The 56,621-nt window shown below is 70.3% G+C and carries 45 protein-coding genes, 4 tRNA genes, 3 rRNA genes and 1 pseudogene (2 of these 53 cut by a window edge); 33 read left to right on the plus strand and 20 right to left on the minus strand.

Features of this window, described 5'->3' with window-relative positions; translation table 11 throughout:
- The 6 genes from QE401_RS07530 to QE401_RS07555 form a co-directional block, all read left to right on the plus strand.
- Positions 1-15: ribosomal RNA gene (locus QE401_RS07530) — 16S ribosomal RNA — on the plus strand; it begins 1,472 nt to the left of the window's first position.
- 219 nt (positions 16-234) lie between these two features.
- Positions 235-308 (plus strand) — tRNA-Ile (locus tag QE401_RS07535).
- A 37-nt stretch (positions 309-345) separates the two neighbouring features.
- Positions 346-417, plus strand: a tRNA-Ala gene (locus QE401_RS07540).
- 221 nt (positions 418-638) lie between these two features.
- Positions 639-3,374 (plus strand): 23S ribosomal RNA (locus tag QE401_RS07545).
- A gap of 123 nt (positions 3,375-3,497) precedes the next feature.
- Positions 3,498-3,612, plus strand: a 5S ribosomal RNA gene (gene rrf, locus QE401_RS07550).
- Together the 16S, 23S and 5S rRNA genes with 3 tRNA genes alongside form the textbook arrangement of a ribosomal RNA operon.
- Before the next feature lie 54 nt (positions 3,613-3,666).
- A tRNA-Met gene (locus tag QE401_RS07555) sits at positions 3,667-3,740 on the plus strand.
- Between the two features lie 35 nt (positions 3,741-3,775).
- On the opposite strand, the gene QE401_RS07560 is transcribed toward QE401_RS07555, so the two are convergent.
- The 10 genes from QE401_RS07560 to QE401_RS07605 all read right to left on the minus strand — a co-directional run bounded on the left by QE401_RS07560 (position 3,776) and on the right by QE401_RS07605 (position 14,288).
- Positions 3,776-4,012, minus strand: coding sequence for a MerR family transcriptional regulator (locus QE401_RS07560; RefSeq protein ID WP_307137623.1), 237 nt, complete (start codon positions 4,010-4,012; stop codon positions 3,776-3,778).
- Between the two features lie 168 nt (positions 4,013-4,180).
- Positions 4,181-5,902 (minus strand): ABC transporter ATP-binding protein, encoded by a 1,722-nt coding sequence (locus QE401_RS07565; RefSeq protein WP_307137624.1) that lies wholly within the window; start codon positions 5,900-5,902, stop codon positions 4,181-4,183.
- Positions 5,903-6,148: 246 nt separating this feature from the next.
- Complete coding sequence (locus QE401_RS07570; RefSeq protein ID WP_307137625.1) at positions 6,149-7,138, minus strand: MBL fold metallo-hydrolase; 990 nt, start codon at positions 7,136-7,138, stop codon at positions 6,149-6,151.
- A 119-nt stretch (positions 7,139-7,257) separates the two neighbouring features.
- Positions 7,258-7,956 carry an EI24 domain-containing protein gene (locus QE401_RS07575; RefSeq protein WP_307137626.1) on the minus strand — a complete coding sequence of 233 codons (699 nt, stop codon included), beginning with the start codon at positions 7,954-7,956 and terminating at the stop codon, positions 7,258-7,260.
- 113 nt (positions 7,957-8,069) lie between these two features.
- On the minus strand, positions 8,070-9,308 hold the full coding sequence (locus tag QE401_RS07580) for an ABC transporter substrate-binding protein (protein WP_307137627.1): 1,239 nt from the start codon (positions 9,306-9,308) through the stop codon (positions 8,070-8,072).
- A gap of 124 nt (positions 9,309-9,432) precedes the next feature.
- On the minus strand, positions 9,433-11,070 hold the full coding sequence (locus QE401_RS07585; RefSeq protein WP_307137628.1) for a long-chain-fatty-acid--CoA ligase: 1,638 nt from the start codon (positions 11,068-11,070) through the stop codon (positions 9,433-9,435).
- Between the two features lie 59 nt (positions 11,071-11,129).
- Entirely contained in the window at positions 11,130-12,500 is a 1,371-nt protein-coding gene (locus QE401_RS07590; RefSeq protein WP_307137629.1) for an acyl-CoA dehydrogenase family protein, read from the minus strand.
- Positions 12,470-12,910: an acyl-CoA dehydrogenase family protein gene (locus tag QE401_RS07595; RefSeq protein ID WP_307137630.1), complete on the minus strand. Its 441-nt coding sequence runs from the start codon at positions 12,908-12,910 to the stop codon at positions 12,470-12,472. The genes QE401_RS07590 and QE401_RS07595 overlap by 31 nt, the downstream gene beginning before the upstream one ends.
- Positions 12,911-12,929: 19 nt before the next feature.
- Positions 12,930-13,340: a MerR family transcriptional regulator gene (locus QE401_RS07600; protein ID WP_307137631.1), complete on the minus strand. Its 411-nt coding sequence runs from the start codon at positions 13,338-13,340 to the stop codon at positions 12,930-12,932.
- A gap of 42 nt (positions 13,341-13,382) precedes the next feature.
- On the minus strand, positions 13,383-14,288 hold the full coding sequence (locus QE401_RS07605; protein WP_307137632.1) for a LysR family transcriptional regulator: 906 nt from the start codon (positions 14,286-14,288) through the stop codon (positions 13,383-13,385).
- 107 nt (positions 14,289-14,395) lie between these two features.
- Between QE401_RS07605 and QE401_RS07610 the strand changes: the two genes are divergently transcribed.
- The 3 genes from QE401_RS07610 to QE401_RS07620 all read left to right on the plus strand — a co-directional run bounded on the left by QE401_RS07610 (position 14,396) and on the right by QE401_RS07620 (position 17,211).
- Entirely contained in the window at positions 14,396-15,388 is a 993-nt protein-coding gene (locus QE401_RS07610; protein ID WP_307137633.1) for a Bug family tripartite tricarboxylate transporter substrate binding protein, read from the plus strand.
- 141 nt (positions 15,389-15,529) lie between these two features.
- Complete coding sequence (locus QE401_RS07615) at positions 15,530-16,900, plus strand: acyclic terpene utilization AtuA family protein (protein WP_307137634.1); 1,371 nt, start codon at positions 15,530-15,532, stop codon at positions 16,898-16,900.
- Positions 16,897-17,211 (plus strand): AtuA-related protein, encoded by a 315-nt coding sequence (locus tag QE401_RS07620; protein WP_307137635.1) that lies wholly within the window; start codon positions 16,897-16,899, stop codon positions 17,209-17,211. The genes QE401_RS07615 and QE401_RS07620 overlap by 4 nt, the downstream gene beginning before the upstream one ends.
- Positions 17,212-17,257: 46 nt before the next feature.
- Here QE401_RS07620 and leuD read toward each other — a convergent pair whose 3' ends face one another.
- Complete coding sequence (leuD, locus tag QE401_RS07625) at positions 17,258-17,875, minus strand: 3-isopropylmalate dehydratase small subunit (protein WP_307137636.1); 618 nt, start codon at positions 17,873-17,875, stop codon at positions 17,258-17,260.
- Positions 17,875-19,293 carry a 3-isopropylmalate dehydratase large subunit gene (gene leuC / locus QE401_RS07630; protein WP_307137637.1) on the minus strand — a complete coding sequence of 473 codons (1,419 nt, stop codon included), beginning with the start codon at positions 19,291-19,293 and terminating at the stop codon, positions 17,875-17,877. The genes leuD and leuC overlap by 1 nt, the downstream gene beginning before the upstream one ends.
- A 130-nt stretch (positions 19,294-19,423) precedes the next feature.
- Between leuC and QE401_RS07635 the strand changes: the two genes are divergently transcribed.
- The 17 genes and pseudogenes from QE401_RS07635 (at position 19,424) to QE401_RS07715 (ending at position 38,595) form a co-directional block, all read left to right on the plus strand.
- Positions 19,424-20,254 carry a GntR family transcriptional regulator gene (locus QE401_RS07635; protein WP_307137638.1) on the plus strand — a complete coding sequence of 277 codons (831 nt, stop codon included), beginning with the start codon at positions 19,424-19,426 and terminating at the stop codon, positions 20,252-20,254.
- The gene (locus QE401_RS07640; RefSeq protein WP_307137639.1) at positions 20,251-21,468 is read left to right on the plus strand and encodes an ABC transporter substrate-binding protein; all 1,218 of its coding nucleotides are present in this window, start codon (positions 20,251-20,253) and stop codon (positions 21,466-21,468) included. The genes QE401_RS07635 and QE401_RS07640 overlap by 4 nt, the downstream gene beginning before the upstream one ends.
- Before the next feature lie 10 nt (positions 21,469-21,478).
- On the plus strand, positions 21,479-22,351 hold the full coding sequence (locus QE401_RS07645; RefSeq protein WP_307137640.1) for a branched-chain amino acid ABC transporter permease: 873 nt from the start codon (positions 21,479-21,481) through the stop codon (positions 22,349-22,351).
- On the plus strand, positions 22,348-23,304 hold the full coding sequence (locus QE401_RS07650) for a branched-chain amino acid ABC transporter permease (RefSeq protein ID WP_307137641.1): 957 nt from the start codon (positions 22,348-22,350) through the stop codon (positions 23,302-23,304). Before QE401_RS07645 ends, QE401_RS07650 begins: the two co-directional genes overlap by 4 nt.
- The gene (locus tag QE401_RS07655; protein ID WP_307137642.1) at positions 23,301-24,053 is read left to right on the plus strand and encodes an ABC transporter ATP-binding protein; all 753 of its coding nucleotides are present in this window, start codon (positions 23,301-23,303) and stop codon (positions 24,051-24,053) included. The genes QE401_RS07650 and QE401_RS07655 overlap by 4 nt, the downstream gene beginning before the upstream one ends.
- Complete coding sequence (locus QE401_RS07660; protein ID WP_307137643.1) at positions 24,046-24,747, plus strand: ABC transporter ATP-binding protein; 702 nt, start codon at positions 24,046-24,048, stop codon at positions 24,745-24,747. The genes QE401_RS07655 and QE401_RS07660 overlap by 8 nt, the downstream gene beginning before the upstream one ends.
- Positions 24,748-24,755: 8 nt before the next feature.
- The gene (locus QE401_RS07665) at positions 24,756-26,165 is read left to right on the plus strand and encodes an MmgE/PrpD family protein (protein ID WP_307137644.1); all 1,410 of its coding nucleotides are present in this window, start codon (positions 24,756-24,758) and stop codon (positions 26,163-26,165) included.
- Positions 26,162-27,043 carry an isocitrate lyase/PEP mutase family protein gene (locus QE401_RS07670; RefSeq protein ID WP_307137645.1) on the plus strand — a complete coding sequence of 294 codons (882 nt, stop codon included), beginning with the start codon at positions 26,162-26,164 and terminating at the stop codon, positions 27,041-27,043. Before QE401_RS07665 ends, QE401_RS07670 begins: the two co-directional genes overlap by 4 nt.
- On the plus strand, positions 27,040-28,692 hold the full coding sequence (locus tag QE401_RS07675; protein ID WP_307137646.1) for a hydantoinase B/oxoprolinase family protein: 1,653 nt from the start codon (positions 27,040-27,042) through the stop codon (positions 28,690-28,692). The genes QE401_RS07670 and QE401_RS07675 overlap by 4 nt, the downstream gene beginning before the upstream one ends.
- A pseudogene (locus QE401_RS07680) lies at positions 28,689-28,928 on the plus strand (hydantoinase/oxoprolinase N-terminal domain-containing protein); the annotation flags it as partial. The gene QE401_RS07675 and the pseudogene QE401_RS07680, both read left to right, overlap by 4 nt.
- A gap of 103 nt (positions 28,929-29,031) precedes the next feature.
- Positions 29,032-30,744, plus strand: a complete 1,713-nt coding sequence (locus QE401_RS07685) for a hydantoinase/oxoprolinase family protein (protein ID WP_307137647.1) — start codon at positions 29,032-29,034, stop codon at positions 30,742-30,744.
- Complete coding sequence (locus QE401_RS07690) at positions 30,741-31,355, plus strand: cysteine hydrolase family protein (RefSeq protein ID WP_307137648.1); 615 nt, start codon at positions 30,741-30,743, stop codon at positions 31,353-31,355. Before QE401_RS07685 ends, QE401_RS07690 begins: the two co-directional genes overlap by 4 nt.
- The gene (locus tag QE401_RS07695; RefSeq protein ID WP_307137649.1) at positions 31,352-32,740 is read left to right on the plus strand and encodes an FAD-dependent oxidoreductase; all 1,389 of its coding nucleotides are present in this window, start codon (positions 31,352-31,354) and stop codon (positions 32,738-32,740) included. Before QE401_RS07690 ends, QE401_RS07695 begins: the two co-directional genes overlap by 4 nt.
- A 45-nt stretch (positions 32,741-32,785) precedes the next feature.
- A complete protein-coding gene (locus QE401_RS07700; RefSeq protein WP_307137650.1) occupies positions 32,786-34,144 on the plus strand; it encodes a hydrolase in 1,359 nt (452 codons plus the stop codon).
- Between the two features lie 156 nt (positions 34,145-34,300).
- The gene (locus QE401_RS07705; RefSeq protein ID WP_307137651.1) at positions 34,301-35,326 is read left to right on the plus strand and encodes an ABC transporter substrate-binding protein; all 1,026 of its coding nucleotides are present in this window, start codon (positions 34,301-34,303) and stop codon (positions 35,324-35,326) included.
- The gene (locus tag QE401_RS07710; protein ID WP_307137652.1) at positions 35,323-36,816 is read left to right on the plus strand and encodes an amidohydrolase family protein; all 1,494 of its coding nucleotides are present in this window, start codon (positions 35,323-35,325) and stop codon (positions 36,814-36,816) included. The genes QE401_RS07705 and QE401_RS07710 overlap by 4 nt, the downstream gene beginning before the upstream one ends.
- A gap of 156 nt (positions 36,817-36,972) precedes the next feature.
- Positions 36,973-38,595, plus strand: a complete 1,623-nt coding sequence (locus QE401_RS07715) for an ABC-F family ATP-binding cassette domain-containing protein (RefSeq protein WP_307137653.1) — start codon at positions 36,973-36,975, stop codon at positions 38,593-38,595.
- Positions 38,596-38,719: 124 nt separating this feature from the next.
- On the opposite strand, the gene QE401_RS07720 is transcribed toward QE401_RS07715, so the two are convergent.
- Positions 38,720-38,810 (minus strand) — tRNA-Ser (locus tag QE401_RS07720).
- A 320-nt stretch (positions 38,811-39,130) separates the two neighbouring features.
- Between QE401_RS07720 and speD the strand changes: the two genes are divergently transcribed.
- Entirely contained in the window at positions 39,131-39,586 is a 456-nt protein-coding gene (gene speD / locus QE401_RS07725) for an adenosylmethionine decarboxylase (protein WP_307137654.1), read from the plus strand.
- A 90-nt stretch (positions 39,587-39,676) separates the two neighbouring features.
- Positions 39,677-40,549, plus strand: a complete 873-nt coding sequence (speE, locus tag QE401_RS07730; protein ID WP_307137655.1) for a polyamine aminopropyltransferase — start codon at positions 39,677-39,679, stop codon at positions 40,547-40,549.
- A gap of 9 nt (positions 40,550-40,558) precedes the next feature.
- Here the strand turns inward: speE and QE401_RS07735 are convergent, their stop codons facing one another.
- Entirely contained in the window at positions 40,559-40,813 is a 255-nt protein-coding gene (locus tag QE401_RS07735) for a hypothetical protein (protein WP_307137656.1), read from the minus strand.
- A 142-nt stretch (positions 40,814-40,955) separates the two neighbouring features.
- Here QE401_RS07735 and QE401_RS07740 point away from each other — a divergent pair, with 142 nt between their 5' ends.
- From QE401_RS07740 to recA, 3 genes are all read left to right on the plus strand, one after another.
- Positions 40,956-41,204, plus strand: a complete 249-nt coding sequence (locus QE401_RS07740) for a hypothetical protein (RefSeq protein ID WP_307137657.1) — start codon at positions 40,956-40,958, stop codon at positions 41,202-41,204.
- Between the two features lie 33 nt (positions 41,205-41,237).
- Positions 41,238-42,797, plus strand: a complete 1,560-nt coding sequence (locus QE401_RS07745; RefSeq protein WP_307137658.1) for an ATP-binding protein — start codon at positions 41,238-41,240, stop codon at positions 42,795-42,797.
- A 179-nt stretch (positions 42,798-42,976) separates the two neighbouring features.
- Positions 42,977-44,020, plus strand: a complete 1,044-nt coding sequence (gene recA, locus QE401_RS07750; protein WP_307137659.1) for a recombinase RecA — start codon at positions 42,977-42,979, stop codon at positions 44,018-44,020.
- A gap of 96 nt (positions 44,021-44,116) precedes the next feature.
- On the opposite strand, the gene QE401_RS07755 is transcribed toward recA, so the two are convergent.
- The 4 genes from QE401_RS07755 to QE401_RS07770 form a co-directional block, all read right to left on the minus strand.
- Entirely contained in the window at positions 44,117-46,669 is a 2,553-nt protein-coding gene (locus QE401_RS07755) for an AsmA family protein (RefSeq protein ID WP_307137660.1), read from the minus strand.
- 4 nt (positions 46,670-46,673) lie between these two features.
- Complete coding sequence (locus tag QE401_RS07760; RefSeq protein ID WP_307137661.1) at positions 46,674-47,654, minus strand: RluA family pseudouridine synthase; 981 nt, start codon at positions 47,652-47,654, stop codon at positions 46,674-46,676.
- Positions 47,655-47,830: 176 nt separating this feature from the next.
- Entirely contained in the window at positions 47,831-48,220 is a 390-nt protein-coding gene (locus tag QE401_RS07765; RefSeq protein ID WP_307137662.1) for a fluoride efflux transporter FluC, read from the minus strand.
- Positions 48,217-49,629, minus strand: coding sequence for a replication-associated recombination protein A (locus QE401_RS07770; protein WP_307137663.1), 1,413 nt, complete (start codon positions 49,627-49,629; stop codon positions 48,217-48,219). Before QE401_RS07770 ends, QE401_RS07765 begins: the two co-directional genes overlap by 4 nt.
- Before the next feature lie 156 nt (positions 49,630-49,785).
- On the opposite strand from QE401_RS07770, the gene alaS reads away from it, so the two are divergent.
- Both alaS and QE401_RS07780 read left to right on the plus strand, forming a co-directional pair.
- Complete coding sequence (gene alaS, locus QE401_RS07775) at positions 49,786-52,431, plus strand: alanine--tRNA ligase (protein ID WP_307137664.1); 2,646 nt, start codon at positions 49,786-49,788, stop codon at positions 52,429-52,431.
- Between the two features lie 36 nt (positions 52,432-52,467).
- Entirely contained in the window at positions 52,468-53,526 is a 1,059-nt protein-coding gene (locus QE401_RS07780; RefSeq protein ID WP_307137665.1) for a DmpA family aminopeptidase, read from the plus strand.
- Between the two features lie 58 nt (positions 53,527-53,584).
- Here the strand turns inward: QE401_RS07780 and QE401_RS07785 are convergent, their stop codons facing one another.
- Positions 53,585-55,828, minus strand: a complete 2,244-nt coding sequence (locus QE401_RS07785; protein ID WP_307137666.1) for a xanthine dehydrogenase family protein molybdopterin-binding subunit — start codon at positions 55,826-55,828, stop codon at positions 53,585-53,587.
- Positions 55,825-56,621, minus strand: partial view of an FAD binding domain-containing protein gene (locus QE401_RS07790; RefSeq protein WP_307137667.1) — the 3' portion only. It continues 208 nt past the right edge of the window; only the last 797 of its 1,005 coding nucleotides appear in the window; its start codon lies off the right edge, out of view; it ends in the stop codon at positions 55,825-55,827. Before QE401_RS07790 ends, QE401_RS07785 begins: the two co-directional genes overlap by 4 nt.

Here is a 56,621-nt window from a genome sequence, read left to right on the forward strand (position 1 = left end):
TGGATCACCTCCTTTCAAGGAAGCATCGCGAGGTGGAGAGGTCTCCTCTCCGGTTGCGAAGCTCCGATAAGATACCGTCTCCAAGATTTCGGCCCCGGTGGATGCCAGGGCCAGACGCCAATACTTGATCCAAGGTCACATCCGGCCGCGCCACATGCGAGAGCATGGAGCGCCGGCCGCGCATCCTTCCCCTGCGGCGAAAGCCGCGGCTTGGCGAAGCGGTTTGCTTGGTTTGGGCCAGTAGCTCAGTTGGTTAGAGCACACGCTTGATAAGCGTGGGGTCGGAGGTTCAAGTCCTCCCTGGCCCATACGGGCCAGCTCTAACGGCTGGTCTGGTCATCCCGTGGGGGCGTAGCTCAGCGGGAGAGCGCCTGCTTTGCAAGCAGGGGGTCGTCGGTTCGAATCCGATCGCCTCCAGGACAAGGATAAGCTTCCGGAAAACCCCATCACGATGAGCAATCATCGGGGTGATCCGCGCTGTTTTACAAGTGAATCTGATTTGGTGATATCGAGTGCCTGGCAAGGCTGACTTCCTTGTCAGGAGTGAGTGTCTCGGTGTTGCGTTGCTGTCCGATTGGACATGCAAGGGCGAGACGCGCTTTCGGGTGCGGCTTGGTCCTGCGTGCGGGCGGTGACGAGATGAGTATGAGAAGGGCGTTCAGTGGATGCCTTGGCACCAAGAGGCGATGAAGGACGTGGCACGCTGCGATAAGCCGCGGGGAGATGCGAGCGATCGTTGATCCGCGGATGTCCGAATGGGGCAACCCCTCCTTAGGGAGATCCCGGCCTGAATACATAGGGTCGGGAGGCGAACCCGGTGAACTGAAACATCTCAGTAGCCGGAGGAAAAGACATCAACAGAGATTCCCCGAGTAGTGGCGAGCGAAAGGGGACCAGGCCAGTGGTCTTTGCAAGTTCAGTCGAACAGTCTGGAAAGTCTGGCCAGAGCGGGTGATAGCCCCGTAGGCGAAAGACTTGCAAAGATCCTTGAGTAGGGCGGGGCACGTGAAACCCTGTCTGAACATAGGGGGACCACCCTCTAAGCCTAAATACTCCTTGGTGACCGATAGTGCACAAGTACCGTGAGGGAAAGGTGAAAAGCACCCCGACAAGGGGAGTGAAAGAGACCTGAAACCGAACGCCTACAAGCAGTCGGAGCTCCCTCGTGGAGTGACGGCGTACCTTTTGTATAATGGGTCCGCGAGTTTCTGTTTGCAGCAAGCTTAAGCCGTTAGGTGTAGGCGCAGCGAAAGCGAGTCCGAACAGGGCGCCGAGTTGCAGGCAGAAGACCCGAAACCGAGTGATCTAGCCATGGCCAGGCTGAAGGTGGGGTAACACCTACTGGAGGGCCGAACCCACGCCTGTTGAAAAAGTCGGGGATGAGCTGTGGCTAGGGGTGAAAGGCCAATCAAACTCGGAAATAGCTGGTTCTCCGCGAAATCTATTGAGGTAGATCGTCAGGCGAACACCGCCGGAGGTAGAGCACCGGAAGGGCTAGGGGGACCCAAAGTCCTACCAAACCCTACCGAACTCCGAATGCCGGTGAGTGCTACCTGGCAGACAGACAGTGGGTGCTAAGGTCCATTGTCGAGAGGGAAACAGCCCAGACCAACAGCTAAGGCCCCCAAATCGTGGCTAAGTGGGAAAGCATGTGAGACGGCCAAAACAACCAGGAGGTTGGCTTAGAAGCAGCCATCCTTTAAAGAAAGCGTAATAGCTCACTGGTCTAATAGCTGTCTTGCGGCGAAAATGTAACGGGGCTCAAGCCACGTGCCGAAGCTTTGGGTGCTCGTAAGAGCGCGGTAGCGGAGCGTTCCGTAAGCCTGCGAAGGTGAACCGTGAGGTTTGCTGGAGGTATCGGAAGTGCGAATGCGGACATGAGTAGCGACAAAGAGGGTGAGAACCCCTCTCGCCGAAAGTCCAAGGGTTCCTGCGCAAGGCCAATCCGCGCAGGGTGAGCCGGCCCCTAAGGCGAGGGCGACAGCCGTAGCCGATGGAAACCAGGTGAATATTCCTGGGCCTGTCAGAAGTGACGAGTGTGAAACGTTGTCTCTCCTTATCGGATTGGAGAGGCTGCCAGATCACTCCAGGAAATAGCTCTGACATATAGACCGTACCCGAAACCGACACAGGTGGACTGGTTGAGTATACCGAGGCGCTTGAGAGAACCATGCTGAAGGAACTAGGCAAATTACTCGCGTAACTTCGGGATAAGCGAGACCCACCATTGGGCAACCAGCGGTGGGTGGCACAGACCAGGGGGTGGCGACTGTTTAGTAAAAACACAGGGCTCTGCGAAATCGAGAGATGACGTATAGGGTCTGACGCCTGCCCGGTGCCGGAAGGTTAAGGGGAGGAGTGCAAGCTCCGAACCGAAGCCCCGGTAAACGGCGGCCGTAACTATAACGGTCCTAAGGTAGCGAAATTCCTTGTCGGGTAAGTTCCGACCTGCACGAATGGCGTAACGACCTCCCCACTGTCTCCAGCATGGGCTCAGCGAAATTGAATTCCCCGTGAAGATGCGGGGTACCCGTGGTCAGACGGAAAGACCCTATGAACCTTTACTGCAACTTCGCAGTGGTGCCAGGAAGGGGCTGTGTAGGATAGGTGGGAGGCTATGAAACCGGGGCGCCAGCTTCGGCGGAGCCATCCTTGAAATACCACCCTGCGCCTTTCTGGCATCTAACTGAGCCCCGTATAGCCGGGGCCAGGACCCTGCGTGGCGGGCAGTTTGACTGGGGCGGTCGCCTCCCAAATGGTAACGGAGGCGCGCGATGGTGGGCTCAAGCCGGTCGGACATCGGCTGTTGAGTGCAAAGGCATAAGCCCGCCTGACTGTGAGCGCGACAGCGCGAACAGAGACGAAAGTCGGCCTTAGTGATCCGGTGGTCCCGCGTGGAAGGGCCATCGCTCAACGGATAAAAGGTACTCTAGGGATAACAGGCTGATCTCCCCCAAGAGTCCACATCGACGGGGAGGTTTGGCACCTCGATGTCGGCTCATCGCATCCCGGGGCTGGAGCAGGTCCCAAGGGTTCGGCTGTTCGCCGATTAAAGCGGTACGTGAGCTGGGTTTAGAACGTCGTGAGACAGTTCGGTCCCTATCTGCCATGGGTGTTGGAGACTTGCGAGGATCTGTCCCTAGTACGAGAGGACCGGGATGGACGTACCTCTGGTGCACCAGTTGTTCCGCCAGGAGCATCGCTGGGTAGCTAAGTACGGAACGGATAACCGCTGAAGGCATCTAAGCGGGAAACCAGCCTCTAAACGAGGTCTCCCCAAGGGCCGTGGAAGACCACCACGTCGATAGGCCGCATGTATACGCCTGGTAACAGGCTCAGCTAAGCGGTCCTAATAGCCCAAACGATCTCATCTCTCCCATCGCTGTCGGCCTCAAAACCGACACCGCACGCAGCACCAATCCGCACTCACACTCACTCACATCACCAAATCAGACACACCATCCGTTCACACCCAAAAAGAAGATCCGGCTTGGTGGCCTGGTGGCCATCGCGGGGTTGATACACCCGATCCCATCCCGAACTCGGCCGTGAAACACCCCAGCGCCCATGGTACTTCGCCTCAAGGCGCGGGAGAGTAGGTCGCCGCCAGGCCACCAAGCCGGACCTTCTTTTTGGTTTCCACCATGAACGGAACAAACCCACCACCGCGGGGTGGAGCAGCCCGGTAGCTCGTCAGGCTCATAACCTGAAGGTCACAGGTTCAAATCCTGTCCCCGCATCCCACACCCCCATGGCACTCGCCCTGGGGGTTTCGTCATTCCAGATCCCCCCGCAGCGACGCCAGCGCCGCGGCCCGCGCCTCCGGCGGCAGACCCTCCAGCACCGCTCGCAAGGCCGCGCGTAGACCATGCAACTGGTCCAGCAGCCGCAGCGCCACATCCACACCCGCGGCATTCACCCCAAGCTCCTCCGTCAGATCCCGGATCAGCGCCACACGCGCCAGCTCCGCCACAGGCCGCTCCGCCTCCGACGACAGCCAGCCCTCCGACACCCAAAGCTCCAGCGTCGGCCCGATGAGGCGCGCTACAGAGCCCAGAGCTGCCGGCCGTCACGGCTGCACGGACACCATCCAACAAGCAGCCAAGGCATAGAAAAGCCGGCCCGAAGGCCGGCCTGAGGCGTTTCAGACAGGGCAGCCACCGCTAGCCTCCAAGCTCTCTCACGCCGTCACCCCATACTGCACCGAATGCAGCCGCTGATAGAGCCCGGGCTGCGCCACCAGCTCCTCATGCCGGCCGCGCGCCACGATGCCGCTCTGGTCCACCACCACGATGCTGTCGGCATCGCGGATCGTCGCCAGGCGGTGGGCGATGACCAGCGTGGTACGGCCCTCGGCCAGCTCCGTCAGGCTCTGCTGGATGGCGCGCTCGGTTTCGGTGTCGAGGGCGGAGGTCGCCTCGTCCAGGATCAGGATGGGTGGGTTCTTCAGGAAGATGCGGGCGATGGCCAGGCGCTGCTTCTGCCCGCCCGAGAGCTTCACGCCCCGCTCGCCGATCACCGTGTCCAGCCCGTCCGGCAGGTTGGCGATGACGCCGTCCAGCCGGGCGCGGCGCGCCGCGTCCAGGATATCGGCCTCGCTGGCGCCGAGGCGGCCATAGGCAATGTTCTCGCGCAGCGTGCCGGCAAACAGGAAGACATCCTGCTGCACGATGCCGATCTGCGCCCGCAGCGAGGCCAGCGTCATCCGCCGGATGTCGATGCCATCAATGGTGATGCGCCCGCCCGTGACCTCGTAGAAGCGCGGCAGCAGCGAGCAGAGCGTGGTCTTGCCGGCGCCGGAGGGCCCGACAAAGGCCACCGTCTCCCCGGCGCGGATGGCCAGATCCACCCCGTCCAGCACCGGGCGGCCGGTGCCATAGCCGAAGCTCACCTGCTCATAGCGGATGTCGCCGCGCAGGGCGGGGGCAGGGATGGCGTCCGGCGCGTCCGTGATGTCGGGGGCGGTGTCCAGCAACTCGGCATAGCGGCGGAAGCCCGCGATGCCCTTGGGATAGGTCTCGATCACCGCGCTGATCTTCTCGATCGGGCGGAAGAACACGCCGACCAGCAGCAGGAAGCCCACAAAGGCGCCGTTCGACAGCTGGCCCTGCAGCACGAAATAGCTGCCGGCGATCATGACGATCATCTGCGTCAGCCGCATGCCCAGATAGTTCAGAGACATGCTGGCGGCCATGATCTTGTAGGCCTCCAGCTTGGTCTGGCGGTAGCGGGCATTGTCGCGGGCGAAGAGCGTGCGCTCGTGATCCTCATTGCCGAAGGCCTTGACCACGCGGATGCCGCCCACCGCCTCCTCGATGCGGGCGTTGAAGGCGCCGACGCGGCCATAGATCTCCCGCCAGGTGCGCGTCATATGCGCGCCGTAATGCGCCGAGGCCCAGGTGATGGCCGGCACCACCACCGCCGTCATCAGCGCCAGCGGCCAGTGCACCGTGAACATCAGGGCGAAGGCGCCGATCAGCGTCATCACCGCCAGGAACAGATCCTCCGGCCCGTGATGCGCGACCTCGCCGATCTCCTCCAGGTCGCGCGTCACCCGGGCCACCAAATGGCCCGTCTTCTGGTTGTCGTAGAATCTGAAAGAAAGCTTCTGCAGATGGTCGAAGGCCTTCCGCCGCATCTCCGTCTCGATATTGATGCCCAGCGCATGGCCCCAATAGGTGACGATGGCGTTCAGCCCGGTATTCACCAGATAGACCACCAGCAGCCCGGCGGCCGCCAGCAGGATCAGCGACCAGTTCTGGCTCGGCAGCAGATTGTCCACGAACAGCTTCACCGCGATCGGGAAGCTCAGCTCCAGCAGGCCGGCCAGGATGGCGCAGGAGAAGTCGAGCAGGAACAGCCCCTTATGGGGCCGGTAATAGGCAAAGAAGCGCCGTAGCATGGGGGAGGGATCCGGCCAGTGAAGACACGCCGGTGCAAACCGCACCGACGCGGTCCGGTATCCTCCTGTGGAAAACATCGGTCAAATTATTCTTTCGCGCGGCCCCAGCCGGGCGGAGAGGCGGGACGCTGCACTCACGCCAGCGTTCCGGTCTGCCACAGGGCACAGCTCCTGCAAGCCTGGGCCGGAGTATCCCCGGCCCAGTATCGCCCCTCTCGTCCCGGCCCTGACCGGCAGCCGAGAGAATCAGAGGGTGGAGAGGTTCATGGGTTCCTGGATCCAGGCGTAACCCTCGCCCTCCTTCGCCACATGGCCGAGGCCCGGCCAGGGGAAGTGGTAGGACAGGATGGCGTGCTTGTCGGTGGCCAGCCGGTCCAGCATGCGGCTGCGGGTCTGGGCGGATTGCTTCGGGTCGGTGTCGAAGGAGAATTCCCACATCGGCTTGCGCAGCAGCAGCACATGGTGATGCGCCAGGTCGCCGGTGTTCACCATCACCTGGTTGCCGGAGCTGATGGCATAGCAATGATGCCCGACCGTATGGCCCGGCGCGGCCAGGGCGGTGATGCCGCTCACCACCTCCTGCTCGTCCCGCACCATGATCATGCGGTCGCGATAGGCGGACAGGTTCTTCTTCGCGCCCTCGATGAAGGACGTCATGAAGGCCGGGCCGCGCTTGTTGGCATCATCCGTCCAGAAGCGCAGATCGGCCTCCGACACCGCCACCTGGGCGTTGGGGAAGACCTTGTTGCCCTGCGCATCCACCAGCCCCCAGCAATGGTCGCAATGGGCATGGGTCAGGATGACCAGGTCGATCTGCTCCGGGCTGATGCCGGCGGCGCGCAGATTGGCCAGCGCCTTGCCCGTGGTCGGGCCGAACATCTGGCTGTCCGCCCCCATGCTGTCGCCCATGCCGGTGTCGAACAGGATCAGCTGCCGCCCCGTGTTCAGCACCAGGATGTTCTGCTCGAGCGTCGCCTCGTCCGTCGGCAGGAAATTGCTGCTCATCAGCCGGGCGATCTCCTCCGGCGGCGAGGCCGGGAAGGCCGGCGCTGGCTTGCCCAGCGGCAGCCGCCCGTCGGAGATCACCGTGGCCTCGTATTCGCCGAAGCGGAAACGGTGCCAGGCCGGCGGCAGCGCGTTGCGGAAGGGGGCGGCGGCTTCGGCCGGGCGCGGCAGCTGGCTGGCGGCCGCCAGCGCGGCCGCGCCGCCCAGCAGACCGCGGCGGGTCATGCTCATCATGGACTTGTCCTTCCCCGTCTGTGATGCGGGTTCCCGCGCCACGCCGGATCGGCGCAGCGCGGCGTGAGCGCAGCACATCTCTCCGCCGCTTCGCAATCCACGGCCGGGTGAATGGATCAGATGTTAGCCGGCCGGCCCCCGGCCTGGCCCCAGGCCTGGCCCCGGTGCAGCAGATGCGTCATCGCCGCGGTGCCCAGCACCGGCACCAGCAGATTGAACAGCGGCACCGCCGCCAGCGCCGCCAGCGCCATGCCGACGGCGATGATCTGCGCCCGCTGCCGCCGGCGCAGGGCGCGGGACTGCACGACATCGACGCGCCGCTGCGCCACCCCGTCGAACAGCCCATAGCCGAGCGAGACGGCGGCGACGGCGAAATACAGCACCACCCCGATCGGCGGCAGCAGCAGCGCCAGCGGCAGGATCAACAGGCTGAGCAGCAGCAGCCGCAGCGACAGCCCGATGCCGGCCGAGACCTGCGCCGCCAGCGAGGCCCCCTCGGCCGGCGGCAGGCTGGGGTAGAAGCGCCGCTCCACCGCCTCCGCCACCTCGTCCAGGAACAGGCTGGTGATGCCGAGCAGCACCGGCACGAACAGCCACACGGCCGAGACCAGCACCAGCGCGCCACCCAGCAGCCCGGCCAGCGTCGCCAGCCAGCCCTCGCCCCCGGCCAGCGCGCCCACCCCCCAATCGGCCAGGAAGGCCAGGCCGGCAAAGGCCAGCAGGGCAATGCCCAACCCCTTCAGCAGGGGGCCGCGGAAGCCGGGATCGGTCAGCTGCTGCAAGGGAAGCGTCAGGGCGGCAAGCACGGCCTGCATGGGCAAGGGGTCTCCGGAAAGGAGACCCTCATATAAGCGTCCGGGGGAATGAATTCCCCCGGGCCCCCTTCTTCTTCCTGTCAGGGCCGGCCGCCGCTGGCGGCCGGCAGGCATCAGGTGCGGGTGAGGGCGCAGCCGCCTTCCGAGACGGGGCGGAAGGCCTGCTCGGGCGCGGTGGTCTCGACCAGCTTGTAGTAGTCGAAGGGCGCGCGGCTCTCCTGCGGGGATTTCACCTCGAACAGGTAGGAGGGGTGCAGCTTGCGGCCATCGGCGCGGATGCTGCCGGCGCCGAAGGCATCGTCATCCGTGGGCATCGCCTTCATGCGCTCCACCACCGCGCGGCCGGAGCGGCGCGCCTGCTCGACACCCAGATTGGCCACCGCCTTCAGGTAGTGCAGCGTGCCGGCATAGCAGCCGGCATGGATCATCCCCATCGGCAGCCCGGCCGGCATGCGCGGCGTGACGCGGCGGGCGAAGGCGCGGGTGCGGTCGTTCAGGTCCCAGTAGAAGCTCTCGGTCAGCAGCAGCCCTTGGGCGTTCTCCAGGCCCAGCCCGTGCACATCGGCGATGGCCATCAGCAGCGTCGCCATCTTGGCGCGGCGGGTCAGGCCGAACTCCCGCGCCTGCTTCACCGCGTTCACCGTATCCGCGCCCGCATTGGCGAGGCCCACGATCTTCGCCCGGCTGGCCTGGGCCTGCACCAGGTAGGAGGAGAAATCGGTGGTGGAGGGGAAGGGGTAGCGCGCGCTGCCCAGCACCTTGCCGCCGGCCTCCTCGACGAAGCGGGTGGTGTCGCGCTGCAGGTGGTGGCCAAAGGTGTAGTCGGCGGTGATGAAGTACCAGCTGTCGCCGCCCGCCCGGGTCAGCGCGCCACCGGTCGATTTGGCCAGCATGTAGGTGTCATAGGTCCAGTGCACCGTGTTGGGGTTGCACTGGGCGCCGTGCAGGTCGGTGGTGGCGGCGCCGGAATTGACGAAGACACGGTCCTTGTCGCGGGTGACATCGGCCACGGCCAGCGCCACGGAGGAGGTCGGCACGTCGACGATCATGTCCACCCCGTCCTGGTCGTACCAGCGGCGGGCGATGGTGGAGCCGGTGTCGGCGCGGTTCTGATGGTCGCCCTGCAGCACCTCGACGGTGATGCCGGGGTTGGCGGCCATGAATTCGGCCGCCGCCTGCTGGGTGCAGGCGACGCTTCCGGGCCCCGTCGGGTCGCGATAGGGCCCGGACATGTCGGTCAGCACGCCGATGCGGATCGGCCGGCTGCCCTGGGCGCGCCCGCTGCGCGGGGCGGCCAGCAGCGCCGCCCCCGTACCCGCCAGCAGCGTACGACGCGGAAGAATGAGGCTCATGCGTTGATCTCCCTGCCGGGCCTCTGACGGGCCCTGTGTGGATGCCGAAGCCGGCCGCCAGCGGCGGCCGGCCCCGGAAGAAAAAAGAAGGGGGCCCGGGGGAATTCATTCCCCCGTTCTTCCGTCAGTCGCCGGCGGCTGCGCTCGCCGGCGCGGCGTAAAGCTCCCGGATCTTCGACTTCAGCAGCTTGCCGGTGGCCGTGTGCGGCAGTTCCTCGACGATGCGGATGTCGTCGGGGATGCACCAGCGCGCCACGCGCCCCTCGAAATGCGCGCGCATTTCTTCCCGTGTCAGTTCGGCACCGGGCCGCAGCACGATGACCAGCAGCGGCCGTTCCCCCCATTTCGGATCCGGCCGCGCCACGGCGGCGGCTTCCTGCACGGCGGGATGGGCGACGGCGATGTTCTCCAGCTCGATGGAGCTGATCCATTCGCCGCCCGATTTGATGACGTCCTTGGTGCGGTCGACGATGGCGACATAGCCATCGGCGTCCATGGTCGCGACATCGCCGGTGTCGAACCAGCCGGGCTCGGCATGGGCGGGGCCGGGCGGCGTGTCGTGATAGGCGGCGGCGACCCAGGGGCCGCGCACCAGCAGCCGGCCGAAGGCGGTGCCGTCGCGCGGCACCTCGGCGCCGTCGGCGCCCTGGATGCGGAACTCCATGCCGAAGAGCGGCCGCCCCTGCCTGGCGGCCAGCGCCTGGCGCTCCGCCTCCGGCAGCCCGGCATGCCGCGCCTTGGGCGAATTGGCCAGGCCCACCGGGCTGGTCTCGGTCATGCCCCAGGCGTGCAGGACGGAGATGCCGCGCGCCTCGAAGCGCTGGATCACCACGGGCGGGCAGGCGGAGCCGCCGATGGCGACGCGCTGCAGCCGGCCCGTGCCGGCCTGGTTGGCGTCCAGCCAGTCCAGCATCGCCATCCAGATGGTGGGCACGCCGGCGGAGAAGGTGACGCCCTCGGTGGTGATCAGCTCCTGCAGCGAGGCGCCGTCCAGCTTCGGCCCCGGCAGCACCAGCCTGGCGCCGACGATGGGCGCGGCATAGGGGATGCCCCAGGCATTGACGTGGAACATCGGCACCACCGGCATCACCACCGAGCTGGCGCCGAGGGCGAAGACATCCGGCAGGCAGCAGGCCATGGCGTGCAGGATGCAGGAGCGGTGGCTGTAGAGCGCGCCCTTCGGCATGCCGGTGGTGCCGGAGGTGTAGCAGAGGCCGCAGGCCTCGTTCTCATCCAGCAGCGGCCAGTCGAATTCTGCCGGCTGGGCGGCGAGCAGATCCTCGTAGCAGAGCAGCGGCGGCAGCCCCTCGGGCTGGGGCGGCATATGCGCGGCATCCGTCATCAGGATGATGGCGCGCACCTCGCCCAGCCGCCCGGCCAGCCCCTGCAGCAGCGGCACGAAGGTGAGATCGACGCAGAGCACCGCATCCCGCGCGTGCTGGATGATGCCGGCGATCTGGTCGGGGAAGAGGCGCGGATTGATGGTGTGGCAGACCATGCCGGCGCCGCCGGCGGCGTAGTAGATCTCCAGATGCCGGTGGGTGTTCCAGGCGAGGGTGCCAACGCGGTCGCCAGGGCCCAGGCCGAGCGCCAGCAGCGCGCGGGCCAGGCGCTGGCTGCGCGCATGCAGCTCGGCATAATTGGTGCGGTGGATCGGCCCCTCGACGCTGCGGGAGACGATCTCGGTCTCGCCGTGATAGGTCGCGGCGTGGCGCAGCACGGCGCTGACCAGCAGCGGCACATCCATCATCAGCCCACGCATCCCAGTTCCTCCCTGTTGTTCCGGCCGGTTTTCCGGCTCGTGACGCGGCCCCGCAGCGGCTAGTAGGCCTCCTCCCGCAGCGCCAGCAGCGGCGCGGCGCCCTCGGCGATGGCGAGGTCCAGCGCCACGCATTGCGGCAGCAGGCGGCGCAGGAAGAACTGCGCCACGGCGAGATGGTCGCGGTGGCGGGGCAGGGCGGCCCCGCCCAGCGAGAGGGCGTGCAGCGCCATGCGCAGCCACATCCAGCCCAGCGCCACCAGGGCGAGGAAGCGCAGATACTCCGCCGCCGCCGCGCCGGCCTCCACCGGATCGCCAGCGCGGGCCTGCAGCCGCTCGGTCGCCGCCTCCAGCCGCTCCAGCGCGGCGGCGAGCGGCGCGGTGTAGTCCGCCGCGCCGGGGATGGCGGCGCCGGCCTCGATGCTGCTGCGGATCAGCGCGAAGAAGCGGAAGGGCAGGCGGCCCTCCTCCATGCCGATCTTGCGGGTGACCAGGTCCATGGCCTGCACGCCATTGGTGCCCTCATAGATCTGGGCGATGCGGGCATCGCGGACCAGCTGCTCCATCCCCCATTCGCGCACATAGCCATGGCCGCCAAAGACCTGCTGGGCGAGCACGGTGGCTTCGAAGCCGAGATCGGTGAAGCTCGCCTTGATCACCGGGGTGAGCAGGGCGATCAGCCCCTCCGACGCCGCGCGCTCGGCCGGGTCGGGGTGGCGCGCGGTCTTCTCCATCTCCATCGCCATCCACAGCGCCAGGGCGCGCGCCGCGCCGGTGAAGCCGCGGATGGTCAGCAGCATGCGTCGCACATCGGGATGGCCCAGGATGGGCTGCGGGCCCTGCGCCTCGGCGGCGGCGAGCGGCGCGCGGCCCTGCAGCCGGTCGCGGGCGTAGCGGGCGGCGCCCTGATAGGCGGCCTCGGCGATGCCCAGCCCCTGCAGGCCGACGAAGAGCCGCTCGGTGTTCATCATGGTGAACATCACGGCCAGGCCGCGATGCGGTTCGCCGATCAGCCAGCCCGTGGCGCCGTCGTAATTCATGACGCAGGTGGGCGAGGCATGGATGCCCATCTTGTGCTCCAGCGCCCCGGCCGAGAGGCCATTGCGCGCGCCCGGCCGGCCTTCGGCATCCGGCAGGTATTTCGGCACCAAGGCGAGGCTGATGCCGCGCACCCCGGGCGGGGCGTCCGGCAGGCGCACCAGCACCAGATGCACGATGTTCTCCGCCGCCTCGTGGTCGCCGCCGGTGATGAAGATCTTGCTGCCGGTGACGCGCAGCGTGCCATCCGGCTGCGGTTCGGCGCGGGTGCGCAGCAGGCCGAGATCGGTGCCCGCATGGGCTTCCGTCAGCGCCATGGCGCCGGCCCAGGCGCCGCTGACCAGCTTCGGCAGATAGGTGGATTTCAGCGGTGCGGGGGCGAAGCGCTCGACCATCTCGGCGCCGCGCCGCGGGTCAGGCCGGGCAGCAGGCCGAAGGCGAAATTGGCCGAGGACAGCATCTCGTCCAGCGCGATCTGCGCCACGCGCGGCAGGCCCTGGCCGCCCCATTCGACGGGCTGCGCCAGCCCGCCCCAGCCGCCGGCGACGAAATCGGCATAGGCCTCGGCGAAGCCCTGCGGCAGGCGGACCACGCCATTCTCCAGCCGGCAGCCCTCCGCGTCGCCGCTGGCGTTCAGTGGCGCCAGGCGCTGGGCGGCGAAGCGGCCGGCCTCCTCCAGCACGTCGCGCAGCAGCGGCAGCGGGTCGCCCTCGGCGCCGGGCAGGGCGGCCAGCGCCGGGCCGGCCTGCAGCACCTCCTCCAGCAGCGCCATCATCTCCTCGACCGGCGGGGTGTAGGCGGGCATCGCTTTCTCCTCGATAGGGTCAGGCAGCGGGCACCGATTCGGGCGCGCAATGGCGCAGCCGCGCCTCGGCATCGCCGCGCATGCCCTCCAGCTCCTGGATGGTCTCGTCCAGCTCGCGCCGCATCTGGCGCAGCTCGGCCAGCCGCTCCTCGATGCGGCGCAGCCCCAGCCGGTACTGCGCGGCATTGGGCTGCCCGGCGCGGTACTGCGCCAGGTATTCGGCGATCTGGTCGAGGGAGAAACCGAGGCGGCGGAATTTCTGGATCAGGCGCAGCCGCGCATGGTCGCGGTAATCATAGACCCGCACGCCGCCGACGCGGCGGGGCGCCAGCAGGCCGCGCTCCTCATAGAAGCGCAGCGCCTGCGCGGTCAGGCCGAATTCGCGCGCCAGCGCGGAGACGGACCATTGCCTTGCCCTGTCTGCCACCACGACGTGTCTCTCCCTGGAACCGATCTCGGCATGGGAGCCCCCTCAAGTCAACTTGAGAGTGGGCGCCTCGGCCAGCAGCGCTTCCACCAGCGCCTCCGCCGCCGGGGAGAGGGCGGCGCCCTGGCGTTGCAGCAGCAGGATGCGGCGGCGCAGCAAGGGGCTGTCGACCGGGCGGGTCTGCAGCTCCGGCGCCGCGCGCAGATCCATCGCACTTTCCGGCAGGATGGCGATGCCGAGCCCGGCCCGCGCCAGCGCCACCGCCGTCGACATGTAGGTCGCCTCATAGGCCGGGCGCGGCGCCGGCAGGCCGGCTTCGGCGAAGGCGGCCTCGGCCAAAGCGCGCAGGCTGCTTTCCGGGTCGGTCAGCATCAGGGGCTGGTCGGACAAAGCGGCGAGCGGCAGCAGCGCCTGGGCCGCCAGCGGGTGGCCCGGCGGCAGGACGGCGACCAGCGCATCCTCGAACAGCAGCCGCGCCGCCAGCTCCGGCTCCGGCCCCGCGGCATGGCCGATGCCGAGATCGACCTCCCCCGCCTTGACCAGGGCGCCCACCCGCCGCGCCACCGCGTCGCGCAGCATCACCCGGATGCCGGGATGCGCCGCGCGCAGCCGTGCCAGCACCGGCGGCAGCAGCGTCGCCGCGACCGAGGGCAGCACCGCCAGATGCACCACGCCGGCGCGCCGCGCCGCCTCGTCCCGCGCGCTGTCCACCACGGCGTCGAGATCGGCCAGCACGCGCTGGAAGGCCTGCGCCAGCGCCGCCCCGGCCCGGGTCGGCCGGGCGCCGCGCGCGGTGCGGTCGAACAGGGTGACGCCGAGGCCCTGTTCCAGTTCGCGGATCTGCAGGGTCAGCGCGGGCTGCGACACATGCAGCCGCAGCGCCGCCTGGCCGAAGCTGCCGGTCTCCGCCGCCGCCACCAGGGCGCGCAGCTGGCGCAGGGAAGGGGTCATCAGGAATCCCTATGGCTTGCCCCGGAAAAACTCAATGGACTGATGGGTCGGGCTGCGGCCTGATGCCATGAAACGGGGCCGCCCGAGCCCCCGCCGAGGAGACGGACATGCACCCCACCCATCTGAAGCGCCGCGCCCTGCTGGGCGGTGCGCTGCTCGCCGCCCCCATGCTCGCCCCGCGCGCCACGTGGGCGCAGGAGAACTGGCCGACGCGGCCGATCCGCGTGGTGGTGCCCTTCGGCGCCGGCACCAGCACCGACATCATGACGCGGCTCGTCTCCACGCGGATGAGCCAGATCCTGGGCCAGCCCCTGGTGGTGGAGAACCGGGCCGGGGCCGGTGGCGTGGTGGGCAGCGACGGCGTCGCCAAATCCGCCCCGGATGGCTACACGCTGTGCATGGGCAGCATCGCCTCGCATTCGGTGAATGTCTCGCTGATGCCGAACATGCCCTATGACGTGCTGCGCGATTTCACGCCGATCTCGCTGGTGACCAACGCGCCGAATTTGCTGGTCATCTCGCCGCGCATCCCGGCGCGCACCCTGCCGGAGTTCATCGCCTGGGCGAAGCAGCAGGGGCAGGGGGTCAGCTACGCCTCGGCCGGCAATGGCACCTCCAGCCATCTGGCGGGCGAACTGCTGAAGCTGCGCACCGGCGCGCCCTTCGAGCATGTGCCCTATCGCAGCGGCTCCCAGGCGGTGACCGATGTGGTGGCGGGCAATGTGCCGATGATCATCTACCAGGTGACGGCGGTGCTGCCTTTCGTGCGTGAGGGCACGCTGCGCGCGCTGGCCGCGACCTCCGCCCAGCGGCTGCAGCTGACGCCCGAGATTCCGACGGCGATGGAGCAGGGCATCGCGGATTTCGACGTCTCCGCCTGGCATGGGCTGTTCGCCCCGGCGCGGCTGCCGGAGCCGCTGCGCGACCGGATCTATGCCGCGCTGCGCGAGGCGCTGTTTGCCCCCGAGCTGAAGCAGCAGCTGCTGGACCAGGGGCTGGAGCCGGTGGCGATGCCGCCAGCCGAGTTCCGCCCCTGGCTGGAGCGGGATATCGCCAAATGGCGGGAGGTGGTGCGGGTGTCGGGCGCCAAGGCTGATTAAGGACAGAGTTCTTTTTTGTAAAAAAGAACCAAAAAACTTTTGTCAGTTGGCGTCCCGCTGATGGCCTGAGGCGGAACGCCAAACTGAAAGAAGTCTTTTTGCTTCTTTTTCTTCAGAAAAAGAAGATAGCTGGAGTCTCTCATGGACATTCTCCGCATCGGCTGCGGCTCAGGCTTCTCAGGCGACCGGCTGGACGCCCCGATCCCGGTGGTGGAGGCACTGATCGCCGCCGGCGGCCCCGCCGCGCTGATGCTGGAGGTGCTGGGCGAGCGCACCCTGGCCCTGGCCCAGCGCGAACGCCTGCACAAGCCTGACGCTGGTTTCGAACCCGCTCTGGTGGAATTGCTGCGCCCGATCCTGGCGCGCTGCGTGGCGCATGGCATTCCCATCGTCACCAATGGCGGCGCCGCCAACCCGCGCGGCGCGACCCGGGCCGTGCTGGCCCTGGCCCGCGAGCTGGGCCTCTCCACCCTGCGCATCGGTGTGGTGGAGGGCGACGACATCCGCGGCACCCCGGCGCTCTCGGGCCTCGACCCGTGGGAGGGCGATGCGGGCGCCGTGCTGCGGCCGGAGGAGGTGATCGCCGCCAATGTCTATCTCGGCGCGGCGCCGATCGCGGATGCGCTGCGCCAGGGCGCGGACATCGTCATCACCGGCCGCTGCTCCGACCCGGCGCTCGCGCTCGGCCCGATGCTGGCGCGCTTCGGCTGGGGCGAGGAGGATTGGGACCGCCTGGCCGCCGGCACCATGGCCGGGCATCTGCTGGAATGCGGCGCGCAGGTCACGGGCGGCTATTTCGCCGACCCGGGCGTGAAGGACGTGCCCGGCATGGCCGATCTCGGCTTCCCCATCGCCGAGATCGGCGCGGATGGCAGCGTGCTGATCACCAAGCCTGCCGGCACCGGCGGCGTGGTCGACCGCCGCACCGTGACCGAGCAGTTGCTGTACGAACTGCACGACCCCGCCGGCTATCTGACGCCCGATGTGGTGCTGGACATCACCGGCGTGACCATCACCGAGGAAGCGCCGGACCGTGTGCGGCTCTCCGGCGCCCGCGGCCGCCCGCGCCCGCCGACGCTGAAGGCCACCGTCAGCCTGCCCGGCGGCTGGCTGGGGGAGGGCGAGATCTCCTATGCCGGCCCCAATGCCCGCGCCCGCGCCGAGCTCGCCGGCCGCACTTTGACGCAGCGGCTGGAGAAGCTGGGCCTGGCCGCCCGCGCCCGGCTGGACCTGATCGGCGTGGTGAGTGTCTTCGGCGGCGATGCCGGCGTGCCGGCGGGGCTGGAGGATGCCACGCCGCCCGACCTCCGCCTGCGCCTGGCGGTGGCGACCGCGACGCGGGAGGAGGCGGAGCAGGCGGTGCGCGAGGTGCTCTCCCTCTATTGCTGCGGCCCGGCCGGGGGCGGTGGCGTGCGCAGCCGCGTCACCGACCGCATCCGCACCCTGTCCTTCCTGGTGCCGCGCGAGCGCCTCTCGCCCACCGTCTCGCTCCTGACCCTGGAGGATGCATGATCGCGCTGCACCGCCTGGCCCATGCCCGCGCCGGGGACAAGGGCAACCGGCTGAACCTCTCCCTGATCGCGCATGATCCGGCGCAATTTGCGCATCTGGCGCGGGAGGTGACGGAGGCGAAGGTGCTGGCCCTCTTCGCGCATCGCGGCGCGACCTCGGTCCGGCGTTACGATCTGCCAGGGCTCGGCGCCTTCAACTTCGTGGTCGAGGATGTGCTGCAGGGCGGCGTCAACGGCGCGCTGAACCTCGACGGGCATGGGAAGACACTGTCCTTCCTGCTGCTGTCGATGGAAATTCCAGAGCCAGAGTAAGAAAGCGGCGGGGGAAAAGTATTCCCCCGCGCCCCCTTCCTTTTTGTCAGTTTTTGGCCGGCAACTGCGCCCAGGGGCGGAGCTGCGCATCGCGCGTGGCGAAATCGGCGATCGCCTCCGCATGACTCAACGTCAGGTCGAGGTCGTTCCAGCCATTCAGCAGCTTCACCCGCCACACCGGGTCGATGCTGAAGCCGAAGCGCAACTCGCCCGCGGCGACCGTGCAGGCCTCCAGATCCACCGTCACGCTGCGGCCGCCATCCCGCAGCCACGCCAGAAGGGCTTCGATCTCCCCCTCGGCCAGCCGCGCCGGCAGCAGGCCGTTGTTCACGGCATTGCTCGAAAAAATATCGCCGAAGCTGGGCGCCAGCACGCAGCGGAAGCCGCCATCCACCAGCGCATACACCGCCGCCTCGCGCGAGGAACCGCTGCCGAAATTGCGCCGCGCCACCAGGATCTCCGCCCCCGCGCGCTCCGGCGCGTCGATCGGCGAATCGCCGCGTACCGCGCCATCCTCGGCGAAGCGCAGATCGTACAGAAGGAACTGGCCATAGCCCTCGCTGCGCGGCCGCTTCATGAAGCGCGCGGGAATCAGCTGGTCCGTGTCCACATTGGCCAGCGGCAGTGGACAGGCGGTGGCGTCGAGCCGGGTGAAGGGGCGCATCAGGACCTTCCCTCCAGCATCGGCCGCACATCGGCGATATGGCCGGTCAGCGCCGCGGCGGCGGCCATGGCGGGCGACATCAGATGCGTGCGCGCGCCCTTGCCCTGCCTTCCCTTGAAATTGCGGTTGGTGGTCGAGGCGCAGCGCTCCCCCGCCGGCACCAGATCGCCATTCATGCCGACGCACATGGAGCAGCCGGATTCCACCCATTCCAGCCCGGCCGCGCGGAAGATGCGGTCCAGCCCTTCCTGCTCCGCCTGCTGTTTCACCAGGGTCGAGCCCGGCGAGACCAGCCCCGGCACCACCGCCCGCCGCCCGGCCAGCACGGCGGCGGCGGCGCGCAGATCCTCGATCCGGCTGTTGGTGCAGGAGCCGATGAAGACCCGGTCCACCGCGATCTCCTCCAGCCTCTGGCCCGGCCGCAGGCCCATATACTCCAGCGCGTCGCGGATCTGCGCGGCCTTCGCCGGGTCGGTCGCGCGGTCGGGGTCGGGCAGCGCGGCCGTCACCGGCAGCGCATCCTCCGGGCTGACGCCCCAGGTGACGGTGGGCGCGATCTCCGCCGCGTCCAGCGCCACCTCGCGGTCGAATGCGGCATCCGCATCGCTGGGCAGGGCGAGCCAGGCCTCGGCGGCGGCATCGAAGGCGGCACCCTGCGGCGCGTGCGGCCGGCCGCGCAGGAAGGCGATTGTGGTCTCATCCGGCGCCACCATGCCGCAGCGCGCGCCGCTCTCGATGGCGAGGTTGCACAGCGTCAGCCGCCCCTCCATCGACAAGCCGCGCACGGCGCTGCCGGCATATTCCACCGCATGGCCCTGCGCCCCATCGGCGCCGATGCGCGCGATGATCGACAGTGCCAGATCCTTGGCGGACACCCCCGCGCGCAGCGCGCCATCGGTGCGGATGCGCATGCGCTTCGGCCGCTTCTGCCACAGCGTCTGCGTCATCAGCACATGCGCGACCTCCGAGGCGCCGATGCCGAAGGCCAGCGCGCCGAAGGCGCCATGGGTGGAGGTGTGGCTGTCGCCGCAGACGATGGTCAGCCCCGGCAGGGTCAGCCCCTGTTCCGGCCCCACCACATGCACGATGCCCTGGCGCGGATCATGCAGCCCGAAAATCCGCATCCCATGCTGCGCCGCATTCGCCTCCAGCCCCGACACCATGCCGGCGATGCCCGCATCCGGGATGCTGCGCCCGGGCGTGCGCGTCGGCACGTAATGGTCGGCGATGCCGATATTCAGCTCCGGCCGCGCCACGCGCGCTTGGCGGGCGCGCAGCTGGGCGAAGGCGTGGTGCGAGCCCTCATGGAAGAAATGCCGGTCGATCCAGAGCAGGCTCTGCCCATCCTCGCGCGTGAGCACGACATGCGCATCCCACACCTTGTCGAACAGCGCGCGCGGCGCGCGGCCTTCCGGCATCGTCCATTCTCCGCTTCGTCCCATCGGCACGATGCCGCAGGAAAATCGTTGACGCAATGCTCCTGTCTCGTAGGCTAGACAGCATCCGGTCTGGAAAACCAGACAGGAATAGGACAGGAGGTCATGTCGCGTGGACGCCGCCGTCGAACCCTTCAAGGCGCGCCGGGTCTATCTGCTGCTGCGGGACCGCATTGCCGGCGGCACCCTGGCGGTGGGCGCGCGCCTGCCGGGCGAGCCGGACCTGGCGGCCGAGCATGGCGTCTCCCGCGTCACCATCCGCCGCGCGCTGGACCAGCTGGCGGCCGAGGGGCTGGTCGAGCGCCGCGCCGGCGTCGGCACCTTCGTCCGCGGCGGCGCGCTGCTGGCGCCGACCATCGTCGATTTCTCCGACGTCTTCTCGCATCTGAAGGAGATGGGCCGGCGCACCGAGGTGCGGCTGCTCTCCTTCGGTTATGCCCAGCCGCCGGCGCATGTCGCCGCGGCGCTGGGCCTGGCGCCGGCGGACCGCGCGCAGCGTGCGGTGCGCATGCGTCTGATGAACGGCGCACCCTTCTCGCATCTGACCACCCATGTGCCGGAGCGCATCGGCCAGACCTATTCCGAGGCCGAGCTCGCCTCGCAGCCGCTGCTGACGCTGCTGGAGCGCAGCGGCCTGCGTGTGGCCCGCGCCCGGCAGAGCATCGGCGCCACGCTGGCCGGGCCGGAGGTCGCGGAATTGCTGCAGCTCGAGATCGGCGCGCCTTTGCTCTCGCTCACCCGCCTGGTCGAGGATGAGGAGGGCAGGGCGGTCGAGCATCTGCACGCCCTCTACCGGCCCGACCGCTTCAATTTCCAGATGCAGCTGCAGCGCACGGGGGCCGATGGCGCCCGCCGCTGGAGCCCCTTGCCGCCCCGTGCGGCCAATACCGAAGAAACCGCCACGTCACGGTCCCCGCGCAGCAAGAGGAACTCGTCATCATGACCATGCCCCGCCTGACCATCACGCGCCGTGGCGCGCTGCGCGCCGGCGCGCTGCTGCCGGCGCTGGCCATGCCCGGCCTGCTGCGCGCGCAGCCCGCCGCGGTGAAGCTCGGCATCCTGCAGCCGCTGACCGGCGCGCTGGCGCAGGATGGCGATCTCGGCCGGCTCGGCGCCACTTTGGCGGCGGAGGCGATCAATGCCTCGGGCGGGCTGAAGGCGCTGGGCGGCGCCAAGCTCGAACTCGTCGTGGCCGATGCGCGCTCCAACCCCGAAGCCGCGGTGCAGGAGGTCGAGAAGCTGCAGGCCGAGGGTGTCGCCGCCATCGTCGGCGGCTTCGCCAGCCCGATCTGCCTGGCCGCCAGCCAGGCCGCCTCGCGCTACGATTTGCCCTATATCGTCGATGTCGGCGTTTCCGACCAGATCACCGCGCGCGGCCTGCGCAACACCTTCCGCTTCGCCCCCGGCTTCGGCATGGTGACGAAGACGGCGCTGGAGAACCTGGTCCGCCTCAACGACGCCGCCGGCAAGCCCTGCAAGACGGTGGTGCTGGTGCATGAGGATGGGCTGTTCGGCTCCGGCCTCGCCCGGCTGCTGCAGACCGAGCTGCCCAAGCTCGGCTTCGAGGTGCTGGAGACCATCGCCCATCCGACGCCGGCGCGCGACATGTCGAATGTGGCGCTGCGCATCCGTTCGCTGCGCCCGGACCTCGTCATCCCGTCCAGCTACTATGGCGAATTCGTGCTGCTGGCCCGCACCATGCGGCAGCAGCGCATCCGCCCCAAGGGCATCTACGCCGTGCTGAACGGCGCCGCCTCCAACTACCGCTTCGTCAAGGAGTTCCCGGACGCGGCCGATGCGGTGATGGATTGCAACCACTGGCACGATCCGCGCAGCGAGGAAGCCCGCGCGCTGAAGACGCAGGTGGAGCAGGGCAGCCGCCTCTGGGCCTACAACGTGCCGCTGAACTATTCCTGCGTGAAGCTGGTGGCCGATGCGCTGGAGAAGGCGGGCGGCGCCGACCGCGTGAAGCTGATCGAGGCGCTGGCCGCCTCGAACTTCGCCGGCCACATCATGCCCTATGGCCCGACGAAGTTCGAGAACGGCCAGAACACCGGCGCCGGCCCGGTCAACACCCAGGTGCAGGGCGGCGACATCAAGGTGATCTTCCCCGACACCTTCGCCGACGCCCGCCCCGTCTTCCCCGTGCAGGGCTGACCGCGGGACCATGTACTCTCCCGCCATCGTGGCCGAGGCCATGGTGAACGGGCTGATGACCGGGGCGGCCTACGCCCTGGTCGCGCTCGGCCTCACCCTGGTCTATGGCGTCCTCCACATCGTCAACTTCGCCCATGGCGCGCTGCTGACCTGCGCCATGTTCGCCGTGCTGGGCATGGAGCTGCTGCTGGGCATCGGCCCCTACGCCTCCATCCTGCCGCTGGCGCTGCTCTTCTACGGGCTGGGCTACGCGCTGCAGCGCTATGTCATCGGCCCCTCCAGCCATGGCGAGGACCGCAACACCCTGCTGGTGACGCTGGGCCTGTCCATCATCCTGGAGAATGCCCTGCTCGCCGCCTTCCGGTCCGACACGCGCAGCCTGACGGGCGAGGCCGGCTTCGATGTGGTGGAGCTGGGGCCGATGCTGCTGTCGCGCCCGCGCATGATCGGCTTCGCCGTGGCGCTGCTGGTGGCAGCGCTGCTCTGGCTGCTGCTGGCGCGCAGCGACACCGGCCGCGCCATCCGCGCGGTGGCGAAGGAGCGTTTCGGCGCGCAGCTGGTCGGCATCGACCCGCGCCACATCTTCGCCGTCACCTTCGGCATCGGCTGCGCCTGCCTGGCGGTCGCCGCCTGCCTGCTGCTGCCGACCTTCTACGTCAATCCGCGCGTCGGCAATGCCTTCGTGCTGGTGGCCTTCACCATCGTGGTCCTCGGCGGCATGGGATCGGTGGCCGGCGCGCTGGTGGGCGGGCTGTTCATCGGCGTGGTGGAAAGCCTGGGCGGGCTGTTCCTGGGTGAGAGCCTGGGCCAGCTCGGCATCTTCGTGATCTTCATCCTCGTGCTGCTGCTGCGGCCCACCGGCCTGTTCGGGGCCCGCGCATGAAGCCGCGCGACCTGATCCCGCTGCTGCTGCTGCTCGGCGCCCTGGCGCTGACGCCGCTCTTCGCCAGCAACCTGCTGCTGAACTTCCTCGTCTCGGCGCTGATCATCGCGCTCGGCGCGCAGGGCTGGAATGTGCTCGGCGGCTATGGCGGCCAGCTCTCCTTCGGCCATGCCGCGCTGTTCGGCACCGGCGCCTATGCCACCGCCATCCTGCAGACCAAGCTGGGGCTGAATGCCTGGGTGGGCTTCGCCGCCGGCGTGGCGCTGGCCGCGCTGGCCGGCTGGGTGATCGGCTTCCTCAGCTTCCGCGCCCGGCTGCGCGGCTCCTATTTCGCGCTGGTGACGCTGGCCTTCGCCGAGGTGCTGCGCATCCTGGCCAATGCCGCGGACTTCACCGGTGGTGCCGCCGGCCTGCTCATCAAGCTGCAGCCGGGCCTGGCCAACCTGCAATTCGCCACCCGCGCCGAGGCGCTCTGGGTGGTGCTGGCCTGCATCCTGGCCGTGGCACTCCTGACGCTGTGGATCGATCGCGGCCGCTTCGGCGCGCATCTGGTCGCGGTGCGCGAGAATGAGGATGCGGCGCGTGCCCTCGGCGTCGATGTGCTGGCCACCAAGCTGCGCGCCATCACCCTCTCCGGCGCCATCACCGGCGCGGCGGGCTGCCTCTATGCGCAGAATTTTCTCTATCTCGATGCCAACATCGCCTATGGCACCTGGATCTCGGTCGAGCTGCTGATCGCCGCCATCGTCGGCGGGCTCGGCACCGTGCTCGGCCCGGTCATCGGCGCGCTGGCGCTGCATGGCGTGGGCGAGATCACCAAGGGGCTGCTGGGCTGGCTGACCGGCATCGATCTGGTGCTGTTCGGCATCATCCTGATCGGCGCCGTGGCCTTCGTGCCGGCGGGGCTCGTCGGCGCGCTGCGCCGCCTGTGGCCGGGGAGGGCGCTGCCATGACGCTGCTGGTCGTGGAAGGGCTGAGCAAGCGCTTCGGCGGGCTGCTCGCCGTCGACAACGCTTCGATGTCGGTGCCGGAAGGCTCGATCACCGGGCTGATCGGGCCGAATGGCGCCGGCAAGACCACGCTCTTCGCCCTGGCCTCGGGTTTCCTGGCGCCGAGCGCCGGCCGCGTGGCCTTCGCCGGCGAGGATGTGACGGCGGAGGAGCCGCATTTGCGCGCCCGCCGTGGCATCGCCCGCACCTTCCAGATCGTGCAGCCCTTCCAGGGGCTGACGGTGCGGGAGAACATCGCCGTTGGCGCCTATCTGCGCCACAAGCGGCGCGACGACGCGCTGCAGATGGCCGAGACGGTGGCGCAGGAGGTCGGCCTCGCCCCGCTGCTGGACCGCCCCGCCGCCGCGCTGACGGTCGCCGGCCGCAAGCGGTTGGAACTGGCCCGCGCGCTGGCCACCGAGCCCGGCCTGCTGCTGCTGGACGAGGTGCTGGCCGGCCTCAACCCTTCCGAGGTGCGCGACATCCTGCCGGTGCTGCGCGCCATCCGCGCGCGCGGCGTCACCATCCTGATGATCGAGCATGTGATGCAGGCGGTGATGAATCTCTGCGACCATGTGCATGTCCTGGCCCAGGGGCGGATGATCGCCGAGGGGCCGCCGCGCGCCGTCTGCAACGACCCCGCCGTCATCGAGGCCTATCTCGGCCATGGCGCGGCGGCGCGCATCCGGGCGGAGGGCGAATCCCATGCTTGAGGTCAGTGGCCTGCGCGCCGGCTATGGCGCGGTGGAGGTGCTGCGCGGCCTCGACATGCAGGTGGGGCAGGGCGAGATCGTCGCCGTGCTGGGCGCCAATGGCGTCGGCAAGACGACGCTGAACAAGGTGCTCTCCGGCGTGCTGCGGCCGAGCGCGGGGGAGATCCGCTTCGACGGCACGCGCATCGGCCGCGCCACGCCGGATGCCATCGTCGCCGCCGGGCTGATCCATGTGCCCGAGGGTCGCCGCATCTTCCCCACCATGAGCGTGCGGGAGAATCTCGAGCTTGGTTCCTATCGCCGCGGCAAGCCGCGCCGTGCGCGCAACCTCGAGCACGTCTTCGAGGTGTTCCCGCGCCTGCGCGAGCGCATGGGCCAGGCCGCCGGCACCCTGTCCGGCGGCGAGCAGCAGATGCTGGCCATCGGACGCGGCATGATGGCCGAGCCGAAGCTGTTGATCCTCGACGAACCCTCGCTCGGCCTGTCGCCGCTGCTGGTCGAGGAGATGTTCACCCTGATCCGCCGGCTGAATGCCGACGGCCTGCCCATCCTGCTGGTCGAGCAGAATGTGGTGCAGTCGCTGGAGATCGCCTCGCGCGCCTACATCCTGGAAAACGGCTGCTTCGCCCTGTCGGGCAGCGCCGCCGAGGTGCGCGACGATCCCGAGCTGCGCCGCGCCTATCTCGGCATGTGAGGTCCAGTATGAGCATTGTCACGCCCGGGATCCTTCCGGCCTCCGTGCTGCTGCAACAGCGGCGCCCGGATTGGCTGACGGAATGGGGCCGCTTCGCCGCCGGCTTCTCCACCGCCGATCTGCCGCCGGAGGCGCTGCAGCGCGCGCGCTTGGTGCTGCTCGACAGCATCGGTGTCATCGCCGCCGGCATGCAGGAGCCGGAGCTTTCCTCCCTGCTGGCGCAGCCGAACTATGCCGGCGGCGGCTCCGCCATGGCGATCGGCGCGGGGCGCGCGCTGCCGCCGCTGCTCGCCGCCTTCGCCAATGGCACCGCCGGCACCATGCTGGAGCTGGATGAGGGCAACCAGTATGCGCGCGGCCACCCCGCCATCCATGTGGTGCCGGCCGTGCTGGCCGCCGCACCCCGCGATGGCGCGGCGCTGCTGGGCGCCATCGCGCTGGGCTATGAGCTCGGCGCGCGCATCGGCATCGCCAGCAAGCTGCGCGTCACCATGCACCCGCACGGCACTTGGGGCACCCCGGCCGCCTTTTTGTCAGTGGCGCATCTGCGGGGCGCGCAGGCGGAGACGATCATCCAGGGGTTGAACATCGCCTCCAGCTTCGGCCTCTCCACCAGCCGCCGCACCATGCTGGAAGGGGCGACGGTGCGGAACAGCTATGCCGGCTTCTCCAACCAGCTCGGTCTGATGGCCTGGGACCTGGTGCAATCCGGCTTCACCGGCGAGACGGATGGCATCGGCGCCGTCTATGGCGGCATCATCGCCGAGGATTTTTCCCAGTCGACGATGACCGAGGAACTCGGCACGCGCTGGGAGATCGCGCGCAACTACTTCAAGCGCCACGCCGCCTGCCGCTACACCCATGGCGCGCTGGATGCGCTGGCCGAGCTGCGCGAACGTCTGCCGCAGCTGGCGCCGGAGCAGATCGAGCGCATCGAGGTCGACACCTATGTCTGGGCCGCGCAGCTCGACCTGCCGGCGCCCTCCAACATGCTGTCGGCGAAATTCTCCATCCCCTTCGCCCTGGCCACGACGCTGCTGCATGGCAGCGCCAGCGTGCCCGCCTTCCGGCCGCCGGCCCTGCGGAATGAGGCGGTGCGCGCCCTCGCCGCGCGGGTGGTGGTGCGGGAGGATGCGGCGCTGACCGCGCGCCTGCCCGGGCTGCGTCCCGCGCGCGTGGCGCTGATCCTGCGCGACGGCACGCGGCACCAGGCCGAGGTGCTGACCAATCGCGGCGACACCGAGGACCCCTATTCCGAGGACGACATCCTGCAGAAATTCCGCGAATTGGCGGAACCCGTCTGGGGAACAGCGCATGCGACCGCGCTGATCCAGGCGGTGCAGGGCGTCGACCGGACCGGCGGATTGGATGCGCTGACACCCCTCTTGGCGGCACCGCCGCGGAGCCCTGCCCGATGAGCCTGAAAACCAGCCTGGCGAGCGCGGCGCCCGTCGTCGCCCCGGGCGTCTATGACGCGCTGACCGCCAGCATCGCCGCCGATGCCGGCTTTCGCGCCCTCTATGTCTCCGGCGCCGCCATTGCCTATACGCGGCTCGGCCGCCCGGATATCGGCCTGGTCTCGATGACCGAGGTGGCCGAGACGGTCGGGCTGATCCGCGACCGCGTCGGCCTGCCGCTGGTGGTCGATGCCGACAATGGCCATGGCAATGCGCTGAACACCCAGCGCACCGTGCGCATGTTCGAGCGCGCCGGCGCCACCGCCCTGCAGCTCGAGGACCAGACGCTGCCGAAGCGCTGCGGCCACCTCCAGGGCAAGTCGCTGATCTCCGCCGGTGAGATGGCCGGCAAGGTCAAGGCCGCCGTCGATGCGCGCCACAGCGCGGAGACGCTGGTCATCGCCCGCACCGATGCGGTGGCGGTGGAGGGCATGGAGGCGGCGCTGGACCGCGCCCGCCTCTATGCCGAGGCCGGCGCGGATGTCCTCTTCGTCGAGGCGCCGCGCTCGCGCGAGCAGATGGCGCGCATCGCCACCGAGCTCGGCGGGCTGCGCCCGCTGCTGGCCAATATGGTGGAGGGCGGCGACACGCCGATCTCCAGCGCCGCCGCGCTCGGCGAGATGGGCTTCCGCCTGGTGATCTTCCCCGGCGGCATCGTCCGCGCGCTGGCGCATACGGCGCGCGACTACTACGCCTCGCTGGCGGCACATGGCAGCAACCAGCCCTTCGCCGAACGGATGTTCGATTTCGGCGCGCTGAACGCGCTGATCGGCACGCCGGAGATGCTGGCGCTGGGCGAAACCTACGCGGATTTCGAACGCAAGGAGGGCACGGCGTGAGCGCCATCGACCCCGTCACCCTCGCCATCCTGAAGGGGCGGCTGGAGCAGATCGCGGACGAGATGGACGCGACGCTGTATCGCTCCGCCTTCAACCCGATCATCGCCGAGGCACGCGACGCCTGCCACGGCTTCTACCATGCCGAGACCGGCGAGACCCTGGTGCAGGGCGCCAACGGCCTGCCGATCTTTGTCGGCGCCATGGCCTTCGCCGTGAAGGCGGTGATCGACAAGGTCGCCGCCGGCGATGCGGTGCAGGAGGGCGACACCTTCCTGTTCAACGACCCCTATGATGGCGGCACCCATCTGAATGATTTCCGCCTGGTGCGGCCGATCTTCCGCGGCGGCAGGCTGTTCTGCTGGATGGCCTCCGTCGGCCATTGGCTGGATATCGGCGGCAATGTCCCCGGCGGCTACAACCCCAAGGCCACCGAGAGCTTCCAGGAAGGCGTGCGCTTCCCGCCCGTGCGGCTGATCAGCCAGGGGCGGATGAACCAGGATTTGCTCGACATCCTGGCGGCCAATTCGCGCGTGCCGGATTCCAACTGGGGCGATCTGAACGGCCAGCTCAACGCGCTCGATCTCGGCGAGCGGCGCTTCGCCGCGCTGCTCGACGAATATGGCGAGGCGGTGCTGGGCCAGGCCTTCGACGCCTTCTCGGCCCGCGCCGAGGCGATGATGCGCGCCGCCATCGCCAGCCTGCCCGACGGGCTCTACAGCTTCGAGGACGTGCTGGACAATGATGGCATCAGCGACGAGACGCTGACCATCGCGCTCGACCTGACCATCGCCGGCGAGACCATGGCGCTGGATTTCTCCCGCTCCTCGCCGCCGGTGCAGGGGCCGGTGAACATCGCCCGCTCCACCGCCATCGCCGCCTGCTATGTGGCGCTGAAGCACGTCTTCACCGAGGTTCCGGCCAATGCCGGCTGCTTGCGGCCGATTACTTTCAGTGTGCCCGACACCACCTTGCTGGGCGCCAAGGCGCCACGCCCGGTGGCGGGCTACACCGAGACCATCCTGCGCCTCATCGGTGTCATCTTCGGCGCGCTGGCCAAGGCCGATCCGGCGCGCGCCACCGCCGCGCCCTTCGGCACCATCAACGCGCTGTCGCTGGCCGGGCATCGGCCCGATGGCTCGCGCTGGGTGATGTTCTCCTTCTTCGGCGGCGGCCTCGGCGGCAATCCGGAGAGCGACGGGCTCAGCCACGCCAACAACCCGATCTCCACCGCCACCATCCCGCCGGTGGAGATCCTGGAGGCCGCCTATCCCGTGCTGTTCCGCCAATGGGCGCTGCGGCCGGATTCGGCGGGGCAGGGCGCGCATCGCGGCGGGCTCGGCGCGGTCTATGAGATCGAGCCGCTGACCGATGCGCGCGTCTCGCTGCTGGGCGAGCGCGGCAAGGCGGCGCCCTTCGGTGTCTCCGGCGGCACGCCGGCGGCGCTGAACCGCTTCACCTGGACCGATGAAGCCGGCGCGCATCACCCGCCCATGGTGTCCAAGATCACCGATATCGCGCTGAAGGCCGGGCACAGCGTGAAGCTGGAAACACCTGGCGGCGGCGGCTGGGGCGACCCGGCGCAGCGCAACCCGGAAAAGGCCGCGCGCGACCGCCGGCTGGGCTATGTGACGGAGAACGGCGCGGCATGAGCGCGACCATTGTTGGCGTCGATGTCGGCGGCACCTTCACCGATCTCTTCTGCTATGACGAGGCGGCGGGAAGCTTCCGCACCGCCAAGGTGCCATCCAACCGCGGCGATGAGGCGGTGGGTTTCCTGGAAGGGCTGAAGAGCTTCGGCCCCGTGGCGCAGCTCGCCTCCGTGGTGCATGGCACCACCGTCGGCACCAATGCGCTGCTGGAGCGCAAGGGCGCGAAGGTCGGGCTGATCACCACGCGCGGCTTCCGTGACGTGCTGGAGATGCGCCGCCGCGACCGCCTCCACACCTGGGGCCTCTGGGGCGATTTTTCTTCCCGTCGTCGATCGCGATATGCGGCTGGAGGTCAGCGAGCGCATTTTGGCCGATGGTTCGGTCCGCCAGGCGGTGGATGCCGCCGAGGTGCAGGCGGCGGTGCGCCAGCTGATCGCCCAGGGGGCGGAGGCGCTGGCCATCGTCTTCATCAACGCCTATGCCAATCCGGCGAACGAGCAGGCGGCGCTCGAGGCAGCGCGCGCCATCTGGCCCGGCGAGACCATCGCCTGCTCGACCCAGATCCTGCCCGAGATCCGCGAATTCGAGCGGACCTCGACCACCGCGCTGAACGCCTATCTGCAGCCTGTCGTCGGCTCCTATCTCGGCAAGCTCGACAAGGCCCTGGCGGGGGAGGGCTTCACCGGCCAGTTCCACATCGTGCAGTCGAATGGCGGCGTGATGTCCACCGCCACGGCGCGGCGCCTGCCGGTGCGCACGGCGCTCTCCGGCCCGGCCGCCGGTGTAATCGCCGCCGCCGCCATCGCGCGGGAGGCGGGCTTCCCGGATGTCATCACCGGCGATCTCGGCGGCACCTCCTTCGATGTCTCGCTGGTGGTGGGGGGCGGCACGGCGCTGGCGGCGCAGACCACCATCGATTTCGGCCTGGTCATCCGCACGCCGATGATCGAGATCAGCACCATCGGCGCCGGCGGCGGCTCCATCGCCCATGTCGATGCCGGCGGGCTGCTGCAGGTGGGTCCCGAGAGCGCCGGCTCCCGCCCCGGCCCGGTCTGCTACGGCCAGGGCAACACGCGGCCGACGCTGACGGATGCCAATGTCGTGCTCGGCCGCATCAATGCCGAGCGGCCGATCGGCGGCAAGCTGGCGCGCCTCGATGTCGAGGCGGCGAAATCCGCGATCCTCGAGCATGTCGGCCGCCCGCTGGGGCTCGACGCCATGGCGGCGGCGGAGGCCATTCTGCGCGTGGCCAATGCGCGCATGGCCGGCGCCATCCGGCTGGTCTCCATCGAGCGCGGGCACGACCCGTCGCGCTTCGCCGTGGTGCCCTTCGGCGGTGGCGGCGCGCTGCACACCGGCGCGCTGATCCGCGAGGTCGGGCTGAAGGCGGCGCTGGTGCCGCGCTTCCCCGGCGTCACCTCGGCGCTGGGCTGCGTCATCGCCGATATCCGGCACGACCAGGTGCAGACGGTGAATCTGACGCTGGACGCGCTGGACGAGGCCGCGCTCGACCGCCGCATGGTGGCGGAGGCCGCTTCCGCCCGTGCCGTGGTGGAGGCGGCGGGCCTCGCCGTCGAGCGCATCGACACGGTGTTCGAGCTGGACATGCATTATGCCGGCCAGACCCACACCGTCGCCGTGCCGCTGCCGGTCGAGGTCAGGGATGGCAGCACGGGCCTCTCCCGCGCCATCGTGCGGCAGGCTTTCGAGCGTGCCTACCAGACCAGCTTCTCCCGCCTGCTGCCGGGGCTTGGCGTGCGCATCGTCAATCTGCGCACGGCGGCGATCGGCCGGCGGCCGCGCTTCGATCTCGGCCTGCTGAAGCCCGAGCCGGGCGCCAGCATCGAGGCCGCCCGGCGCGGCAGCCGCCCGGTCTGGTTCGAGGGCGCCTGGCATGACACCGCCATCTATGCCCGGCTGGAGCTGCCGGAGGGTGCGACCATCCCGGGCCCGGCCATCCTGGAGCAGCCGGACGCCACCACCGTGGTCGATCCCGGCCTGGTGGCGCGGGTGGACCATCTGGGCAACATCATCGTGGAGCGCGCCGCATGAGCCACGAACCGATCCCCGCCAGCGAGACGGCGCTGCTGATCGTCGATCTGCAGAATGATTTCATCCACCCCGACGGCGCCTATGCGCGCGGCGGCCAGGGCGACCCTTCCATCGCCGCCCTGCCGGGCAGGCTGAAGCCCCTGGCGGACGCCATCCGGAAGAAGAATGGCTGGGTGGTCTCCACCCAGTTCACCCTGGTGCCGGGCAAGGGGGGCGAGCCGATGATCTCGCCGCATCTGAAGGCGCTGCGGCCCTTCCTGCGCAAGGGCGATTTCTGCCCCGGCGCCTGGGGCCACCAGCTGGTGGATGAATTGCAGCCGGCCGATCTCTCGGTCGAGAAGCTGGCCTATTCCGCCTTCTACATGACCCGGCTGGAATGGGTGCTGCGCAAGGCCGGCGTCCGCAAGCTCTATGTCGGCGGCATCGTCACCAATGGCGGCGTCGCCTCGACGGTGCGGGACGCGCATGTGCGCGACATCGATGTGACGGTGCTGGAGGATGGCTGCGCCGCCTTCGGCGCCGAGACGCATGCGACGGCCATCGCGGCGCTGCGCCCGGTCGCCCGCATCGCCAGCATCGCCCAGGCCATGGCGGAGCTGGAGGCGGCATGAGCATCCTGCCCGCCAACGGCGTCGAATTCGAGCTGACCCTGCCGGTCGTCATCATCGGCGCCGGCGCCGCCGGGCTGGTCGCGGCGCTGGCGCTGCGCGAGGCCGGGCAGGAGGTGCTGGTGCTGGAGCGCGACCCGGTGCCGCGCGGCTCCACCGCCCTCTCCGCCGGGCTGATCCCGGCCCCCGGCACGCGCTGGCAGAAGGCGGCGGGGGAGGAGGATGGCCCGACCCTCTTCGCCGCCGATATTCTGGCCAAGGCCGGCGGCGAGCCCGACCCGGCGCTGGTCGAGGCGCTGGCGGCCCGCATCGGCCCGGTGCTGGAATGGCTGGCCGACCGGCATGGGCTGGATTTCTCGGTGATCACCGATTTCCGCTATCCCGGCCATTCCGCCTGCCGCATGCACGGCCTGCCCAGCCGCTCCGGCGAGGAGCTGGTGGACCGGCTGCGCGAGGCTGCCGAGGCGGCCGGGGTGGAGATCCTCTGCGAGGCGCAGGTCACCGCGCTTTATGCCGGCCCCGATGGCCGCATCCATGGCCTGGCCTTCCGCCGCCCCGATGGCAGCGAGGAGCGGCTGGGTTGCGACGCGCTGATCCTCGCCTGCAACGGCTATGGCGGCAATCCGGCGCTGGTGGCCGAGCATGTGCCGCTTCTCTCCGGCGCGCTGTATTTCGGCCATGCCGGCAATCAGGGCGACGCGCTGCTCTGGGGCCAGGCGCTGGGGGCGGCGACGCGGCATCTCTCCGGCCATCAGGGGCATGGCTCGGTGGCGCATCCGATCGGCATCCTGATCTCCTGGGCCACCATGACCCAGGGCGGCATCCAGGTGAATCTGGAGGGAAGCCGCTTCGCCGATGAAAGCCATGGCTATTCCGAGGCCGCCGCCCTGGTGCTGCAGCAGCCCGAAGCCGTGGCCTGGAGCCTATTCGACGAGCGCATCGCCGGCATCGCCCGGCAGTTCGAGGATTTCCGCCAGGCCGAGGCCGCCGGGGTGGTGCTGAGCGCGCCCGACATCGCCGCCCTGGCGGCGGCGACGAAACTGCCCGAGGCCGCGCTGCGGGCGACGCTGGCGGAGGTTGAGCGCCTCAAGGCCGATGGCGCGACGGATGGTTTCGGCCGCGACTTCGCCGGGGTGGCGCCGTTGACGCCGCCCTATCGCGCCGTGCGCGTCACCGGGGCGCTGTTCCACACCCAGGGCGGGCTGGTGGTGGATGCGTCGGCGCGGGTGCTGCGGCCGGATGGTTCGGCGCTGCCCAATCTCTTTGCTGCCGGCGGCGCCGCCTGCGGCGTCTCCGGCAGCCGGGCGGAGGGCTATCTCTCCGGCAATGGGCTGCTGACGGCGGTGGCGCTGGGCCATGCGGCGGGGGAGGCGGCGGGGCGCGCCTGACCGCTTCCCCTGCCGCGCATTCCCTGCTGTGCTGCGCGCATGGGAATGAAACGCCGAGACCTGCTGCTGGCGGCCGCCTTGGCGCCGCTGGCCGCCCCCGCCCTGCGGCCCGGCCGCGCCTGGGCCCAGTCCGCGCCAGCCGCCATGCCGCCGGTGCTGTTCATCCATGGCAATGGCGACCAGGCGGCGCTGTGGCAGACCACCCTCTGGCGCTTCGAGAGCCAAGGCGTGCCGCGCGGCCGCCTCGCCGCGCTGAACCTGCCGGACCCGCTGGCGCGCGACGATGACGGGGTGGCGCAGCCGCGCCGCTCCTCCTCCGCCGATTTCACCGCCGCGGTGGCGGAGGCGGTGGCGGCGCTGCGCGCCTCGGCCGGCGCCGGGCGCGTCGCGCTAGTGGGCAACAGCCGCGGCGGCTACCCGATCCGCGACTTCGTGCTGCATGGGGGCGGCGCGGCGCAGGTCTCGCACGCCGTGCTCTGCGGCACGCCCAACCGGGGCGTCTATGACTGGCCGGAGACCCGCAACCGCGAATTCAACGCCCAGTCCGAGCTGCTGCGGAAGCTGAATGGCGGCGAGAGCGATGTAGTGCCCGGCACGCAGTTCCTGACGCTGCGCAGCGACGGCAATGACGTCTATGCCCAGGCGGATGGCTTCGCCCTCGGCCAGCCCGGCCGGCCGACCGGCACCGGCCCGGCGGGGCCGGAGCTGCGCGGCGCCACCAACCTGGTGCTGGGCCAGCTCGACCACCGCGAAATCGCCTACCACCCGCGCGCCTTCCGCGAGATGTTCCGCTGGATCGCCGGGCGGGAGCCGGAGCGCATCGCCATCCTGCCCGAGGCGCGGCCGGTGCTGAACGGCCAGGTCACCGGCACACCGGGCGGCGTGCCGACCAACCGCCCGGTCGAGGGCGCGCAGGTGGACATCTGGCGCACCGACCCCGAGACCGGCGCGCGGCTGGGCGAGGCGCTGCTGCGCCGCAGGACCGGCGCGGACGGGGTGTGGGGGCCGGTGGAGGTCAGCCCGGACTGGGCGCTGGAATTCGTCGTGGCGGCCCCTGGCCATCCCACCACGCATCTCTACCGCGCGGGCTTTCCGCGCTCCTCCGATATCGTGCATCTGCGCCCGGCGCGGCCGCTCACCGAACAGGACCGGGCTTCGGGGGCGGTGCTGCTCTTCACCCGGCCGCGCGGCTATTTCGGCCTGCCGCGCGACGCCATCATCCTGGATGGGCGGGAGCCCGCGGACATCCCGCGCGGCCTGGCGCGCAGCGCCACCGCCACGCTGCGGGCGCCGGCGGAGCGCCTCGGCCAGCCCGTGACGGCGCAGTTCAACGAGGAGCGGATCGTGGCGCGGCTCTGGCCGGTGTCGGAGGGGCGCATCAGCGTGGCCGAGCTGACCGGCTGAGCCATGGCGCGGCGAGGCGGCCGGAAAGCTGGACAGGCCTGCCCGCTTTCTGTGCAATGGCGGCGCTGGCGCTGCCAGGGGCAGCGCCGCGCCGCCGGCCGCCGCGGCTGGTCCGCCTTTTGCACAGCCAGGCTCCGCCCATGCCGGAGAGACGCCATGACCGAGCCCACCCGTAAGCTGCCCCGCCGCCTGCTGCTGGGCGCCGCCCTGGCCGCGCCGGCGCTGCACGCCGCCCGCGCCCAGGCGCCGCTGCGCTTCAGCCTGGACTGGGCGCTGCAGGGCAACCACGCCATGTTCTCGCTCGCCGACGACCATGGGCTGTACCGGCGCGAGGGGCTGTCGGTGCGCATGGATCGCGGCTTCGGCTCGGGCGATGCGCTGGTGAAGGTGGGGTCCGGCACCTATGACATGGGCTTCGCCGATTTCTCCGGCGCGGTGAAGTTCAACGCCGAATACCCGCAGAACCGGCTGGTGATGATCTACCCGGTCTTCGACCGCACCGCCGCCGCCATCGTCACCCTGCGCGGCCGCGGCATCGAGAAGCCGCAGGATGTCGCCGGCCGCCATCTCGGCGCGCCGGAAGGCGAGGGGAGCCGCATGCTGTTCCCCGCCTTCGCCCGCGTCGCCGGCATCGATACGGGCCGCATGCGCTGGACCTCCATGGCCGCCAATCTGCGCGACACCATGCTGCGCACCGGCCAGGTGGATGCCGTCAGCGGCTTCCTCTTCACCGTGCATTTCAACCTGGTGGGCCTCGGCATTCCGGAGGACCAGATCCTCGGCTGGCCCTATGCCGAGCATGGGCTGGACCTGCTGGGCTCCGGCCTGTTCGCCCGCGCCGACTGGCTGGAGCGCAATGGCGAGACGGCGGCGAAATTCGTCCGCGCCTCGATGGGCGGGCTGAAGCTGCTGCTGAACGACGTGCCGGCCGGCATGGCCTCGCTGAAGAAGCGCGAGCCGCTGTTCGACGAGGCGCTGGAGAGCCGCCGCTTTGCCATGACGCGGGATCGGTCCATCATCACGCCCAACAGCCGGGAGGGCGGGCTCGGCGTGCTCGACATGGCGCGCGCCACGCAGCTGGTGCGGGTCAATGCCGAGGCCTATGGCATCCAGAACCCGCCGGAGGCCGCCAGCATGTTCACCGACCGCTATTTGCCGCCGCGCTCCGAGCGCATGCTGTGACGCACCGCCTGCTGCTGCGCGGCGCCCGTGTCCTGGCGCCGGATGCCCTCTCCGCGCCGCTCGCCGATATCCTGGTCGAAGGCGACCGCATCGCCGCCCTGCTGCCGCCGGGCAGCGCCGTCGAGGATGCGGAGATCTTCGAGGCCGGAAACCGCCTGGTGATCCCGGGCCTGGCCAATGGCCACACCCATGGCCATGGCGGCCTGGCCAAGGGCTCGGGCGACAAATGGGATCTGGCGCTGCTGCTGGCCCATGCCCCCTGGGTGGGCGGCGGGCGCGGCCTTGCCGACAAGAAGCTCTCCGTCCAGCTCAATGCGGTGGAGCTGCTGAAGAAGGGTTGCACCGCCGCCTTCGACCTGCCGGCCGAATTCCCCGGCCCGACGCCGGAGGGGCTGGAGGCGATGGCCGAGGCCTATGCCAGTGTCGGGCTGCGCGCCGTGCTGGCGCCGATGGTGGCCGACCTGACCTTCTTCGAGGCGACGCCCGGGCTGGTGGATGCCCTGCCCGAGGCGCAGCGCGCGCGTGCCGCATCGATGCGCATGGCCCCCGCCGCCGAGACCCTGGCGACGCTGCACAGCGCCGCGAAGGGATGGCGGCACGGCGCCGCCGGCATCGCTCTCGGCCTCGGCCCGACCATCCCGCTGCATGGCTCGCAGGAGTTCCTGCGGGGATGCGCGGCTCTGGCAGAGGAATTCGGGCTGCGGGTGCAGAGCCATGTGGCGGAGGCGCGCTACCAGGCCGCCGCCGGCGAGCAGCTTTATGGCGGCGCCACCCTGCTCGAGCACATGGACCGGATGGGGCTGGTCGGGCCGCGCTTCTCGGTGGCGCATGGCGTCTGGCTGACCCAGGGCGATCTGGAGCTGCTGGCGCGGCGCGGGGCTGGGCTGTCGCACAATCCCGGCGCCAATATGCGCCTGGCCTCCGGCATCGCCCCCGCCCGCGCGGCGCTGCGCGCGGGCGTCACGCTGGGCATCGGCACCGATGGCTCCTCCTCCTCCGACAACCAGAACATGTTCGAGGCGATGCGCCTGGCCGCCTTCGCCTCCCGCCTCTGGGAGGAGGCGGAGGAGGCAGATTGGCTCGGCACCGCCGAGACATTCCGGCTGGCCACCGCCGGCTCCGCCGCGCTGATGGGCATCGAGGCGGGGGAGATCGCGCCCGGCAGGCTCGCCGATCTGGTGCTGCTCGACCTCGGCCACATCAACTGGATGCCCTTCAACGACGCCGCCAACCAGCTGGTCTGGACCGAGGATGGCAGCGCCGTGACCGATGTCATGGTGGGCGGCGCCTGGAAGCTGCGCGACCGCCGCGTGCTGGGGCTGGACGAGGCGAAGCTGGCCGCCGAGGCCCAGGCCGCGGCCGACCGGCTGCGCGCCGCCAATGCGGGGGCGCGGGAATGGTGCGAGGCGATCGCCCCGCATATCGCCTGCCATTGCCGGGCGCTGGCGCGCGGCTGGACCCGCTCCCGCCGGCTGCTGCGGGCGGAGTGAAGGGGCGGGCAGGGGCCGTCCGCCCCTGCCGCGCCAGGCGGTTCAACCCGGCGCGTCCAGCGGGCGATTCAACGGGGCGATTCGGCGGCAGGGGCCGGGCTGTGCCATAAGCCCGCCCGCAGACGCCTCCCCCCACGCCAGACCGTCCCGGGACCCATGATCCGCCTCGACAACATCAGCAAGCAGAACGGCCAGCAGCTCCTCTTCATCGAGGCCTCGGCGGCGCTCCAGCGCGGCGAGAAGATCGGCCTGGTCGGGCCCAATGGCGCCGGCAAATCCACCCTGTTCCGCATGATCACCGGGCAGGAGCCGCCGGATGAGGGCCAGGTGGTGGTCGATCGCGGCGTCTCCATCGGGCTGTTCAGCCAGGATGTGGGCGAGATGTCCGGCCGCAGCGCGGTGGCCGAGGTGATGGACGGCGCCGGCGCGGTGAGCGAGGTGGCCGCCGAGCTGGCCGAGCTGGAAGCGGCCCTGGCCGATCCCGACCGCGCCGATGAGATGGACAGCCTGATCGAGCGCTTCGGCGAGGTGCAGGGCCGTTTCGAGGCGCTGGGCGGCTATGCGCTGGAGGGCCGCGCGCGCGAGGTGCTGGCCGGGCTCAGCTTCAGCCAGGAGATGATGGAGGGCGATGTCAGCCGCCTCTCGGGCGGCTGGAAGATGCGCGTGGCGCTGGCCCGCATCCTGCTGATGCGCCCCGATGTCATGCTGCTGGACGAGCCGAGCAACCATCTCGACCTCGAAAGCCTGATCTGGCTGGAGAATTTCCTGCGCGGTTATGATGGCGCGCTGCTGATGACCTCGCACGACCGCGAATTCATGAACCGGATCGTCAACAAGATCCTGGAGATCGATGGCGGCACGCTGACCTCCTACACCGGCAATTACGAATTCTACGAGCAGCAGCGGGCGCTGAACGAGAAGCAGCAGCAGGCGCAGTTCGAGCGCCAGCAGGCGATGCTGGCCAAGGAGATCGCCTTCATCGAGCGGTTCAAGGCGCGCGCCTCGCACGCCGCGCAGGTGCAGAGCCGGGTCAAGAAGCTGGAGAAGATCGACCGCGTCGAGCCGCCCAAGCGCCGGCAGAGCGTCTCCTTCGAGTTCCAGCCGGCGCCGCGCTCGGGCGACGATGTGGTGAAGCTGCGCGGCGTGTCGAAGCGCTACGGCCAGCGCAGCATCTATGACGGGCTGGACCTGCTGGTGCGGCGGCGCGAGCGCTGCTGCGTGCTGGGCGTCAATGGCGCCGGCAAGTCGACCCTGCTGAAGCTGGTGGCCGGCGCTACCGCGCCAGATGAGGGCAGCGTGACGCTCGGCGGCAGCGTGAAGATGGGCTATTTCGCCCAGCACGCCATGGAGCTGCTGCAGGGCGACCGCACCATCTTCGAGACACTTGAAGAAAATTTCCCGCGCGCGACGCAGGGTTCGCTGCGGGCGCTGGCCGGCTGCTTCGGCTTCTCCGGTGACGAGGTGGAGAAGAAGTGCCGCGTGCTGTCGGGCGGCGAGAAGGCGCGGCTGGTGATGGCGATGATGCTGTACGATCCGCCGAACTTCCTGGTGCTGGACGAGCCCACCAACCATCTGGACATGGCCACCAAGGAGATGCTGGTGGCGGCGCTGGCCGATTACGAGGGGACGATGCTGTTCGTCTCGCATGACCGCCACTTCCTGGCGGCGCTGTCCAACCGGGTGCTGGAGCTGACGCCGGAGGGCCTGCATCAGTATGATGGCGGCTACACCGAATATGTCGCCCGCACCGGGCAGGAGGCGCCGGGGCTGCGCAGCTGACGCCGCCGGATCGCGGCGCCGCCAGCGGGCGGCGCCGCGATGCGCCTCTGGCGACTGGCCACGAAAAAAGGCCCCTCGCGGGACCTTTGCGGACCGGCCAGGTCCGGTGGACTCGGTCGGTCAATGGCGGATGGGGTGGGATTCGAACCCACGATACCCTTTTGAGGTATACACACTTTCCAGGCGTGCGCCTTCGACCACTCGGCCACCCATCCAGCGCAGGCGGCGGGGTATAGCAGCCTTTTGGCGGCCGGCAAGGGGTTTCGCGCGGCCAAGTTGCAGCCGGAATGATGCAGCCGGTCGGGACCGGAGATTTTCCGAAGCCCCCCAGGGGGTCACCGCCGGCCTTCCGGACCCTCCCAGGGGCTTGCACGGCGAGACACGCGCTATACGCAGGAACGACCCGCGATTTTTTCGGCCTCCAGGTCCCGATTTTCCTTGCAGGGGGGGAGGGTGTTGCCCCATATGCGCCGCCGTTGACCTGATCGATCACGATCACCCTGGTCATCTTCTGGTGGGAAGGAGCCCGCAAATCATGGACGCTCTCGTTTCTCCGCTGGGGATGGTCTCGGATAACAGCCCGAGCGAAGCCCAGTCTGTTGATACTCACGGCGAGGCGAAGGATTACTTCGTCGAGCGTGATGGTGTGCGCTTTGCCGGCACGCATCTGATCGTCGATCTGTGGGGTGCCACGAATCTCGACGATCCCGCGCATATCGATTCCGTCCTGCGCGAGGCCGCGATCGAGACCGGCGCGACCATCCTGCACGGCCATTTCCACCACTTCTCCCCGAATGGTGGCGTCTCCGGCGTGCTGGTCCTGGCCGAGAGCCATGTCTCGATCCACACCTGGCCGGAGCGGGCCTATGCCGCGCTGGACATCTTCGTCTGCGGCATCTGCAACCCGTACAACGCGGTGCCGGTGCTGAAGAAGGGCTTCCAGCCCGAGCGCGTGCAGCTGGCCGAGCACAAGCGCGGCCTGATCGGCTGACGCCCGCCTGACACTCGCCTGTCACGTGACGCAGCGGGGGGCGGGACCTTAGGGTCCCGCCCTCTTCGTATCTTCCCGAGGATTTCCCTGATGCCGACCGATTCCTGGGTCAACGAGACCCTGTACCCCGATTGGGGCCAGCGCTTCCTGGTGAAGCGCGAGCTCGCCCGCGTGCAGAGCGAGTTCCAGGACATCATGATCTTCGAGAGCTACAGCCATGGGCGCGTCATGCTGCTCGACGGCGTCACGCAGATCACCGAGAAGGACGAGTTCGTCTATCAGGAGATGCTGACCCATGTGCCGCTGCTGGCGCATGGCGAGGCCAGGCGCGTGCTGATCATCGGCGCCGGCGATGGCGGCGTGCTGAAGCGCGTGCTGCAGCACCGCGATGTCGAGAAGGCCGTGATGGTCGAGATCGATGGCGAGGTGATCCGTCTCTGCAAGGAGCACATGCCCGACATCGCCGGCGACGCCTGGAATGATCCGCGCGCCGAGGTGATCGTGGGCGACGGCATCGACTATGTGCGGAAAGCGCCGGCCGGCAGCTTCGACGTCGTCATCGTCGATTCGACCGACCCGATCGGCGTGGGCGAGGTGCTGTTCACCGACGAGTTCTATGCCAATGCGGCGCGGCTGCTGTCGGATCGCGGGCTGATCGTCAACCAGTGCGGCGTGCCGGCGATGCAGGCCGAGGAGCTGGCCGAGACCTCGCTGCGCCGGGGCAAGGTGTTCCCGGACATCTGGGCCTATGTCGCCGCGGTGCCGACCTATGTCGGCGGCTTCATGACGCTGGGCTGGGCGGCCAAGGACGCGACGCTGCGTCAGGTGGACACCGCCACCATCCGCGCCCGCGCCGAGGCGGCCGGCATTCTGGGCCAGACGCAGTACTGGACGCCGGAGATCCACACCGGCGCCTTCAACCTGCCGCCCTATATCAGCAAGCATCTGCCGAAGCAGGGCTGAGGCGCGGCCTCAGCCGGTGTGCGGGCGGGGCAGGAGGGCCAGCAGGCTCTCCAGCTCCGCCCGCAATGCGTAGAGGGCCTGGCGCGCCTCCCTCCCGCAGGCGGGGGGCAGCGCCAGGGCGGCGGCGCAGAGCGGGGCGATGTCCTGCTCCAGCCCCGCCAGATCGACGCGGCGGCCGGATTGGGCCAGGGCGCGCGCCAGGCTCAGCGTGGTGCGCAGCGATTCGGCGGTGGCCAGCACGGCCTGCAGGGAGGCGGACGCCATCGCCACAGGCTGGGCCGGCACGGTTAACGGACCCTTTAGCTGCGGTGCCGCTCCGCCTGTCCCGGGTCGGCTTTAACCTCCTCCTAAGCGAGGCCGCCTAGTCTCTGGCGCTTCTGCGGAGGCCGCCCGATGGACATGCCCGATGGACATGAATGAAGCGCTCCGGCTGGTGGCCGCCAACATGGCCGCCCAGTCGCACCGGCTGCTCGGCATGGCGCAGCAGCTGAACCGCAGCGCCGCCCTGGCCGAGGAGGAGGAGGCGCTGCCCGGCTGGGGCGCCGCCGCCGAGGAGGCGGAGCCCGCCCCGGCCAGCCAGGAGAGCCTGGCCTCGCTGCGCACCAGCCATCAGCTGCTGGGCGAGGCGATCGCGCTGCTCGAAGGTGATGGCTGACATCACGCTTCCGTGATGTTACGCTCGCGCATCATGCGCCTCCGACCCCCCTGGGGTGCGGCCTCGACCAAGGCCCAGCCCGCCTTCCTCGCGCTGCTCTCCGGGCTGGCGGAGCCGGCGCTGTGGCTGGATGCGTCGGGCCAGGTGAAGCAGGGCAATGCGGCGCTGCGCCAGGCGCTGGGGCCGTCCCTGCCGGTGAAGCCCGGCCTGCCGGTGGAACGGCTCTTCGCCGCCGCCGACCGGGAGGCGCTGCGGCACTGGCTGGAGGGGGGCGCCACGCCTGCCGCGCTGCGCCTGGCGGCGCCGGAGGGCGGGCAGGGCATGCCGGTGGCGCCGCATCGCATCGCGTTGCCGGAGGGCGGCGGCGTGCTGGTGCTGCGCGACCTGACCCAGGATCGCGCCATGGCCGACCGGGTGGCGGAGGGCGACCGGCTGCAGGCGCTGGGCGTGCTGGCGGGCGGCATCGCGCATGACTTCAACAACCTCCTGGCGGTGGTGCTGGGCGCCACCGAGGATGCGGTGCGGCTGGCCGGCCCCGATGCGCCGCCCGCCCTGCTGGCCGAGCTGGCGCAGGTGCAGGAGGCCGCCGGGCGCGGCGCCGCGCTGGTGCGGCAGATGATGGCCTATGCGCGGCAGCAGGTGCTGGCGCCGCGCCTGGTGAACCTGAACGCGGCGGTGGAGAGCATGGCGCAGCTGCTGCGGCCGCTGCTCGGCCGCTCGGTGTCGCTGGTGGTGGAGCTGGATTCGCCCGGGCGCATGGTGCGCATCGACCCGACCCAGCTGGACCGCGTGCTGATGAACCTGGCGATGAACGCCCGCCAGGCCATGCCGCGCGGCGGCCGGCTGGTGCTGCGCACCGGGCGCGCCCTGCTGCTGCAGCCGCAGCGGGAGGGGGCGGAGCGCATCCCCGCCGGGCGCTGGACGGTGCTGGAGGTCGAGGATAGCGGCGAAGGCATTCCCCCCGCCATCCTGCCGCGCATCTTCGAGCCCTTCTTCACCGGGCGTGGCCCGCAGGGCGGCACCGGCATGGGGCTGGCCACGGTGCATGGCATCGTCCGGCAATCCGGCGGCTATGTCAGCGTGCGCAGCCGGCCGGGCGAGGGCGCCCTGTTCCGCATCCTGCTGCCGCGGGTCGAGGACGCGGCCGAGCCGGCCGCGACGCCGGCCTCGGCCCTCGCCGCCGGCGCCGCGGCCCCGGGGCGGCTGCTGCTGGTCGAGGACGAGGCGCCGCTGCGCCGCCTGGCCGAGCGCGCCCTGGCCCGGGCCGGCTGGGCGGTGATGGCGGCGGAGGATGCCGAGAGCGCGCTGGCGCTGGTGGAGGCGGCTGCCGAACCGCCGGCGCTGCTGGTCAGCGATGTCGTGATGCCGGGCATGGACGGCGTCGCGCTGGCCGCCCAGCTGCGGGAACGGTTTCCGGGGCTTCCGGTGCTGCTGGTGAGCGGCTATGCGCCTTCCATGGTGGAGCAGGGGCTCCCTGGCGGGGCGCTGCATTTCCTGGCCAAGCCCTATCGCCCGGCCGAGCTGGTGGAGGCGGCGCGGCGCGCGGCGGGTGCCGAATCCCCCTTGCAGAACGATGCTGTTGTGAACATATAGCGAACAAGAATTCCGGGCCGTCCTGCCGGGTTTCGCTTGCGACGCGCAGGACAGGCCAGGAAGAGTGCGTTTCAGGAGAGGGCGTCCTTCCCGCTTGGCAGTCCCTTCCCTTGCTGGGAAGCTGCATGGCGCGGCAGACACCCGTTGAGAGACAGCCGAAGGGCAAAGGGGTTCCCAGAATGGACAAGAACAAGGCGCTGGACGCCGCGCTGAGCCAGATCGAGCGGGCCTTCGGCAAGGGCTCGATCATGCGCATGGGCGCCAAGCAGCAATCCGACGAGGTGGAGGTGATCCCGACCGGCTCGCTCGGGCTGGATCTGGGGCTTGGCATTGGCGGCCTGCCGCGCGGCCGTATCGTCGAGATCTATGGCCCCGAGAGCTCGGGCAAGACGACGCTGGCGCTGCATGCCATCGCCGAGGCGCAGAAGCGCGGCGGCACCTGCGCCTTTGTCGATGCCGAGCACGCGCTGGACCCCGGCTATGCCCGCAAGCTGGGTGTCGATGTCGACAACCTGCTGATCAGCCAGCCGGATGCCGGTGAGCAGGCGCTGGAGATCGCCGACACGCTGGTGCGCTCCGGCGCGGTCGATGTGCTGGTGGTCGATTCGGTCGCCGCGCTGGTGCCGCGTGCCGAGCTCGAGGGCGAGATGGGCGACAGCCATGTCGGCCTGCATGCCCGCCTGATGAGCCAGGCGCTGCGCAAGCTGACCGGCTCTGTCGCCCGCTCCAACACGCTGCTGATCTTCCTGAACCAGATCCGCCTGAAGATCGGCGTGATGTTCGGCAATCCGGAGACCACGACGGGCGGCAACGCGCTGAAGTTCTACGCCTCGATCCGTCTCGAGATCCGCCGTGTCGGGCAGATCAAGGATCGCGAGGAGGTGGTCGGCAACCAGACCCGCGTGAAGGTGGTGAAGAACAAGATGGCCCCGCCGTTCCGGCAGGTCGAGTTCGACATCATGTATGGCGAGGGTGTGTCGAAGGTGGGCGAGCTGCTCGATCTCGGCGTGAAGGCCGGGGTGGTGGAGAAGTCCGGCGCCTGGTTCAGCTGCGACAGCCAGCGCATCGGCCAGGGGCGCGAGAACGCGAAGCAGTTCCTGCGCGACAATCCGTCGATGGCGGAGAGCATCGAGCAGCGGATCCGCGCCCAGGCCGGCCTGGTGACCAGCGCGATGATGGCCGGCCCCGAAAGCGAGCCGGACGACGCCGCCGCCGCCGAGTGAGCGGGAGCCGGCCGCCAGCGGCGGCCGGCCCTGACAGAGAAAAGAAGGGGTCCAGGGGAATTCATTCCCCTGGATCCTTTCTGTTTTTCAGAACCGCTACCGCCCCAACAACCCCCGCAGCAGATCCATCGGATTGCTGCGTTCCTGGCTGTTGCGCCGCTGCGGCGCCTCGGCCGGCACCGGGCCGCCGCGCCCGTTGCGCGCCACGGCCAGTTGCTGCGCGCAATCCGGCAGGCTGCCGGCCTGACGCCCGGCCAGCTGCTGCGCCAGCTGCCCCAGGATGCCGCCCTGCCCATCGCGCTGCCGCGCCACCAAGTCGCCGACGATGCCGGCGGCCGCTTCCGGCACGCCCGCCGGATCGAGCCGGTAGCTGGGCGACGCGAAGCTGCCGCCCACCAGCACCGGCGCGGAGAGGCCGAGACCGCCCAGGCGGATCTGCGGCAGCAGGCGCAGCGCCAGGCGCTCCTCGCGCAGGTCGATCTCGCCGCTGCCGACGACATCAGCCAGCGAGGTTTCCACCAGCATGGCCTGCGGCCGGGCGATGCCGTCGCGCAGCTGCAGGCGCAGCGCTAGGCAGCGCAGGGCGGTGCTGCCATCGGTCGGCGCGTTGGGCAGCAGCAGGCGGCGCAGATCACCGGCCAGCGAGGCGATCAGCCGGTTGTCGATCTGGCCATTGGCCATGGCCAGGGCCAGGACGCCATTGCCGCTGGCCGCCAGGGCGCGCGGCGTGCCGCCCTGGGCCGTCAGATCGGCCTCGACTTCCAGCCGGCCGCTGCCCTGGGGCGGCAGGCCATAGGCCTGCAGCATCGGCCGCAGGTCCAGCCCGCCCCCCTCATGCCGCAGGGTCAGGGCGAGGCGCGGCGGCGAGGGGGCGCCGTCCACCGCCAGGCGGCCATTGACGCGGCCGCCCGGCAGGGTGGCGCCGAAGGGTTCCAGCCCCAGCCTGCCCTCGGCCAGCTTCAGCGGCGCGCGGAGGTCGCGATAGGTCACGCCGCCCGCCACCAGCTCGGCGATGGTGAGCGGCACATCGGCATCCAGCGCCTGCAGCAGGGCGAAGGGCAGCGGCCAGTCGGGGATGACACGGCGCGGCCCGGCGGGGGCGGCGGCAGGCGGGCGCGGCGGCACGGCCGGCAGCTGCGGCGCGGCCCCGTCCGGCGCCGCGGGGCTGGCCGCCGGCACGGCGGGGGGCGGCTGCAGCAGCGCGTCCAGATCCAGGCGCTGCGCCGCCAGCCGCCCGGTCAGGGCAGGGCGGCCGGAGAGGGTCAGCGCCGCCTCGCCCTCCAGCACCGCCTGGCGGGATTGCAGGCGCAGCCCGTCCAGCGCCAGGCGCTGCGGCGCCAGGGCGAGGCCGGTGGCGAGCCGGGCCTCGGTCAGGCGGGGGCCGGGCAGGGCGAAGGCGCGCAGCCAGGGGGCGCTGTCGGCCAGGCCGCCATTCAGGCCGCCGGCGAAGGCCAGGGGCTGCAGGCTCTGAAGCTGCCCTTCCAGGGTGAGATCCTGGCCTTCGCCGCGCAGCGCCAGGCGCAGCGGCCAGGGACCGTCGCCCAGCAGGGCGGGGAGCGGCGGCAGGCTGCCCTCGGCCTGCAGCGCGATGCCGCGCAGGGACAGGGCGGCGTTCAGCGCCAGGGGCTGGTCCGGTGCCGGCTGGGTCAGCCGCGTGGCGCCCAGGCGCAGCCCGGGCAGCCAGGCGCCGGCCTCCAGCGTCGCCAGCTTCAGCGCGGCCGAGCGCAGCAGCGGCAGGGCGCCGGGGCCGGCATCCTGCAGCTCCGCCGTCAGGTCCAGGCCGGTCGCCTCGGGCAGGGTGACGCCGCGCAGGAAGGGCGCCAGCCGTGCCGCGCGGTCGGCGGTGGCGTTGAGCGACAGGCGCCAGCCGGCGCCCGCCTCGGGCTGCGCCACCGCGCCATCGGCCACCAGCTGGATGCCGGGCGCGGCGAGCGCCAGGCGCAGCGGCCAGTCGCCGCCGGCGGTGGCGCCGAGCAGCCGCGGCAGCGGGCCGCTATTGCCCTCCGCCGCCACGGTGACGCCGCGGAAGCCCAGCTGCCCCTGGAAGCGCATCGGCGCCTCGGGGCCCGGGGCCTCCAGCGCCCAGCGGCGGATCTCCAGCGTCTCGGCCACGCCGCGGCTGGCATCGCGCCAGCTCAGCTTGCCGCCCTCGATCTCGATGGCGGCGATGGTCAGGCCGAGCGGCTCGGAACCGCCGGTGGCGGGGGAGGAGGGCTGGGCCGGCTGGGCGCTGCGGGGCGGGCCGAAGCGCCAGTTGGAGCGGCCCTCGGCATCCAGCTCCAGCAGCAGGTCGGGCTCGATCAGCGTCAGCCGCTCGAAGGCCAGCTGGCGGCGCAGCAGCGGCAGCAGGGCCAGCTCAGCCTCGACGCGGCGGGCGGTCAGCATCTCCGGCCGGCTGCCGCCCGGCGCATTGGCCAGGGTGACGCCGCGCAGCGTCACGGTGGGCACCAGGGAGAGCTTGATGCCGACGGGCCCGGACAGCGTCAGGCTGCGGCCGGTGGCCTGCTCGACGGCGGCGATCAGGCGCGGGCGCAGCACCTCGTCGCGCAGCAGCAGGTTCAGCCCGACCCAGCCGGCGGCGGGCAGGGCGATGGCGACGCCAAGGACGATCAGCGCGGCGCGGCCACGCCGGCGGCGGGGCAGGGCCATGCGGTCAGCCCCGGCGCTTCGGCGCGGTGTTGCGCGGCTTCTCGAAGCCCAGCGTGGCGAAGCTCTCCACCATGTGCGGCGGCAGCGGCGCCGTCACCTCCAGCGTGCCGCCCTCGGGGTGGGGCACCACGATGCGGCGGGCATGCAGGTGCAGGGCGTTGGACATGCCCTCCAGATGCGCCGCCTGGCCGCCATACTTGCCATCGCCCAGGATTGGGCAGGACAGCGCCGCGGCGCAGTGGACGCGCAGCTGGTGGGTGCGGCCGGTCAGCGGCCGCAGCTCCAGCCAGGTGGCGTGGCGGCGGGCGACGTCGACCGTGTCGAACTCGGTGATGGCATGGGCGCCGTCGCGGCCCTCGGCCGGGACCACACGCTCGCCCATCGGGCCGCCGCCCTGTTTGGCCAGGCGCATGTCGATGCGGCCGCCCTGGTATTGCGGCTGGCCGACCACGATGGCCCAGTAGGTCTTCTCGGCATCGCGGCCGCGGAAGGCCTTGGCCAGGAAGCCGGCGGCCGAGGCGTCGCGCGCCAGCAGGATGACGCCGGAGGTGTCGCGGTCCAGCCGGTGCACCAGGCGCGGGCGTTCCTCCTTCTCGAAGGTCAGCGCGTCCAGCATCCCGTCCAGGTGCTTCTTGATGTTCGGCCCGCCCTGCACCGGCAGGCCATGCGGCTTGTTCAGCGCGATGATGTAATCGTCGCGGTAGAGGATCATCGCCTCCAGCGCCTTGGCATCCTCGGCCGAGACCTGGCGGTCGCGCGCCACCGGCTCCGGCGCCGGGCCCTCGGGCAGCGGCGGGATGCGGATCTCCTGGCCGCGGGCCAGGCGGGTGTTGGCCTCGGCGCGTTTGCCGTCGACGCGGATCTGGCCGGTGCGCAGCATCTTCTGCAGCGCGCCCTGGGTCAGCTGGGGGAAGTGCCGGCGGAACCAGCGGTCCAGTCGGGAATCGGCGTCCGCGGCGTGGACGGTGCGGTGCTGGATGGTCATGGCAGTCTCGATCAACGCGTGCGCGCGGCTTGTAGCAGGGGGCGCCGCGCGGCTCACCCCAAGAATGGGTGGGTTGTGAAGGAAGCATTTTTTCAGCTGGCGTCCCGCCTCAGGCCATCTGCGGACGCCAGCCGAAAGAAGTCTTTTTGCTTCTTTTTCTTCAGAAAAAGAAGATCTTAGAATCTCCGTCCCAGTGCGAAGCACAGCGCGAAAGCGCCGAGGCCGAGCGCCATGGTCAGCGCCAGATAACCCAGCGCCACGGCCGGGTTGCGCTCCCACAGCACGCCGATATCCAGCGCGAAGGCCGAGAAGGTGGTGAAGCCGCCGAGGATTCCGGTGATCGCCAGCAGCCGCGCCTCCTGCGGGAAGGGCATGCCGGCCAGCATGGCGCCGCCCAGCAGGCCGATCACCGCGCTGCCGGCGACATTCACCGCCAGCGTGCCCCAGGGGAGCGCGGTGCCGAACCAGGCGGCCGACCAGACGCCCACCGCATAGCGCAGCACCGAGCCGGCGGCGCCGCCGAGCGCCACCAGCGCCAGGGCAAGGGGGGAGAAGGCGCCGCTCATCGCCGCGTCCGCCGCGCCGGGCCGCCCGCTTCCTGCGCCGCTGCGGCCGCTTCCTCCTCGGCCCGCGCCTGGCGCAGCCGCTCCCACTCCTCCAGCCGGTCGAGGATGCGCGCCTCGATGCCGCGCCCGGCGGGGCGGTAGAAGCGCTGCCGCGGCATGCCGTCGGGGAAGTAGTTCTGGCCGCTGAAACCTTCCTCCTGGTCGTGGTCATAGGCATAGCCGGCGCCATAGCCGAGCTGCTTCATCAGCTTGGTCGGCGCGTTCAGGATATGGGCGGGGGGCATCAGGCTGCCGGTCTCCTTGGCCGCGCGGCGGGCTTCCTTGTAGCCCACATAGACGGCGTTCGATTTGGGCGCGGCGCCCAGATGCACCACCAGCTGCGCCAGGGCCAGCTCGCCTTCCGGGCTGCCCAGTCGCTCATAGGTCTCCCAGGCGGCGATGGCGGCGGGCAGGGCGGAGGGGTCGGCCAGGCCGATATCCTCGGCGGCGAAGCGGGTCAGGCGGCGGGCGATGTAGCGCGGGTCCTCGCCGCCCTCCAGCATGCGGGAGAACCAGTACAGCGCCGCATCCGGGTCGGAGCCGCGCAGCGACTTATGGAGCGCGGAGATGAGGTTGTAATGCTCCTCCCGGTCCTTGTCGTAGAGGGCCGCCCGCTTGGCCAGCAGGGCGGAGAGCCCGGCCGGGTCCAGCGCCGCGCTGCCCTCCGGCAGGGCCAGCAGCTGCTCGGCCATGTTCAGCAAATAGCGGCCATCGCCATCGGCCATGGCACGCAGTACGCCGCGGGCGGCCTCGTCCACCGGCAGGGCGCGGCCGGAATCGGCCTCGGCCCGGGCCAGCAGCCGCTCCAGCGCCGCATCATCCAGCCGGCGCAGCACCATCACCTGGCAGCGCGACAGGATGGCGCCATTCAGCGCGAAGGACGGGTTCTCCGTGGTGGCGCCCACCAGCGTGACCGTCCCATCCTCCACCACCGGCAGAAAACCGTCCTGCTGGGCGCGGTTGAAGCGGTGGATCTCGTCGACGAAGAGCAGCGTGCCCTGGCCGGCGCGGCGCCGCGCGCGGGCCTCGTCAAAGGCCTTCTTCAGATCGGCCACGCCCGAGAAGACGGCGGAGAGGGCGGCGAAGCGCAGCCCCGCCGCCTCGGCGAGCAGCCGGGCGATGGTGGTCTTGCCGACGCCGGGCGGGCCCCAGAGGATCAGCGAGGCCAGGGCGCCGCGCTCCAGCATCCGGGTGATGGCGCCCTCCGGCCCCAGCAAATGTTCCTGCCCGACCACCTCGGGCAAAGCGCGCGGGCGCAGCCGGTCGGCCAGGGGGCGCGCGGCCTCGGCCATGCCCTCCGGCGCGGCGTCGTCATCGGGGGCGGCAGGCGGGGCGCCGAACAGGTCGTCGGTCTGGGCTTTGCGCGGCATGGCGCCCTTATAACGCCGCAGCGCGGCAGGGCTGCATAGGGGACCCGCGGGACATGCCCGGAAGGCCGCTCTTCCCACTCCCTTCCGGCCGCGCTACGTCAGCGGCCACGGAATATCACGCCCAGGGCTAGAGAGCGGAAGGCGACAGAGCGGACGATGACCAGCAGCAACGACATCCGGGCCACCTTCCTCGACTACTTCGCCCGCCATGGCCATACGGTGGTGGAATCCTCGCCCCTGGTGCCGCGCAACGACCCGACGCTGATGTTCACCAACAGCGGCATGGTGCAGTTCAAGAACGTCTTCACCGGTCAGGAGAAGCGGCCCTATTCCCGCGCCACCACCGCCCAGAAGTCGGTGCGCGCCGGCGGCAAGCACAACGACCTGGACAATGTCGGCTACACCGCCCGGCACCACACCTTCTTCGAGATGCTGGGCAATTTCTCCTTCGGCGACTATTTCAAGGACCAGGCGATCGAGCATGCCTGGACCCTGCTGACCAAGGATTTCTCCCTTCCGAAGGAGAAGCTGCTGGTCACCGTCTTCTCCGAGGATGAGGACGCCGCGGCGCTGTGGCGCAAGATCGCCGGCCTGCCGGATGAGAAGATCATCCGCATCCCGACCTCCGACAATTTCTGGCGCATGGGCGATACCGGCCCCTGCGGCCCGTGCTCGGAGATCTTCTACGACCACGGCCCCTCCATCCCCGGCGGCCCGCCCGGCAGCCCGGACGAGGATGGCGACCGCTTCATCGAGATCTGGAACCTCGTGTTCATGCAGTATCTCGAGGAGCCAGCGGGCACCCGCAACCCGCTGCCGCGCCCCTCGATCGACACCGGCATGGGGCTGGAGCGCTTCGCCGCCATCCTGCAGGGCAAGCACGACAATTACGACATCGACACCTTCCGCGCCCTGATCCTGGCCTCGGCCGAGGCGACGGGCCAGGAGGCGGATGGGCCGTTCAAGATCAGCCACCGGGTGGTCGCCGACCATCTGCGCTCCGGCGCCTTCCTGATCGCCGATGGCGTGATGCCCTCGAATGAGGGGCGCGGCTATGTGCTGCGCCGCATCCTGCGCCGCGCCATGCGCCACGCCCATATGATGGGCACCAAGGAGCCGCTGCTCTATCGCCTGCTGCCCGCGCTGATCCGCCAGATGGGCGCCGCCTATCCCGAGCTGGTGCGCGCCGAGAGCCTGATTTCCGAGACGCTGAAGCTGGAAGAAAACCGTTTCCGCAGCCTGCTGGAGCGCGGCCTCGGCCTGCTGGCGGAGGAGAGCGGCAAGCTCGGCGAGAAGGGCACGCTGCCCGGTGACGTCGCCTTCAAGCTCTACGACACCTATGGCTTCCCGCTGGACCTGACGCAGGACGCGCTGCGCGGCGAGGGCAAGGCGGTGGATGTCGCTGGGTTCGAGGCGGCGATGGCCGAGCAGAAGAAGCGTGCCCGCGCCGCCTGGGCCGGCTCCGGCGAGGCGGCGACCGAGACGCTGTGGTTCGACCTGAAGGAGAAGCTCGGCGCCACCGAGTTCCTCGGCTACTCGACCGAGAAGGCGGAGGGTGAGATCCTCGCCGTGGTCGCCAATGGTGCGGTGGTGGAGCGGGCGGGCCCGGGGACCGAGGTCGCCGTGGTGCTGAACCAGACCCCCTTCTATGCCGAGAGCGGTGGCCAGGTGGGCGACACCGGCCGCATCACCGGGGCCGACGGGCTGCGCATCGCGGTGCGCGACACGCAGAAGAAGCTCGGCCTGTTCGTGCATCTCGGCACGGTCGAGGCGGGCGAGGCGGCGCCGGGCAAGCCGGTGCAGGCCGAGGTGGAGCATGAGCGCCGCAGCGCCATCCGCGCCCACCATTCGGCGACCCACCTGCTGCATGAGGCGCTGCGCCGGCGGCTCGGCACCCATGTGGCGCAGAAGGGGTCTCTCAATGCGCCGGACCGGCTGCGCTTCGACGTCAGCCAGCCCACGCCGATGCAGCCCGAGGATCTGGCCTGGGTCGAGGCCGAGGTGAATGCCCGCATCCGCGAGAATGCCGAGGTGATCACCCGGCTGATGACGCCGGAAGCCGCCGTCGAGGCCGGCGCCATGGCGCTGTTCGGCGAGAAATATGGCGATGAGGTCCGCGTCGTCGGCATGGGCCATGACCCGGAGGCCACGGAGAAGCACGGCGTCTATTCGCTGGAGCTGTGCGGCGGCACCCATGTCCGCCGCACCGGCGATATCGGCCTGTTCAAGATCGTGGCCGAGGGCGCCGTCTCCGCCGGCGTGCGCCGCGTGGAAGCCGTGACGGGCGCCGCCGCCCTGGCGCTGATCGAGGCCGAGCAGAAGGCGCTGCGCGAGGCCGCCGCCACGCTGAAGGTGAACCCGGCCGAGCTGCCGGCGCGCATCGCCAGCCTGGTCGAGGAGCGCCGCAAGCTGGAGCGCGATGTCGCCGAGCTGCGCAAGAAGCTCGCCACCGGCGGCAGCGAGGCCTCGGTCGAGGAGGTGGGGGGCCTGCGCTTCTCCGCCCGCAACCTGGGCGAGGTGCCGCCGCGCGACCTGAAGGGCCTGGCCGAGGCGATCCTGAAATCCGGCACGGTCGATGTCGTCGCCCTGGTCTCGACCGCCGAGGGCAAGGCGAGCCTGGTGGCCGGCGTGGCCGATTCCGCCAAGGGCCGCGCCGATGCGGTGGCGCTGGTGCGGGCCGGCAGTGCCGCGGTGGGCGGCAAGGGCGGTGGCGGGCGTCCCGACATGGCCCAGGCCGGCGGCCCCGAGGCCGACAAGGCCGAGGACGCCCTGGCCGCCATGAAGGCCGCCCTGGCCGGATGAGCAGCGAGGTGTCGGGGGCGGCAGCGCCGCGCTGCCGTGCCCGCGATCTCGGCCTGCGCCCGGGGCAGTTTGCCCACGGGGGCGCTGAACGCCATCACCGATGTGGCGGGCGTGCTGGTCGGGCAGGTGACGCGGATCGAGGGTGAGTTCACCCGCACCGGCGTGACCGCCATCCGCGCGCATGGCGGCAACCTGTTCCGGGAGCGGGTGCCGGCGGGCCTCGCCACCATCAACGGCTTCGGCAAGCTGGCCGGAGCCACTCAGCTGCAGGAGCTGGGCGAGCTGGAATCGCCGATCGTCCTGACCAACACCCTCTCCGTCGGCCGCGCGCTGGAGGCGGTGGTGGACTGGACCCTGGCGCTGCCGGGCAATGAGGATGTGCGCTCGGTCAACGCCGTGGTGGGCGAGACCAATGACGGACGCCTGAACGACATCCGCGCCCGCGGCATCGGCGCCGAGGATGTGCTGCGCGCTCTCGCCGAGGCCAGCGATGGCCCGGTGGCGGAGGGCAGCGTCGGCGCCGGCACCGGCACGATGGCCTTCGGCTGGAAGGGCGGCATCGGCACCGCCTCCCGCCGCCTGCCGGAGGCGCTGGGCGGCTTCACCCTGGGCGCGCTGGTGCAGAGCAATTATGGCGGCGCGCTGCTGATGCAGGGCGTGCCGGTGGGCGAGGCGCTGGGCCATTTCTACCTGAAGGAGCATGCCGATCGCGGCGATGCCGATGGCTCGGTGATGGTGGTCATCGCCACCGATGCGCCGCTGTCGGACCGCAACCTGCAGCGCCTGGCGCTGCGGGCGATGGGCGGGCTGGCGCGCACCGGCGCCGCCTTCTCCGATGGCTCGGGCGACTATGCCATCGCCTTCTCCACCCATGCCGGGGTGCGGCGGCCGCAGCCGGCCTATGCCGACTGGCCGAATGAACGGATGTCACCGCTCTTCGTCGCCGCGATCGAGGCGGTGGAGGAGGCGGTGCTGAACTCCCTGCTGATGGCCACCACCATCGAGAGCCGCGACCCGCTGACCCGACGCAAGCGGCGCGGCGAGGCCATCGACCTCGACGCGCTGCGCGACCTGCTGCGCCGGCACGGGCGCTGAACGCGACAGGCGCGGGGAGGGGCTCCCCGCGCCTTTCAGCCGCTGCGCTGCCGGCGGATCAGTCGATCAGATCCTCGATCCGGATTGGCAGGCGGCGCAGCCGCCTTCCGGTGGCGTGGAACACCGCATTGGCGATGGCTGGCGCCACGCCGGTGATGCCGATCTCGCCCAGGCCCTTGGCGCCGATCGGGCCGATCTTGTCGTCCCGCTCGTCCAGCATCTCGACCTTGGTCTCCTGCACATCGGCATTCACCGCGATGTGGTACTCGGCCATGTCGGCATTGGCCCAGGCGGCGAAGCGCTCATCCATCTCGGATTTCTCGCGCAACGCATTGGACAGGCCCCAGATCATGCCGCCCATCAGCTGGCTGTGCGCCGTCTGGGGGTTCAGGATGGTGCCCCCGGCGAACACCGCCACCATGCGCGGCACCCGCAGCATGCGGGTGCGCGGGTTGATCCGCACCTCCACGAATTGCGCGCCCAGCGCCATGGTGGTGAAGCTCTCCATATCCGGCCCGGCCTGCGGGAAGCCTGCGCGCCACAGCATGCGCGACTGCTTGGCGGGCATTTCCGGATGCGCCCATTGGCTCAGCACCTCGACCTGGCCGCGCGGCAGGCTGCCCACGGCCTCGGCCAGGCTCTGGCGCCTGTTGCCGCTGACGACTTCGCCGTCCTCCAGCCGCAGGCGCTCCGGCGCTTCACCCTGGAAGGGGCCTTCCGCCTGGCAAAGTGCTGCAAACAGCTCGGCCCGCGCCGTCTCGGCCGCTTGGCCGACGGCATTGCCGGTGGCCAGCGCCGTCGTGCTGCCGCCCGCCGCATTGGCCGGCGCCAGCGCGCTGTCGCCCAGCCGCACCGTCACCTTGTCCGGCGTCAGGCCCAGCCGCTCGGCGGCAATCTGCGCCAGGATGGTGTAGGTGCCGGTGCCGATCTCGGCCGCCGCGGTGCCCACCTCCACCCGCCCTTCGGCGGTGATGCGCAGACGGGCCGCGCTGGTGGTGATGAAGGTCGGATAGACCGAGGTAGCACAGCCCCAGCCCACCAGCTCGTCGCCCTCGCGCATGCTGCGCGGCGCATGGTCCCGGCGCGACCAGCCGAACAGCTCGGCGCCGCGCTCGTAGCAGCGCAGCAGGGAGCGGCTGGACCAGGGCTTGCCATTGACCGGATCGCGCTCCGGCTCGTTGCGGCGGCGCAGCTCCACAGGATCCATGCGCAGCGCCGCGGCCATCTCGTCGAGCGCGCTTTCAAAGGCGAACATGGCCGGCGTCTCGGCCGGCGCGCGCATGAAGCCGGGCGCGTTCACATCCGTGCGGATGATGCCCTCGCGGAACCGCATCGCCGGGATGGCATAGAGCCGGGCCAGCACATCGCCGGCCGGGAAGCCGACATCATCGGTGCGGCTGGTCTGGTTCTCGCCTTCGTAATGCAGGCTGGTCAGCCGCCCGTCGCGCGTGGCGCCCAGGCGGATGCGCTGGCGCGTCTGCGGCCGGAAGGAGGAATTGCTGAAGCCCTGCTGGCGCGACAGCTGCAGCTTCACCGGCCTGCCCAGCATGCGCGCCGCGGCGATGGCCAGCAGGCTGCTCGGCAGCAGTGTCGCCTTGCCGCCGAAGGCGCCGCCGACATAGGCGGAGCGCACCCGCACCTTCTCCTTAGGCAGGCCGAAGGCCTGGGCGATGCCGGCCTGCATGCCGCCGGCCCATTGGCTCGGCACATGCACCTCGACATCGCTCTGGCCGTCCCAGATGGCCAGGGTGCCATAGAGCTCGATCGGGTTGTGGTGCTGCGGCGGCTCCTCATACTCCGCCTCGATGCGTGCCTCGGCGCTGGCCCAGGCGGCATCGGCATCGCCGACCTCCAGCTCGCCCGCCTGCTCATCGGCTTCGGCGCCCTCGGGCATCAACCCCATGGCGCCGCTCTCGGCCCGGTAGCGCGGCTGCAGCCGGGCGGCGGCCTCCTCGGCCAGCTCGCGTCGATCGGCCACCACCATGGCGACGATCTGGCCATGATAGCGGATCTCGTCGCCTTCCAGCGGGCGGAAATCCGAATGCGCATGGCCACCGGCCAGCAGGCCGGAATCCGCCTGCAGCTTCGGCATGTTCTCATGCGTCAGCACCAGCTGCACGCCCGGCTCGCGCAGCAGCGCCGCGCTGTCGATGGACAGCACGCGCCCGCGGGCGATCGGGGCCAGGACCAGCGCGGCATGCAGCATGCCGGCATAGCCATGGTCCAGCGCATAGGCGGCGCGGCCGGTGACCTTGGCGCGGCCGTCGATGCGCGGCACCGGGGTTCCGATGATGGCGTTCATGCCGCGATCTCCTGCCCGCCGCGCTTCAGGGCCAGGCGCAGCGCTTCCTCCACCGTGCCCTGGCCCAGCGTCACCTTGAATTCCTGCCCCGGGCGCGGGCGCGCCCCATCCATGGCGCGCTCCGCCGCGCCGCGCAGCAGCGCGGCACTGGGCGCCTGGCCGCGCAGCAGCTCCTCCGTCGCATGCGCCCGCCAGGGTGTGGTGGCCAGGCCGCCCAGCGCCACCCGTGCCTCGGCGATGCGCCCGCCCTCCAGCCGCAGCGCCACCGCGGCGGAGCTGATGGCGAAGGCGAAGGATTCCCGGTCGCGCACCTTCACATAGCAGGAGGCGCGCCCGGCCTCGGTGGCGGGCACGCGGATGGCGGTAAGGATCTCGCCCGGCTGCAGCGCCGTCTCGGCGTCCGGCTTCTCGCCATAGGGGATGTGGAAGGAATCGATCGGCAGGCTGCGCCGCCCGCCCGGCCCGGTCATCTCGACGATGGCGTCGAAGGCGGTCAGCGCCACGGCCCAGTCGCTGGGCATGGTGGCGATGCACTGGTCGGAGCCGCCGAGGATGGCATGGGTGCGGTTGACACCCTCCAGCGCGGCGCAGCCGCTGCCCGGCTTGCGCTTGTTGCACTGCTCATAGCGGGTGTCGCGGAAATAGGTGCAGCGCGTCCGCTGCAGCAGATTGCCGCCGACGGTTGCCATGTTGCGCAGCTGGGCCGAGGCCGCCAGCGACAGGCTTTCCGCCAGCGCCGGGTAGTCCTGGTTCAGCACGATGTCGTCGGCGACCTCCGCCATCGGCGCCAGGG

The sequence above is a fragment of the Pseudoroseomonas cervicalis genome, from assembly GCF_030818485.1.
Taxonomy (GTDB): Bacteria; Pseudomonadota; Alphaproteobacteria; order Acetobacterales; family Acetobacteraceae; genus Pseudoroseomonas; species Pseudoroseomonas cervicalis_A.

Coding starts and splice junctions, on each gene's coding strand:
- QE401_RS07565 (WP_307137624.1), bottom strand. CDS start 5,902: ATGCTACGGCGCTTCTTTGCCTATTACCGGCCCCATAAGGGGCTGTTC.
- QE401_RS07570 (WP_307137625.1), bottom strand. CDS start 7,138: ATGAGCATGACCCGCCGCGGTCTGCTGGGCGGCGCGGCCGCGCTGGCG.
- QE401_RS07575 (WP_307137626.1), bottom strand. CDS start 7,956: ATGCAGGCCGTGCTTGCCGCCCTGACGCTTCCCTTGCAGCAGCTGACC.
- QE401_RS07580 (WP_307137627.1), bottom strand. CDS start 9,308: ATGAGCCTCATTCTTCCGCGTCGTACGCTGCTGGCGGGTACGGGGGCG.
- QE401_RS07585 (WP_307137628.1), bottom strand. CDS start 11,070: ATGCGTGGGCTGATGATGGATGTGCCGCTGCTGGTCAGCGCCGTGCTG.
- QE401_RS07590 (WP_307137629.1), bottom strand. CDS start 12,500: ATGGTCGAGCGCTTCGCCCCCGCACCGCTGAAATCCACCTATCTGCCG.
- QE401_RS07595 (WP_307137630.1), bottom strand. CDS start 12,910: ATGCCCGCCTACACCCCGCCGGTCGAGGAGATGATGGCGCTGCTGGAG.
- QE401_RS07605 (WP_307137632.1), bottom strand. CDS start 14,288: ATGACCCCTTCCCTGCGCCAGCTGCGCGCCCTGGTGGCGGCGGCGGAG.
- QE401_RS07610 (WP_307137633.1), top strand. CDS start 14,396: ATGCACCCCACCCATCTGAAGCGCCGCGCCCTGCTGGGCGGTGCGCTG.
- QE401_RS07615 (WP_307137634.1), top strand. CDS start 15,530: ATGGACATTCTCCGCATCGGCTGCGGCTCAGGCTTCTCAGGCGACCGG.
- QE401_RS07620 (WP_307137635.1), top strand. CDS start 16,897: ATGATCGCGCTGCACCGCCTGGCCCATGCCCGCGCCGGGGACAAGGGC.
- leuD (WP_307137636.1), bottom strand. CDS start 17,875: ATGCGCCCCTTCACCCGGCTCGACGCCACCGCCTGTCCACTGCCGCTG.
- leuC (WP_307137637.1), bottom strand. CDS start 19,293: ATGCCGGAAGGCCGCGCGCCGCGCGCGCTGTTCGACAAGGTGTGGGAT.
- QE401_RS07640 (WP_307137639.1), top strand. CDS start 20,251: ATGACCATGCCCCGCCTGACCATCACGCGCCGTGGCGCGCTGCGCGCC.
- QE401_RS07645 (WP_307137640.1), top strand. CDS start 21,479: ATGTACTCTCCCGCCATCGTGGCCGAGGCCATGGTGAACGGGCTGATG.
- QE401_RS07650 (WP_307137641.1), top strand. CDS start 22,348: ATGAAGCCGCGCGACCTGATCCCGCTGCTGCTGCTGCTCGGCGCCCTG.
- QE401_RS07655 (WP_307137642.1), top strand. CDS start 23,301: ATGACGCTGCTGGTCGTGGAAGGGCTGAGCAAGCGCTTCGGCGGGCTG.
- QE401_RS07660 (WP_307137643.1), top strand. CDS start 24,046: ATGCTTGAGGTCAGTGGCCTGCGCGCCGGCTATGGCGCGGTGGAGGTG.
- QE401_RS07665 (WP_307137644.1), top strand. CDS start 24,756: ATGAGCATTGTCACGCCCGGGATCCTTCCGGCCTCCGTGCTGCTGCAA.
- QE401_RS07670 (WP_307137645.1), top strand. CDS start 26,162: ATGAGCCTGAAAACCAGCCTGGCGAGCGCGGCGCCCGTCGTCGCCCCG.
- QE401_RS07685 (WP_307137647.1), top strand. CDS start 29,032: ATGCGGCTGGAGGTCAGCGAGCGCATTTTGGCCGATGGTTCGGTCCGC.
- QE401_RS07690 (WP_307137648.1), top strand. CDS start 30,741: ATGAGCCACGAACCGATCCCCGCCAGCGAGACGGCGCTGCTGATCGTC.
- QE401_RS07695 (WP_307137649.1), top strand. CDS start 31,352: ATGAGCATCCTGCCCGCCAACGGCGTCGAATTCGAGCTGACCCTGCCG.
- QE401_RS07700 (WP_307137650.1), top strand. CDS start 32,786: ATGAAACGCCGAGACCTGCTGCTGGCGGCCGCCTTGGCGCCGCTGGCC.
- QE401_RS07705 (WP_307137651.1), top strand. CDS start 34,301: ATGACCGAGCCCACCCGTAAGCTGCCCCGCCGCCTGCTGCTGGGCGCC.
- QE401_RS07715 (WP_307137653.1), top strand. CDS start 36,973: ATGATCCGCCTCGACAACATCAGCAAGCAGAACGGCCAGCAGCTCCTC.
- speD (WP_307137654.1), top strand. CDS start 39,131: ATGGACGCTCTCGTTTCTCCGCTGGGGATGGTCTCGGATAACAGCCCG.
- speE (WP_307137655.1), top strand. CDS start 39,677: ATGCCGACCGATTCCTGGGTCAACGAGACCCTGTACCCCGATTGGGGC.
- QE401_RS07735 (WP_307137656.1), bottom strand. CDS start 40,813: ATGGCGTCCGCCTCCCTGCAGGCCGTGCTGGCCACCGCCGAATCGCTG.
- QE401_RS07740 (WP_307137657.1), top strand. CDS start 40,956: ATGGACATGAATGAAGCGCTCCGGCTGGTGGCCGCCAACATGGCCGCC.
- QE401_RS07745 (WP_307137658.1), top strand. CDS start 41,238: ATGCGCCTCCGACCCCCCTGGGGTGCGGCCTCGACCAAGGCCCAGCCC.
- recA (WP_307137659.1), top strand. CDS start 42,977: ATGGACAAGAACAAGGCGCTGGACGCCGCGCTGAGCCAGATCGAGCGG.
- QE401_RS07755 (WP_307137660.1), bottom strand. CDS start 46,669: ATGGCCCTGCCCCGCCGCCGGCGTGGCCGCGCCGCGCTGATCGTCCTT.
- QE401_RS07760 (WP_307137661.1), bottom strand. CDS start 47,654: ATGACCATCCAGCACCGCACCGTCCACGCCGCGGACGCCGATTCCCGA.
- QE401_RS07765 (WP_307137662.1), bottom strand. CDS start 48,220: ATGAGCGGCGCCTTCTCCCCCCTTGCCCTGGCGCTGGTGGCGCTCGGC.
- QE401_RS07770 (WP_307137663.1), bottom strand. CDS start 49,629: ATGCCGCGCAAAGCCCAGACCGACGACCTGTTCGGCGCCCCGCCTGCC.
- alaS (WP_307137664.1), top strand. CDS start 49,786: ATGACCAGCAGCAACGACATCCGGGCCACCTTCCTCGACTACTTCGCC.
- QE401_RS07785 (WP_307137666.1), bottom strand. CDS start 55,828: ATGAACGCCATCATCGGAACCCCGGTGCCGCGCATCGACGGCCGCGCC.